At 62.5% G+C, this 57,671-nt stretch carries 51 protein-coding genes and 2 pseudogenes (2 of these 53 running past the window's edge); 15 read left to right on the top strand and 38 right to left on the bottom strand.

The window, feature by feature from the left end; genetic code table 11:
- The 17 genes and pseudogenes from LDB26_RS07755 to LDB26_RS07675 all read right to left on the bottom strand — a co-directional run.
- Nucleotides 1–153 carry the beginning of a hypothetical protein gene (locus LDB26_RS07755; RefSeq protein ID WP_021243928.1) on the bottom strand. 309 nt of this gene lie to the left of the window's left edge, so 153 of the gene's 462 nt are visible here — the first part of the coding sequence; the start codon lies at nt 151–153; its stop codon lies beyond the left edge, outside the window.
- Nucleotides 154–164: 11 nt separating this feature from the next.
- Nucleotides 165–812, bottom strand: a complete 648-nt coding sequence (locus LDB26_RS07750; RefSeq protein ID WP_021243927.1) for a hypothetical protein — start codon at nt 810–812, stop codon at nt 165–167.
- 92 nt (nt 813–904) lie between these two features.
- On the bottom strand, nt 905–2,026 hold the full coding sequence (locus tag LDB26_RS07745; protein ID WP_257541518.1) for a hypothetical protein: 1,122 nt from the start codon (nt 2,024–2,026) through the stop codon (nt 905–907).
- A gap of 221 nt (nt 2,027–2,247) precedes the next feature.
- Nucleotides 2,248–2,943: a hypothetical protein gene (locus LDB26_RS07740; protein ID WP_257541515.1), complete on the bottom strand. Its 696-nt coding sequence runs from the start codon at nt 2,941–2,943 to the stop codon at nt 2,248–2,250.
- Nucleotides 2,944–3,014: 71 nt separating this feature from the next.
- Nucleotides 3,015–8,159, bottom strand: coding sequence for a helicase-related protein (locus tag LDB26_RS07735; protein ID WP_257541513.1), 5,145 nt, complete (start codon nt 8,157–8,159; stop codon nt 3,015–3,017).
- Between the two features lie 120 nt (nt 8,160–8,279).
- Entirely contained in the window at nt 8,280–9,518 is a 1,239-nt protein-coding gene (locus LDB26_RS07730; RefSeq protein WP_257541511.1) for a hypothetical protein, read from the bottom strand.
- Between the two features lie 21 nt (nt 9,519–9,539).
- Complete coding sequence (locus LDB26_RS07725; protein ID WP_142634085.1) at nt 9,540–10,016, bottom strand: hypothetical protein; 477 nt, start codon at nt 10,014–10,016, stop codon at nt 9,540–9,542.
- Nucleotides 10,017–10,075: 59 nt separating this feature from the next.
- Nucleotides 10,076–10,360 (bottom strand): hypothetical protein, encoded by a 285-nt coding sequence (locus LDB26_RS07720; RefSeq protein WP_142634086.1) that lies wholly within the window; start codon nt 10,358–10,360, stop codon nt 10,076–10,078.
- Nucleotides 10,357–10,632: a hypothetical protein gene (locus LDB26_RS07715; RefSeq protein ID WP_142634088.1), complete on the bottom strand. Its 276-nt coding sequence runs from the start codon at nt 10,630–10,632 to the stop codon at nt 10,357–10,359. The genes LDB26_RS07720 and LDB26_RS07715 overlap by 4 nt, the downstream gene beginning before the upstream one ends.
- 114 nt (nt 10,633–10,746) lie before the next feature.
- Nucleotides 10,747–11,505: a PRTRC system ThiF family protein gene (locus LDB26_RS07710; protein ID WP_142634090.1), complete on the bottom strand. Its 759-nt coding sequence runs from the start codon at nt 11,503–11,505 to the stop codon at nt 10,747–10,749.
- On the bottom strand, nt 11,495–12,157 hold the full coding sequence (locus tag LDB26_RS07705) for a PRTRC system protein A (protein WP_142634092.1): 663 nt from the start codon (nt 12,155–12,157) through the stop codon (nt 11,495–11,497). Before LDB26_RS07705 ends, LDB26_RS07710 begins: the two co-directional genes overlap by 11 nt.
- Nucleotides 12,154–12,972 carry a PRTRC system protein B gene (locus tag LDB26_RS07700; RefSeq protein ID WP_142634094.1) on the bottom strand — a complete coding sequence of 273 codons (819 nt, stop codon included), beginning with the start codon at nt 12,970–12,972 and terminating at the stop codon, nt 12,154–12,156. Before LDB26_RS07700 ends, LDB26_RS07705 begins: the two co-directional genes overlap by 4 nt.
- Nucleotides 12,973–12,980: 8 nt before the next feature.
- Nucleotides 12,981–14,015 (bottom strand): hypothetical protein, encoded by a 1,035-nt coding sequence (locus LDB26_RS07695; protein WP_257541509.1) that lies wholly within the window; start codon nt 14,013–14,015, stop codon nt 12,981–12,983.
- Between the two features lie 130 nt (nt 14,016–14,145).
- Entirely contained in the window at nt 14,146–14,352 is a 207-nt protein-coding gene (locus LDB26_RS07690; RefSeq protein ID WP_142634098.1) for a PRTRC system protein C, read from the bottom strand.
- Between the two features lie 43 nt (nt 14,353–14,395).
- On the bottom strand, nt 14,396–14,830 hold the full coding sequence (locus tag LDB26_RS07685; RefSeq protein WP_142634100.1) for a PRTRC system protein E: 435 nt from the start codon (nt 14,828–14,830) through the stop codon (nt 14,396–14,398).
- 37 nt (nt 14,831–14,867) lie between these two features.
- Nucleotides 14,868–16,505, bottom strand: a complete 1,638-nt coding sequence (locus tag LDB26_RS07680; protein ID WP_142637664.1) for a PRTRC system ParB family protein — start codon at nt 16,503–16,505, stop codon at nt 14,868–14,870.
- Between the two features lie 198 nt (nt 16,506–16,703).
- Nucleotides 16,704–17,261 (bottom strand): annotated as a pseudogene (locus LDB26_RS07675) (toprim domain-containing protein); the annotation flags it as partial.
- Nucleotides 17,262–17,805: 544 nt separating this feature from the next.
- Here LDB26_RS07675 and LDB26_RS07670 point away from each other — a divergent pair.
- Together LDB26_RS07670 and LDB26_RS07665 are read left to right on the top strand one after the other, a co-directional pair.
- Nucleotides 17,806–18,144, top strand: a complete 339-nt coding sequence (locus LDB26_RS07670; RefSeq protein ID WP_142634102.1) for a hypothetical protein — start codon at nt 17,806–17,808, stop codon at nt 18,142–18,144.
- Between the two features lie 30 nt (nt 18,145–18,174).
- Nucleotides 18,175–18,465: a DNA -binding domain-containing protein gene (locus LDB26_RS07665; protein WP_142634104.1), complete on the top strand. Its 291-nt coding sequence runs from the start codon at nt 18,175–18,177 to the stop codon at nt 18,463–18,465.
- 230 nt (nt 18,466–18,695) lie between these two features.
- Here the strand turns inward: LDB26_RS07665 and LDB26_RS07660 are convergent, their stop codons facing one another.
- The 3 genes from LDB26_RS07660 to LDB26_RS21630 all read right to left on the bottom strand — a co-directional run bounded on the left by LDB26_RS07660 (nt 18,696) and on the right by LDB26_RS21630 (nt 20,925).
- Nucleotides 18,696–19,214, bottom strand: a complete 519-nt coding sequence (locus LDB26_RS07660) for a MarR family winged helix-turn-helix transcriptional regulator (RefSeq protein ID WP_142634106.1) — start codon at nt 19,212–19,214, stop codon at nt 18,696–18,698.
- Nucleotides 19,215–19,801: 587 nt separating this feature from the next.
- Entirely contained in the window at nt 19,802–20,611 is an 810-nt protein-coding gene (locus LDB26_RS07655; RefSeq protein WP_257541507.1) for a site-specific integrase, read from the bottom strand.
- Entirely contained in the window at nt 20,497–20,925 is a 429-nt protein-coding gene (locus LDB26_RS21630; RefSeq protein ID WP_373886175.1) for an Arm DNA-binding domain-containing protein, read from the bottom strand. The genes LDB26_RS07655 and LDB26_RS21630 overlap by 115 nt, the downstream gene beginning before the upstream one ends.
- Before the next feature lie 75 nt (nt 20,926–21,000).
- On the opposite strand from LDB26_RS21630, the gene LDB26_RS21625 reads away from it, so the two are divergent.
- Entirely contained in the window at nt 21,001–21,519 is a 519-nt protein-coding gene (locus LDB26_RS21625; protein ID WP_373886174.1) for a hypothetical protein, read from the top strand.
- Nucleotides 21,520–21,633: 114 nt separating this feature from the next.
- On the opposite strand, the gene rmuC is transcribed toward LDB26_RS21625, so the two are convergent.
- The 4 genes from rmuC to LDB26_RS07630 form a co-directional block, all read right to left on the bottom strand.
- Nucleotides 21,634–23,358, bottom strand: a complete 1,725-nt coding sequence (gene rmuC, locus LDB26_RS07645; protein WP_257541502.1) for a DNA recombination protein RmuC — start codon at nt 23,356–23,358, stop codon at nt 21,634–21,636.
- Between the two features lie 189 nt (nt 23,359–23,547).
- Nucleotides 23,548–23,835, bottom strand: coding sequence for a hypothetical protein (locus tag LDB26_RS07640; RefSeq protein ID WP_257541500.1), 288 nt, complete (start codon nt 23,833–23,835; stop codon nt 23,548–23,550).
- 49 nt (nt 23,836–23,884) lie between these two features.
- Nucleotides 23,885–27,211 (bottom strand): TM0106 family RecB-like putative nuclease, encoded by a 3,327-nt coding sequence (locus tag LDB26_RS07635; protein ID WP_257541498.1) that lies wholly within the window; start codon nt 27,209–27,211, stop codon nt 23,885–23,887.
- 125 nt (nt 27,212–27,336) lie between these two features.
- A complete protein-coding gene (locus LDB26_RS07630) occupies nt 27,337–27,549 on the bottom strand; it encodes a hypothetical protein (protein WP_257541496.1) in 213 nt (70 codons plus the stop codon).
- Between the two features lie 49 nt (nt 27,550–27,598).
- Here LDB26_RS07630 and LDB26_RS07625 point away from each other — a divergent pair, with 49 nt between their 5' ends.
- Nucleotides 27,599–28,669: a YafY family protein gene (locus LDB26_RS07625; protein ID WP_257541493.1), complete on the top strand. Its 1,071-nt coding sequence runs from the start codon at nt 27,599–27,601 to the stop codon at nt 28,667–28,669.
- A gap of 163 nt (nt 28,670–28,832) precedes the next feature.
- Here LDB26_RS07625 and LDB26_RS07620 read toward each other — a convergent pair whose 3' ends face one another.
- The 5 genes from LDB26_RS07620 to LDB26_RS07600 all read right to left on the bottom strand — a co-directional run bounded on the left by LDB26_RS07620 (nt 28,833) and on the right by LDB26_RS07600 (nt 37,025).
- A complete protein-coding gene (locus LDB26_RS07620) occupies nt 28,833–31,001 on the bottom strand; it encodes a DEAD/DEAH box helicase (RefSeq protein ID WP_142634118.1) in 2,169 nt (722 codons plus the stop codon).
- On the bottom strand, nt 30,998–32,302 hold the full coding sequence (locus LDB26_RS07615) for an ATP-binding protein (protein ID WP_142634120.1): 1,305 nt from the start codon (nt 32,300–32,302) through the stop codon (nt 30,998–31,000). Before LDB26_RS07615 ends, LDB26_RS07620 begins: the two co-directional genes overlap by 4 nt.
- The gene (locus LDB26_RS07610) at nt 32,302–34,947 is read right to left on the bottom strand and encodes a TerB N-terminal domain-containing protein (protein ID WP_257541491.1); all 2,646 of its coding nucleotides are present in this window, start codon (nt 34,945–34,947) and stop codon (nt 32,302–32,304) included. Before LDB26_RS07610 ends, LDB26_RS07615 begins: the two co-directional genes overlap by 1 nt.
- Nucleotides 34,948–35,465: 518 nt before the next feature.
- On the bottom strand, nt 35,466–35,957 hold the full coding sequence (locus tag LDB26_RS07605; protein ID WP_142634122.1) for a hypothetical protein: 492 nt from the start codon (nt 35,955–35,957) through the stop codon (nt 35,466–35,468).
- Between the two features lie 3 nt (nt 35,958–35,960).
- The gene (locus LDB26_RS07600; RefSeq protein WP_142634124.1) at nt 35,961–37,025 is read right to left on the bottom strand and encodes an ImmA/IrrE family metallo-endopeptidase; all 1,065 of its coding nucleotides are present in this window, start codon (nt 37,023–37,025) and stop codon (nt 35,961–35,963) included.
- A gap of 202 nt (nt 37,026–37,227) precedes the next feature.
- Between LDB26_RS07600 and LDB26_RS07595 the strand changes: the two genes are divergently transcribed.
- The 6 genes from LDB26_RS07595 to LDB26_RS07570 all read left to right on the top strand — a co-directional run bounded on the left by LDB26_RS07595 (nt 37,228) and on the right by LDB26_RS07570 (nt 42,080).
- Nucleotides 37,228–38,172 carry a CBASS oligonucleotide cyclase gene (locus LDB26_RS07595; RefSeq protein ID WP_257541489.1) on the top strand — a complete coding sequence of 315 codons (945 nt, stop codon included), beginning with the start codon at nt 37,228–37,230 and terminating at the stop codon, nt 38,170–38,172.
- A 2-nt stretch (nt 38,173–38,174) separates the two neighbouring features.
- Nucleotides 38,175–38,669 (top strand): hypothetical protein, encoded by a 495-nt coding sequence (locus tag LDB26_RS07590; protein WP_185928742.1) that lies wholly within the window; start codon nt 38,175–38,177, stop codon nt 38,667–38,669.
- Nucleotides 38,666–39,562, top strand: a complete 897-nt coding sequence (locus tag LDB26_RS07585) for an ATP-binding protein (RefSeq protein ID WP_142634128.1) — start codon at nt 38,666–38,668, stop codon at nt 39,560–39,562. Before LDB26_RS07590 ends, LDB26_RS07585 begins: the two co-directional genes overlap by 4 nt.
- Nucleotides 39,562–40,728 carry a hypothetical protein gene (locus tag LDB26_RS07580; RefSeq protein ID WP_142634130.1) on the top strand — a complete coding sequence of 389 codons (1,167 nt, stop codon included), beginning with the start codon at nt 39,562–39,564 and terminating at the stop codon, nt 40,726–40,728. Before LDB26_RS07585 ends, LDB26_RS07580 begins: the two co-directional genes overlap by 1 nt.
- Nucleotides 40,725–41,282, top strand: a complete 558-nt coding sequence (locus LDB26_RS07575) for a 3'-5' exonuclease (RefSeq protein WP_142634132.1) — start codon at nt 40,725–40,727, stop codon at nt 41,280–41,282. Before LDB26_RS07580 ends, LDB26_RS07575 begins: the two co-directional genes overlap by 4 nt.
- A 495-nt stretch (nt 41,283–41,777) precedes the next feature.
- On the top strand, nt 41,778–42,080 hold the full coding sequence (locus LDB26_RS07570) for a PIN domain-containing protein (protein WP_142634134.1): 303 nt from the start codon (nt 41,778–41,780) through the stop codon (nt 42,078–42,080).
- Between the two features lie 411 nt (nt 42,081–42,491).
- Here LDB26_RS07570 and LDB26_RS07565 read toward each other — a convergent pair whose 3' ends face one another.
- Both LDB26_RS07565 and LDB26_RS07560 read right to left on the bottom strand, forming a co-directional pair.
- Entirely contained in the window at nt 42,492–43,871 is a 1,380-nt protein-coding gene (locus LDB26_RS07565; RefSeq protein WP_226949049.1) for an integrase family protein, read from the bottom strand.
- 400 nt (nt 43,872–44,271) lie between these two features.
- Nucleotides 44,272–45,144, bottom strand: coding sequence for a LysR family transcriptional regulator (locus LDB26_RS07560; protein ID WP_257541487.1), 873 nt, complete (start codon nt 45,142–45,144; stop codon nt 44,272–44,274).
- A 49-nt stretch (nt 45,145–45,193) separates the two neighbouring features.
- Here LDB26_RS07560 and LDB26_RS07555 point away from each other — a divergent pair, with 49 nt between their 5' ends.
- From LDB26_RS07555 to wrbA, 3 genes are read left to right on the top strand one after another with little or no spacing between them, the layout of a single operon-like run.
- Nucleotides 45,194–45,655, top strand: a complete 462-nt coding sequence (locus tag LDB26_RS07555) for a DoxX family protein (RefSeq protein WP_306812058.1) — start codon at nt 45,194–45,196, stop codon at nt 45,653–45,655.
- A 5-nt stretch (nt 45,656–45,660) separates the two neighbouring features.
- Nucleotides 45,661–46,473: a class III extradiol ring-cleavage dioxygenase gene (locus LDB26_RS07550; RefSeq protein ID WP_257541485.1), complete on the top strand. Its 813-nt coding sequence runs from the start codon at nt 45,661–45,663 to the stop codon at nt 46,471–46,473.
- Entirely contained in the window at nt 46,470–47,069 is a 600-nt protein-coding gene (gene wrbA / locus LDB26_RS07545) for an NAD(P)H:quinone oxidoreductase (protein ID WP_257541483.1), read from the top strand. Before LDB26_RS07550 ends, wrbA begins: the two co-directional genes overlap by 4 nt.
- A gap of 151 nt (nt 47,070–47,220) precedes the next feature.
- On the opposite strand, the gene LDB26_RS07540 is transcribed toward wrbA, so the two are convergent.
- From LDB26_RS07540 to LDB26_RS07515, 6 genes and pseudogenes are all read right to left on the bottom strand, one after another.
- On the bottom strand, nt 47,221–47,880 hold the full coding sequence (locus LDB26_RS07540) for an NADPH-dependent FMN reductase (RefSeq protein ID WP_257541481.1): 660 nt from the start codon (nt 47,878–47,880) through the stop codon (nt 47,221–47,223).
- Nucleotides 47,881–47,961: 81 nt separating this feature from the next.
- Nucleotides 47,962–49,431 (bottom strand): annotated as a pseudogene (locus LDB26_RS07535) (catalase).
- 296 nt (nt 49,432–49,727) lie between these two features.
- Nucleotides 49,728–52,316, bottom strand: a complete 2,589-nt coding sequence (gene mgtA, locus LDB26_RS07530; RefSeq protein ID WP_257541479.1) for a magnesium-translocating P-type ATPase — start codon at nt 52,314–52,316, stop codon at nt 49,728–49,730.
- A 216-nt stretch (nt 52,317–52,532) separates the two neighbouring features.
- Entirely contained in the window at nt 52,533–53,234 is a 702-nt protein-coding gene (locus tag LDB26_RS07525; protein ID WP_257541477.1) for a VIT family protein, read from the bottom strand.
- 155 nt (nt 53,235–53,389) lie between these two features.
- Complete coding sequence (locus LDB26_RS07520) at nt 53,390–54,373, bottom strand: rod shape-determining protein (RefSeq protein ID WP_257541475.1); 984 nt, start codon at nt 54,371–54,373, stop codon at nt 53,390–53,392.
- 174 nt (nt 54,374–54,547) lie between these two features.
- Nucleotides 54,548–54,757, bottom strand: a complete 210-nt coding sequence (locus tag LDB26_RS07515; protein ID WP_257541473.1) for a hypothetical protein — start codon at nt 54,755–54,757, stop codon at nt 54,548–54,550.
- Between the two features lie 45 nt (nt 54,758–54,802).
- Here LDB26_RS07515 and istA point away from each other — a divergent pair, with 45 nt between their 5' ends.
- Nucleotides 54,803–56,296 carry an IS21 family transposase gene (gene istA, locus LDB26_RS07510; RefSeq protein ID WP_257541944.1) on the top strand — a complete coding sequence of 498 codons (1,494 nt, stop codon included), beginning with the start codon at nt 54,803–54,805 and terminating at the stop codon, nt 56,294–56,296.
- Nucleotides 56,293–57,060 carry an IS21-like element helper ATPase IstB gene (gene istB / locus LDB26_RS07505; protein WP_213500153.1) on the top strand — a complete coding sequence of 256 codons (768 nt, stop codon included), beginning with the start codon at nt 56,293–56,295 and terminating at the stop codon, nt 57,058–57,060. The genes istA and istB overlap by 4 nt, the downstream gene beginning before the upstream one ends.
- Before the next feature lie 368 nt (nt 57,061–57,428).
- Here istB and LDB26_RS07500 read toward each other — a convergent pair whose 3' ends face one another.
- A protein-coding gene (locus LDB26_RS07500) for a MaoC family dehydratase (RefSeq protein WP_257541471.1) crosses the window boundary here: on the bottom strand, nt 57,429–57,671 show its 3' portion. Its footprint extends 213 nt past the window's final position; the window shows 243 of its 456 coding nt (coding positions 214–456); its start codon lies off the right edge, out of view; it ends in the stop codon at nt 57,429–57,431.

The raw sequence follows: 57,671 nt of genomic DNA, 5'->3' as shown, positions 1-57,671 counted from the left end.
GACGCATGGGATCCGACCGACGATCGTGGGTCCGGCAACCGTGCCGGTAAGTTTCCGGCGTTCGGACGATACCCTGTCGACAGGGACCAGCGCGCGATAGACATAGTGAGGGAGCGTCCCCGCGATGCGGGAACGGGTGACGATGATTTCCATGATGATTGTCCTCACGCGAGGAGCCGCGCCGGGGCGGTGTCGGGATCGGAAAGATGCAGTTCGCGGCGGATGCGGGCCGCGAAGGTGTCCGGCGCCATCAATTCAGCGATGTCGCCCCAATGGTTGCGGTCCCCGCAGTAGTCCTTGCGACCGGCGACACGGCGGAACATCACTTCACGACCGGGGCCCATGCCGCCGATGCTGAGCTGGACGTAGACCTCATCACTGTGAAGGATGATTTCGCCGGAAACGGCGATCCCCGCCATGTTGGAGCGCACCTGGAATTGGCCACGCTGGAGGCGGAGGGCGGTTGCGAGCCGCGTCATGGCCTTGCGTCCTTCCCTATGGAACGCGTCCTTCGCGTCATTGTCATAGCTGACGCCGCGTCGAGCGAGCGTGACCAGTAGCGGAGTGCGTACGACGGCGCCGACAGCTTCGATGCAGGCGCGGCGCAGCTCGGCTTGGGACGGACGGTTCTCGACGGCGATATCGCCGAGATGCCGCGCCAACAGCAGGACTGCCGGATCGCGCTCCGGATCGGCTCGGTTGCGTTGGCACTCGTCGATCGCCTGGACCAGAGCGTTCAGCCCTCCGGCAAGCGTGGTCAGCGCCGAGGGATCGAGTGCCTGTTGAAACCGAAGGGAAACATCATAGGACATGGGAGGCTGCTCCTGAAATCCGAGCGCATCAGCACGCCCGCCTCAATCCCTCCCCCTTCCCTCCGACCGGATGGTCACCACTCGAAACAAGGTCAGCATCTCGCTTCGGCACACCAGGACTCCGAAAGCCTCGGCTCGAGATGGTTCCGGACGAAGCCGCGCGTGATGCGCAGTTCGCCGGATCCGACTCTGGCGAGCTGCTCCTCGAAAGTGAGCCGGCGCGTCGCAGCGGCTTCCCGCGCAGCCCTTGCGGCTTGCCGCCGGCTATCCTGCCAATAGGTTTTCGCCTCGGCGAAGCCCATGGTGGCGAGGAGGCGCCGAAACGCGTAAATCTCTTGAGGTGAAGCCGGAGGCCAGGATGAATCGCGCGCGGGCTCACGGCGAACCCTGCCAGGGCGCCTGGGCGGCGGCAGGATCCGGCCCTCGCCGGCCAGTTCGGCGGCGATCGCGTCGCGAAGACGATAGGCCGTCGAGGCGCCGATCGCGAGTTCGCGCGCGGCGCGCTGGACGGGCGTGCGATCGAGGAGGGCCGCGCGCAGCAGGGCCTTCTGTTCATCGGTGACGAAACGGATGCTTTCGGCATGGACATGACGGACCCCGGCGGAATCGCATCCGGGGAGAGCTTCGCCTTTGCGGCGCAGGCGACGAAAGAGTCGGGTCCTGATGCGCGTGCAGCTCGTTCTCGACACGCCGGTGCGTTCGGAAATCTTCTGTGTGCCAAGCCCCTCACGGAACAGGTCCTCGACCTGCCTGCGCTTCGCCGACGACAGCTTGACGCCGCTATAGGCCTGACCGCCGCCGGGCGGGGGCAGCGGGGCCTTGCCGCGTGCCAGAAGGTCACGGTTGTACCGGCGGCGCTGCTCGGATACGCAGGCCGCCGACACGCCGAGACGCAGCTGGATTTCGATGCCTTTGAAGCCCTTCTTCAACGCGTAGCGCAGCCGCTCGATACCTTCGGCCGTCAGGCGGCCATGCTGGTCGCGCTCCGCAGGGCGGTATCCGCGCCGGACGCACAGGGCCATCGTCACCACGTTGCAGGCGCTGGCTTCGCAGACGCCGAAATGCTTGCCGATCGCGCTGAACGACCAGTTTTCGATCTCGCGCAGCCTGATGGCTTCCTCAACGGCTTCGCCTTGGAGGCGCGGCTTCGGCGCGGGATTTTTATGGGTGGTCTTCAGGCCGAGCTTGTGGGCCTTGACCTGAAGGGCATGCACGCTCCGGCCCGGCAGCCGCCGCGCGACATTGTGCCCTTCGGTCGGATAATAGGCGCGCAGCGCAGCGATTTCCTGCGCCGTCCATGGCGCGGATCTGGGGATTGTCATGGGAAAAGCCTCCGGGAAAAGGGGGGCCTGTCCCGCGGACACTCGGCCGTGATGGTCCGGGGTCCATTTGAACAGGCCTGCCTACTCCCTCCCCCTTCTCTCCCGCCGGACTGTCACCATTCGAAAGAGGGCAGCCGGTCGGTCGCGGAGGCATCGCGGTCCAGGATCAGATAGTCGCACCCCTGTTCCCGCGCGAATGTCAGCACGGCGAGGAGGTCGCCTGGAATCGCGGACCGGACGCCGAACGACGACGGCGTGGCGCAAATCACCCAGCCATAATGGGTATCGGCAATGCTGACGGGGCGGTTGGATGGTTCGCATGTCATCCACTCGTCGATCGTCAGGGTCGTCGTCCATGAAACGTGGGACGACGACAATGCGATATAGTTTCCGATCTCCAGACGCTCGGGATCGTAGCCGAGGTCCGGATCGATCCATTCCATGCGGCTGAGAAGCTGGTCCTCGGGATGAAGGTTGAAATAGTCGCGCACGACGATGGCATCCTCGATTCGGGTGGGATCGCGGCTGTCGTTGATCTCGCCCCATTGCGCCCGGCAGAAGACCGCGACCTGGTTCATCAAGCCCTTGCGACTGACGGCGGCGAGGACAGTTGTTCCATGGCCATGGCCGATGGTGGCGAGATAGACAGGGATGGACCAGGGAACCGGGGTCCGGTCGATACGTTCGATCGCGGCGTCGAGATCGGCTATGATCTCCGCCCTGTCGGCGGGTACTTCGCAATCGGTGGCAAGGGCCACCCTGGCGCGCTCGAGCAGCGCGCGATGCGCGGTTAGCGTATGATATGTCATGGCGATATCCTTCAATGTGCGGGCGGAAGGCGGCGGTCGCGGATCGGCTGCGCGGCGCCGTGCGGATAGGCTCAGGCCGCTTGCGGCACCGGCGTGCCATCGTGGTTTTCGGATTCCGCCGAGGACGCTGCATCGTCGTTCCCCGGTTCGAATTCCCCCTTGGTATTCGCCAGCTCGGCCTCAAGTTCGGCGAGTTCGTTAACCTTCTCGTCGAGCAAGGCAGCGTCGGGGAATATCTGCCCCAGGCGCGCCTCGAAGGCCGGGAGGCGGCGTTCATTGGCTTCAAGGCTGGCTCTGACGGCGGCGAGGTCGGTGTCGAGATCGCGGATGGAAGACTCTATCCGGCCAATCGCCGTGCCCGGCCGCGTCTTTTCGGTAACCTCGAATTCGGAGTGCTCGCCGTGGTGCTGCACCGCGATCACGGTGCAGAGGTAGCGCCTTCCATCGGTGTTCAGGGCCTCGTAGCCGGAGAGTTCCAGGCCGATGCCGTTGAAGGTGCCCAGCGTCCAGCGAACCTCCGTGCGGCCCTTCCGCATCCGGTGCGCATATCCGAGGAGCCGTTCGCCGGCGGCTTTGCGATCGGTGATCATCGTGCCGTCGCAATCGAACAGAATCTCATCTGCCTTCGCGGGAACACGACGTGCAAGATCGGCCTCCAGTCTGGCGATCTGCTTGTGGCAGTCCTCGATCTCGCGCGTCGTTCGCGTGATGGTCCTGCGAATATTATACTGGTCGTCGGTATGGGCATCCCGCAGGCGCAGGAGCCGTGCGACCTCGGCGTCGAGCCCGGCCTTTTTCATCAGCCGGTCGTCTCCGGATGCGAGAGCCTTGGCCAGCGCGAACTGGTTGACGTTGGAGCTGACGTCCTCGATCCGGCGGATCGAGCGGTCGCCCGACATGGCCATGTTGATGAAGCGTGCCTTGCGCTCGAGCATCTGCCAGTTGGTCGCATCCATCGAGCCGCTGGTCGCGTAGCCGTAAAGCTCGATTTCGTCATTCTGGTTGCCCTGCCGCTCGATCCGCCCTTCCCGCTGCTCGATATCGGACGGCAGCCAGGGCACATCCAGATGGTGCAAGGCTTTGAGGCGCTGCTGCGCGTTGACCCCGGTTCCCATGGTCGCCGTGGACCCCAGGACGAACCGCTTGCGCCCCTGGTTGAGGTCGTTGAACAGGCGCTGCTTCGCGCTGTTCTTCTTGTAATGCTGCATGAACGCGATCTGGTCGGCGGGAATACCCATCGCGACGAGGCGATCACGGATCCAGACATAGGCGGAAAAGCCGCGCGTTTCGAGCGCGGCCTCGGTGCCGAGATCAGAGAAGATCATCTGCACGGCACCGGGGAGCGGATAGGGTTTCCCGGTCTCGGGATCGATGTAGCGATGGTCGGCCGTCTCTTCCCAGATGCGGTAGGCGTTCTCGATCAGGAGATTGAGCTTGTTGCCCTCCTCGTCGCCCATCATCGGGTCGACGAAACGCAGGTCGATCGCCGAGTGGCGGCCATCGGTGATCACCGACAGGAGGATGTCGTCGCCCTTTTGCGGGCGCCCGCTGCGATTCTCGATGGCCTTGATGCGCTGGGCGAGCACGCGCTGATAGGCTTTGAACGGCGCGCCCGATTTGGCGACGATGATCTGCCGCTTTCCACCCTTGACGGTGGGCAACCGAACATATTGCCGCAGGTCGTCCTTGAGCACGACGTCGGCGACGGAGCGGTACATCGCCATCAGGTCGGCGACGTTGACGAATTCGCAGAAGCGGGTGACCGGCTTGTAGCTGCCGCTAGGCTGCAATTCGAGTTCGGTGCGTGTGTCCCCGAACGCGGCCGCCCAGGCGTCGAACTCGTGCAGGCCCTTGGCGTATAGCTCGTCGGGCTGCATGAAACGCTGCAGCGTATACATCTCGCCCAGCGTGTTGGTGATCGGAGTACCGGAAGAGAGGATCAGTTCGCGTCCGGGATTGGTCCCGGCGAGATATCGGCTCTTCACGAAGAGGTCCCAGGCACGCTGCGAGCCGACCGGATCCACACCCTTCAAGTCGCCGAGATTGGTCGCGAAGGTCAGCTTGCGGAACTGCTGGGCCTCATCGACGACAATCTGGTCGATACCAATCTCGCCAATATGGACGAGGTCATCCTTACGGGACTGGAGGTTCTCCAGCCGTTGCTTGAGTCCCTCTTTCAGGCGTTCGACGCGCTTGCGCGAGACGCGGTCCTGGCTGTCGATGCCGGTGATCAGCACCTCGTAGCTGTCGAGCTGGTGCTCGATAAGCTTCTTCTCGAACGATGACGGCGTGGGCACGAACTTGAATGCATCGTGCGTGATGATGATCGCATCCCAATTGCCCGTCGTCGCCCGCGCCAGGAACCGCTGTCGCTTTTCCTTCACGAAGTTCGTGTCGTCGGCGACCAGGATGCGCGCGGTCGGATAAAGCATCAGGAACTCGCGCGCAATCTGCGCGAGGCAATGGTTGGGCACCGTGATCATCGGCTTGTTGGCCAGGCCGAGGCGGCGCTGCTCCATCACGGCGGCACACAGGCTGAAGGTTTTGCCCGCCCCGACCGAATGGGCGACATAGGTCGAACCCGAAGCGATGATCCGCCAGACGACGCGCTTCTGGTGATCGCGCATCCGGATCGTGGTCGATGCGCCCGGCAGCTTCAAATGCTGGCCGTTGAAGCTCCGGGGCACGAGATTGTTGTAGGCGTCGTTGTAAATGCGCACGAGCCGGTCGGCGCGTTCGCTGTCCTGCCAGACCCAGGTCTCGAAAGTCGACTTGATCTTCGCAAGCTTCTCTTTCGCGGCTTCGGTATCCGTGACGTTGAGTTCGCGGCGCTCTGAACCGTCCGGTTCGCGGTGTACGTCGTAGATCTTGGGAATGTGGGAATTGAGCGCATCTTCGAGCAGGTCCGCGGCGCCGCGGCGCGCCGTGCCCCAGGTCGAGGTCGAACTGACGTGCCCTGCGAACGGAGCCTTGTCGACCGTCCAGCTGGCAAGCTCCACGGTATGCAGGATCCGGGTCTCGACCTCCATGATTTCGAGGATGAACGCCTCGATGACGTCCACCGGAATCCAGGGGGCGCCGAGGCGCGCGGTGATCTCGCTCGGCTTGAGATCGACCGGCTGGACAGCCTCGAGCGCGGTTGCGACGGCGAGGAATCGTGGATCGGTCTCGGCCTTCTCGCGCGCCAGGGCGAGCTTGGTGCGGACCGGACCCGAAAGAACTTCGTCGGCCGTGACCCAGTGATCGAAATGCGGTGTGCTGCGGATGGGGTCGAGAGAGATATCACCCGCAAGATCGGCGAGCGCCTCGGCCTCGGTGACGCCGAGCATGCCGGCGATCAGGGGGACGTCGACGCGGCCGCGCTCATGGAGTGAGAGCGCAAGTGCATCCTGCGCCGAGTGGATTTCATGGGTTACCGGCGGCTTGACGACGCGCTCGGTGAAGATCGGACCGGGCGTGCCGGCATCGCTTGCCTCGTCATAGGTCTCGATCGAAGCCACCAGCCAAACGTCCGGGTCGTCGAGGAAAGGCTGAAGGTTCGGGCGGCGCTGATATTCCTTCTCGGCCCCTGTCTCCGGATCGGTACGAATGCTGGTGATGGTGCGGTTGATCGGCCCATATTTCTTGGCGAATTGCCGGTAGTGGTTGAGCAGCGTCTCCTGAAGTGCGGCATAGGGCCGGTCATTGAGCTGCGCGCGCAGGATCGCGCGGACCGTATCGCGGATTGGGATGAGGGCCTTGATGATGGCGGCGTGCTTGGGAAACAGGCCGGTGCCGCCGCGGCCGGATTTGACGCCGACGACGGTCGAGATGCCACCCACGATCTGATGCAGGACGCCGCCAGAAACGAGATAGCTGCCTTCCTTGAACTCGGCTTCGTCGGCGGCGGTGCCGACTTGCACATCCTGCGTGACTTTGAGCGTGTCGCGCAGCGAGGTCGCGCGCTCGATCGGCTTGCAGGCGCCTGCGTGCTTCGACGCGATCGCGGACAATGTGGCCGCGAGGGCGACCGGGAGGTCTACGTCGGGCTCGGCTGCGCAATTATAGTCCATGCCAAACTGCCCGCTTCGCCATTCGTGGCGCCCCAGCACATGATTGGGATGGTCGAGGAAGTAGCGGTTGATCCGAAGCGGCCCGAAACCTTCGTCGCTGTCGGGGATTTCGGCCAGCTCGATCCAGTTCTGTGTGCGCGGAAGGGCATCGGGGGTGTGCTTCTGGAAGAGCAGGATATCGACGACGACATCTGTGCCCGCCTCTTGTCGCATCGCCTTGCCCGGAAGGCGCACCGCGCCGAGGAAATCGGCAATGCCGTCGATATGGTGGCGGGCCCTGGGATCGCTCTTGTCGAGCGAATAGCGTGAGGTCACGAACAAGGCGATGCCGCCGGGGCGCAGATGCTCGAGCGATCTGGCGATGAAATAATCGTGAAGCGATAGGCCAAGCTTCCCGAGCTCGGTCCGGTTCTGGATGGTGAGGTTCGAGAAGGGCGGATTGCCGATTGCGAGGTCGAAGTCGTCCGGCAGCGATGCCTTGTCGAAATCGACGCAGCGGATGACCTGGTTTGGATAAAGCGCGCTTGCGACCCGCGCGGTGACGGGATCGTTCTCGATGCCCACGAACACCGTGTCCTCGGACAGCGCATCCGGCCGGAGCCCCATAAAGAGGCCGCTGCCGCATCCCGGTTCCAGAACCTGCCCGCCGGCAAAGCCGAGGGTCCGGGTAGCGTCCCACATGGCCCGGATGATGTATTCGGGGGTGTAATGCGCATATTGCGTCGCGCGTTTGAGCGACTGGAGTTCGACATCGGTCGTCTCGGCGACCAGGGACTGCCCCAGTTCCTCCCAACCCTCGCGGAACTCATGCTCGCGACGGGCAAACATGTTGTTGGCAAGTTCCGACGCGCCGAAGCCGATGAACCTGGAAATCGCTTCCTGCTCGGCCGGCGATGCAGACCGCTGCTCTCGATCGAGCAGGTTCAGCAGCCTGATCGCCTCGACATTGTCGCGTGCGCGTTCCTTCCATGAGGGCGCCAGGGTCCGTCCCGCGGCTAAGGAGAAGTCGATAGCTGCCTCGACCGAAGGTCGGGCGGTATCGACGATGGTTGCCGTAAAGAGTGTCGGCTCCGGATCCACGGGTCCGACTGGCTTGGCTGGTGCGACCGGCTGGTCGAAGTCGAGGCACAGCTGGAGAGCCAGCGCGGATGCACTGTTTCGCATGGAATGCTTCCTTTTCGGTGGTCTTGCGGGCACGGCGCGGCGGCCCGGTCGGATGTCAGGCGGGTCGGGTGTCAGGGCGTGGCGCGGAGCCTCGCGCCGGGCGTCGGGTCCGGCGTTGGTTCAGCCCAGACGAAGCGACGCGGCATATTGGCGCAACAGGTCGGCCATCGCGGTTCGCGTATGCGCTTTGTTGCCGATCACGATCTCGGGATGGAGTTCCTGGCCGACCGGGGTGCGATAGCCACGCGCGAGGTCGCCGCTTGCGTCCTCGACGACGATGCGGTGGCCGCGGGGGCTAGCCGGCCCCGCATAGCGGGCGGTGAAATCGCCGAGGCGTCCCGAGAGCCCGGCGGCCATTTTGCTCCATCGGATGTGGCCGGCAGCGAATTGTTCATCGGGTGCACGGCCGCGGGCAAGCCAGAGGCGGAACTGCGCCCGCTGCTGGAGCACCGAATTGCGGGTTCGCTCCATCGTTCGCGCGAGTGGCAGGATATCGGCGTCGGCATCGAGCCGGGCGAGCTCCGCGTGGTCGGCGACGATCAGGATATCGGTATAGTCGCCCTGGCGCAGGATCTGGCGGAGCGCGGCGTCATCGCCGGGCGGCGGGGCCGGCAAACCCGATGGCGGATGCAGCCCGGTTTCGGCGTCGACCACAAACAGCGCCGCAGCCTCATGTCCAGGCCGTTCGCGCAGCATTGCGAGGATTCCAATCGTCCCTGCCTCGCGTTCCGAAGCGCCGAGCAGGAGCAGGCGCCGCTGCCATGATACGGGCGCGGGCATGTCGGTCGGGCTTGGCCACTGGCTGGGAAGCGGCCGTGCGACGCGCGGGTTGTCAGGACGGTCGATCTCGGACGGCGTGGCGGCGAAAGATCGTCGCGCGACGTCGAAGATGTCATCGGGCTGGCCGCCGCCATCGAGAAATCCCTGTTGGTATGCCGGCGGGCGAACATCCTGTTGCTCAGCGCGGGACGGCGACGGTGGGCGCGCTGGCCAGCCCGCGACGGCTGCATACTTCCCATCGGCATAGGCAACCGCAGCGTCCCAACCATAGCCATGAACGTCGCGGGCATGAAGAATGGCGGGATTGCGGCTGTCAGTGCTGCCCTGCGCGATCTGGCATTCGATGCAGGCGAAGTTCGCGGCCGTGCGCTGGCGCTCGGTTTCCAGTCGGATCGCCTCGTTGAGCGGGCGAAGCGCCTGGACACGCTCGCGGGCACGCGCCATGCGCTCGTCGAGCGGCGCGTCGTTCGGCAGATCGGGGAAGCGGCGCCAGGCGTCGGCGAGCGCATGCGCCTGGTGGGCCGGACGGCCGTGCGCCATCCAGCATCCCGCATCGGCGGGATCGAAGCTGTCGGTCATGGCGATCTCCGATCCGGCGTGTCAGCGGCTGGCGAGCAGCACGGCCAGGGCGCGCGCGAACACATCGTCGCCGGCGTCGTTGACGATGACGGCATCGGGATTGGTGGCGCGCACGGCGCGGGCAACGATCGCGAGTGGCCGCTTGCGCAGCGGATATTGCAGTATCTGATCACGCTCAATCGTGACCAGATTAGTGCGGAGCAGACGCTTCAGGCGGCGGCCCTCGACGGCGCGAAGGAGAAGATCGCTCACCTCGATCTCGAGATCATGATCGCAGGCGATATCGCCGAGGCAGCGCGGCGGTCGGTTGGCCGTGAGCCAGGCATCGACGTCGGTTTCTGTCCACCGGCCGACCTGATGATAGAAGTCCGCCCCGCCCGATCCCTGGTTGCGCGCATGGAAAGCAAGCTCGCCGTCTATCCAGACCTCTGCGGTAAAAGCAGCGGTTTCCTGCGATAGCGCGGCACTATAGGAGATGCGCCGAAGTTCGATTTGCATGGGGGTTCTCCAGATTGCTCCATCACGCGGAGCACCTCCCCCATCCCCTCTCCCCTTCCTCAGGGGCAGCCCGAACTGTCGTCCGCGCCGCAAGGACGGTATTCGGCATCGTAGGAGCGACTGTTCTCGAATTCGGGATCGTCCGTTTCGTCGACCAGATAGCCGGTGACCTCCTCGGCTGGCTCCGCGTACAGCACGGCAGCGACATTCGGAAACAGACGAACAGGGAAAATCCCGCACCCGACAATAGCGTCAGCCTGCCGCATGGCGTCCGCATGATCCTCGGCGGTCACCGCAACCTTGACCCTGATCGTCGTAAAGACATGGACATGATAGCCTCTCACGCCAGTATCTCCGACCAGCCACCGGCGGCGCTGATCCAGACCATCCCCAATGCGCGGAGTGGCATTTCCATGCCATCACTGGACTCGGCGAGCGGATCACGCACGAGCACGCTGCCGCGGTCGTTGGCGCGCTGAGGGGCGCGCCCGCCGAGCACCATCAAATCGCCGCGCCCGCCCGGCATGTGAACGATATCACCCGGCCTCACCTTGGCGGCCAGCACGCGGCCAATAGTATAGTGCAGGGTCCAGCCATTTTCCTGAACTGAAGCCATATATGGTCTCCTTTGTGTGGGTTTTTGGGGGCAAGATTCTTCCGTCGCTCCGCCGGATTGACGTGCGGTTTGGGCCGGCATGGGACCGGCTTGCACAGGGCAATGCAGGTAGTCTCAGTCGCCGCGCGGAAGCGGGATCGGGACGGCCTGACCGCTCGCGAGATTGATGAAGGCGCCGGCGTGGCCGATCGAACCGCGGCCAAGCAGATCGAACAACAGCGCGAGGGAGTGGCTCGCCATGACGCGGTTGACGAACAGCGACTGGCGTTCGAGCGCCTCCGCGACCGAGCACGATGGGGCATTGTCGTCGGGCACGCCGTCGTCGGCGAGCTCGGGGAAATATTCGAGCACGGTCGGGAGACGTGGGCGATCCTTGGCCGCGGCGCGGCCCGGACAGCCGATCAGATACTGACCGTCGCTCGCGCGATTGCCGAGGTCCATCCAGTAGGCGGGAATGTTCCTTTCCTCGGCGAGTGCTGCTCCGATCGCACGGCGGGCCGAGGCCGTGTCGACGCAGGTGATGAGGATATCGGCGCCTTCGACGCCGATCTTGCCGGGCGCGCGTCCGTGAACCGCCTTCCAGGCGAGGCCATGCGCGAGGTTGATCCGCTCGGTCAGCGTCCGCGCTTTGGGGTTGCCGAGGTCGCAGCGGAAGAAGGGCTGTCGGCCGAGGTTGGCCTCGGTGACGATATCGTCGTCGACCACGGTGACATGAAGCGATCGCGAGGAGATCGCGCGCAGCGCCGTGTCGAGCGAGGCGAGTCCCATAAGCATCTGTGCGCCGTTGCCGCCGCAGCCTATGAGCAGAACCTTAAGCATGCGGTCGCCGAATGCGGCTGGAAGAAAATGGCGGTCGCTGGTGTCAGGCGGCATGATGGTCTCCTGCGAATGGGCTGCGCGGCAGCGGAATGAACATGCCGCCCGCGCAGAGGCGCGACGCTCTCGTGGGGCCGTCGGGCTGGTCCAACCGGCCGAACACGAGCGATATCTTCGTCGCATGCGCGTCGTCGGCATCGTCGGTGGCGCTGAAGAAGGATGCGCCCGCCCCGTGACTGTGGATGTCGCAGATCATGTGCCAGTCCGGCGACAGGACCGGCGTGCGGTAGACGAGGCGCGAGGGCGTGGCCTCGTCAATGACGGGAAATTCCACGGCGAACTCCCGCGTCGCCTCGTTCCAGAGAACGAATGCCGCCGCCTCATTCGGCAGAGCGGCGCGTAGAAAATCGAGGATCGATGCGAGATGTTCGCTGGGGATGAATCCACAGCGCAGGTCTGCCTTGGGGCCGCCGACACTGCCATAAGGAAGGTGCGCGGCGATCGGCGGCGTGACGGGGATGTCGAGCGCGAGCCATGGACGGCGCAGAATCAGCAGGACGCCGTCATTCCCCACGGCGAGGCCGTGTCCGACGCGAGCGGCGCGAAGCGCGTCGAGGGCGGGCGATCCTCCCTGGAGCGGGACCGGATAGCAGGGCACATCGGCAAGCAGCGCGGCCGCCGTGGGATCGTCGGCGAGTAGGGTCGTCATTTCGCGCCTCCGATGATTTTGCCGACGGTCATCGGCTCGACCGAGGCTCGGCGCGCAGGCCCTCGGGCGCCGGCGCCGAAGGCCTTGAGACGTCCGACCGGAAAGCGCTTCGCCCGGCGGGCGGCAAGATCGTCCCAGAGCCTGACCAGGCCGCCCTTGCCGCTGACGGTGAACTCCTGTCCCGGATTGGGGTGCGTCGACCAGCTGTCGAACACCGCTCGCTCGAACTCCGGAATGGACGCGATGGCGATCGCTCTCGGTATCGGGATATTGCCCCAGCAAAGTGAGCCGTTGACGAAGACATTGAGGATAGGTGAGTGCAGCACGCGGGTGTCGGCAGTGGGGCGCTCGTTCACAGGAAGCGCGTACACGCCGAGACGCGACCGGGTGGCGATGAACAGATGTGCGGGATAGGGGACCGGCACGACGGTTCGTTCCGTCAGGACCCGAAGCCCCGCCAAGCGCGTCGACAGGTCGAAATAGGCCGGACGCACCTGCTCCGGCACCCACCATGCGAGCATGTCGGGGTGAGCGACCAGCACGTTTTCCGGAAGAAGTTCCGGCCGGACCGTCCGCCCGAGGGCTTCAGTCCATTGCCGCAGATGCGCGCGCGACAACGGGACGCCCGCCGCAATCGTCGGCCGGCCCTCCTCGTCATGCTCGACGGCGTGCATGCTGGCGAACGCCGCCGCATCCCCGCGATGGGGACCATGGGAACTGAAATTACGCGGACCCTCGCTGCGGTAGAGCAGGATCGCTCCTCTCAGGACCAGACCGCCGCCAGCGGCTTCGAACTGGGTTGAATGTTCGGACATGAGATACCTCAAAATTGGGCTGGATCGAGCTGGATCAGCTCTTGCGCTGCGAGCAGGAATTCCGCGCCGAGCCGCAGCGACGCGAACCAGTCGTCGATGTGGTTTGCATCCGGCAGTGGGCAGAGCCCGGCCACCTCCATGAAGCCCATCTCCATGCCGTTGCGGCCGACGTCATCCAGTTCGCGCGCGAAGTGGTCGAAGGGAACGAGCGTGAGTGGTGGGAGGGACGAGCATTCCTCGATGCCGGGGATATAGTCGTAGGCGACCTGCAAATCGAAGTCCCAGGCGTTGCGTTCGGGCCGGAGAGAGCCGACGGCCTTATGCGCCGTGCGCAATCTCGCCAGCTTCTGCCGCAGACCGGCTGGGAGCCGCGCCGGTGGCGCCGCGTTTGCCTCGATCATCCATTCGGGCCGCCGCGCGTTCATCTCGGACGGCAGCGTGAGTTCATCGAGCTCGTCTGCACCCGCCCCGTGATAGGCTATCAGGCTTTGGCGGGCGCCCTCGTCGTCGATCTCGCCGTCCCAATAGTACATTGAAATCTCGTTGAAGAGATCCCGGTAGCCGAAGATCGGAAGGACACGGCCGAGGCACTGCTCGAGCGCCCTGTACGCGGCGGCGCGCCACGAAATGGGGGCATTGCCGGTTTCGATCCACCCGAGGTCGATCTGGCCCAGGCTGTGGCAGATCACGGCAATAGCCGGCGTGCCGTCCTCTTCGTTGAGAATGACGGCAACCCTGAAATCGGCGATTTCAATGGGATCGAGGATTTTGAGCACGGCGGCGTTGAAAACGCCTTCGATATGCCGACGGGCAGCCGCGCGCGTGTACAGTTCCGACGACGTTTCCCGCGCGGCGACCCAGCGGCCGATCAGCTTGTGATGTGGCGGCAGCGGCGCATCGAATATCGCGGGGACATCCGCCGAGATCGCGACGACACGCCCCGCAAGATCAACCGAGCGGCGGGAGGCGCAAGCCGGATGGGGATGCAAGCGGTTCGGGGGTTTCGCGGTTTCCGTTGCTGGGATCGGAGAGGATCCGCGCATGGAGCGCCTGGGCTTGGCTGCTGCAGGCAGGCTGGGAGATATCGGTCGAGTTGCCATCGTTCTCGATCCATTCGATGAGGCTTCTGTGGGGTGCGGCCGGGATGGCCGCGCGCTTGCGTTGCGGCATCGATCAGCCCTTGGTGCCGACCGCGCGGCGATACTCGGTGACGTGCGCGCCGCCGGTTACGCCGCCATCGATCATCTCGGCGTTGAGGATCGCCGGATAGAGCGTCGCGTGGTAGGCACGCAGGGCATCGGGGTCGCCCGCGAGGTGTGGCGGCACCGGAAGATCGATGCCATCGTAGCGATAGGCGCGCCTGAGGTGATTGATCTGCATACGAACCTCCGTGTTGATGATGGGACAGTGCGAACGGCGCCGCTCAGAACAGGGTGGCGGGCTCATCCGGCTTGGCGTCGGCCGGCGGGCTGGTCGGCGTCTGGATTTTGGGAGGGCTGGTCGGCGCTGGGGGCTTGGTTGCCGCAGTCTTGGCAGCCTTTGCCTTCGCAGTTTCCGCGGCGGCGGCCTTCGCGTCCTCGTCAGCCTGCCGCTGCTCCGCGACCTGGTCGGCGAGCGTCCTGCGCGTGGCGATAAGTTGGCCCAGCGCGCCGTCTGCGCCACGGGCCAATTCCGCATCGATCTCCGCCGCGCTGGCCGTGATCGAGATCGGCCGGGTCTCGCTGGCGTCGAGTGCGGCAGACTTGGGGTCCGCCTTGCGCGGAATGATGGTCAGGGTGACGGTCTCGTCGGGTCCGGCAACGAGGTCGAGGCCGAGCGAATAGCGGGCGAGCAGCGGGAGCAGGCTTGTAACAAGCATGTCGGTAGTCCTTTGTCTGGGAGTGTGGGGAAGCGGGTCAGGCAGCGAGTTCCGGGATCGGCGCTTTGGCGTGCGGCACAGCGCGATCCGGGGGCGGGCCATAGGTGCCGTCGAGGGTCATCGCGCTCGGCAGGCGCCCAGCCCAATCGAAGCCGATGCGATTGAGCATGCCGGTAATCAGCTCGGGCTTCTTCGACGCGAGCATCTTGGCGAACCGCTTTTCGCCCACATGCGCGATGAGGCCGCATTCCCGGGCAATGAATTTGAGCTCGTCCTTGGTGTATCGCTCGAGGAACGCCTGATCGACCTTCCAGCTGTCGCGCAGGTCGACCTCGAATATCCTCGCGAGATCGGCGACATGGCCGAAGCTGGCCACATCTTTGGCGTAAGCGGCGCCGATGACGGACAGCACGTTCGCCGCCCGGGCGTCGGGCAGCGCGCGGATCGCCGCGATCTTGGCGCTATAGTCGAGGTTCGGAAACGAGGCGCCGACCAGGATGCCGGCGCGCGACGTCAGCGTGTCAGGCTTGATCTGCGAGAGCGTACCCGACATCGCGGCGACAAGGATGGTAGTCTGCGCGTGAGCGGCATTGCCTGCCAGCGCCCGGGCGAGCGCAGTCCGCCAAGTCGCTTCGCGAAGTTCGGTGGTACGATTTGCAATCGATTTGGCGGTGACGGCCGTTTTGTCCGCGGCACTGGCGCTGGTCGCGGGCTTGACCGGCGCGGCGGGCGTAGGCGCGCGCATCGCGATGCTGTCCAGGTCCAAGGTCGTATCTTCCGAGAGCGGCTGAGAGTCGGTCAATGATACGGTTTCGTCGATCACATCATCGTTTTCGTCACCTTCGACTGTCTCGACGTGGGGCGGAGCCGCGGCCCGTGCTGCCTTCGCCGCGCGCTCCTCTTGTTCGAAACGGATCACTTCTGCGGCTTCCGTCTTCAGATCGAAGCACGCTGCGTTGGTGCAATAGCCGTCGTCGACATGGGTTTCGAAAAGCGCGCGTTGCGTGGCCGAGTTGAACGGGCAGGTCGTGCATTCACTCTTGTCGAAGCATGCGCTGCCAAGGTGCTGCGTGACGCGCATCAGCAGTTCGCGCGTCTTGTTCACGTCGAGACCGGCTTTCAGGATCGTTTCGAGGGCCTTGTCCTGCTTGTCGCCGGGAACCGCGGCGAGTAGTTCGGCGTGGCCGAGCTTGATCCTGCGTTCGTCGAGCGCGCACTTTACGGTGTCCGAAAGCTCGGCGAGCGCGAGGCGGCGATCGAACTTGTCGCGGGACCATCCGAGCCGCCGTATGGCCTCGGCCCGGTCGCCCTGGCACGCAGCGAGGTAGCGGACGGCGGCATCCGCCTGCTCGGTCTCCGAAGGATCGTCACGGTCGTCGTTCTCGGCGATCGCAGCTTCGAGCGCCTCCTGGTCCGTCATCTCGCGGATGATGACCGGTACTTCGCCGTCGGGGCCGTAGACCTCCAGCCCTGCCCGGTAACGGCGCTCTCCGGCGACGATGGCGAAGACATCGCCCCTCGGGCGAAGCAATATGGGCTGGATTATGCCGCGTAGCCGGATGGAAGCCACCATCTCGTCGTGCTTTTTCCGGTCGAAATAGCGGCGGGGATTGTCGCCCTTCACGATCTTCGAGAGGGGCAGCATGGCAGGATAGCTCGGTTGTGGCGAGGTCAAGGCTCGTCTCCTTGTCGAATATGGCGGGCTGGTCAGGGCCGCGTCGGCGTCCATTCCGCCGCATGTGCCTGAATGTGCGGAGCGCAGCTGACCGTCAGGTTGCCTGCCCCAACCACCTCCCTCCCTCCCTCCCTCTCCCCCTTCTGCGCGATGCCGGTCGTTCCAGTCGTTGAAGCCGCCGCCGGGGAATCTCGTCTCGATCATAAGGCCGGGCCGCGCATGCGCATGACGAGCCCGCCGCGCACATCGTCGTCCGGGCGGATCGTCGTCGGGGAGCAGAATGAGATGCTCGACCCGCTCGGGAATGGTGACGAACGGCAAGCGATCGGACCCAAGCGCGGCCCAGACCGGAATGCCCAGCAGAAAATGCGCGGACCATGCGGTCTCCCAGCCCTCCGCAAGGCCGAGCACACTGGTCGCCGCGCCAAAACGAACCGCGCCGCCAAGAGGACGGCCCAGAAGCCGTTTCGGCGGATCGAGATCAGTGACTGGCAGACCAGTGCAAAGATCGAGGAATAGCCGCTCAAGGGCTACGACGCCGGTATCGCACTCCACGGCGGCAAGCAGCGCGGGGCGGAAACGGACGGTCTCCCCGCGCCCGTAAGGAACCCGATCATGATAGCGGAGCGAGGGATGCGAACCAGCCAGTCTGCGTGATGCCAGATAGGCATCGGCCGGTGTATCATTGACTGGGGAAGCCTCCTTCCAGAGCGAGCATATCCGCCCCGACAGCTGACGCTTCCGTCCATCGGGCATGGTGCAGCCGCCTTCGCTCGAAGGGATGCTACGCCGATCACCGCGAAGTGCGCGAATGACTTCGAGCGTTGAGCAGCCCGCGAAGCATTTGAACAGGATACCGCGTTCACCGACCCGGACCGACAGGCTTGGGCGATGGTCGTCATGAGCGGGGCACCGGCACATTGCGCCCGATGGCTTCCATTCGCCGCCCAGGGATTTGACGATGCTGGCGGCGGCGGCGTGCAAGCGGGGATCGGCGCTGGTCCGCGAAAGGGCCATGAGAAATTCTCCAGCTGAAGGCTATCCTCCAGCCCAAGCCCCTCTTCCCTCCCACAACGGCGACGCGACGTGAGATCACGAGGACTATGATGGAGTATGGAGAGAACCTTCCGCGCACGCGGCATCTCCTCCTCTCCTCAGATCCGTATTGACCGTGACCGGCGGTTCAATGGTAATACTGCGGAAGGAAGTCCGATGGAGTTGGCTACAGCCAAGCCTTGTCTGCCGGGTATGCCCGTGCGAATATTCCGGCATGGCCTGAGTAAGCGATCCGGAGTAATCTATGCCTGATCTGGAAAGGAAGCTGACGCCGGAAATGCAGCAGACGATTGCTGATCCAAATCCTACGGTTGTGGCCATAGAAAAGCTCATCAATGACGCAAACGGTAATGAGCGATCGATTGAGATGATCGTGCGTGGATATATCCGTAATGCGATATACGTCTTTCAACGTCATATGGTGACGTGTGCTCTTCGAGATCTAGACCTGAAGAAGGATGATCTAAGTGAGGAGCTAGTGGCGCAGATTGTCGCTGATGCGGGAGAACATATGGGAAAGTTTCGAGATTGGTTTCTCCTCGAACTGAACCGCGCCAACGTTAAGCCAAAGTCGACAAACTAGCGCGTGGTCCGCACTCGAAGGAGAGGCAAGGTGAAGAAGCCGAAGCCCGAATTGGATCCTGATGTTGCGGACGACGTGCCTTGGTCCGACAACATCACGCCCTATGACGATCAGCATACCATCACCTATTTGCGGCTGCTCGATGCTGACGCCGAAGGCGCAGACTGGCAGGAGGTTGCCCGGATCGTGCTGCACCGCGACCCCCTCGCCGAGCCCGAGCGCACGCGGCATTGTTGGGAGGATCATCTGCGCCGCGCCAGATGGATGACCGAAACCGGCTACCGCCGGATTCTCACGCAGCAATGGGATACGTTGCAATGACGCTCCGCAACGGCAAGCGGAGATCATCTGCGCTGGATGTTGTCGAGGCCTTTGCTAAAAGTCGCCCCCGCGTCGGGCCAAGCCATTTGGCGCGGCTATCACTCCCGGCGGCAACACCGTTGTCGTCGGGAGACCAGCGCCGAGATGCCCCGCTCGATCGGGGAGCGTATCGGCATCGATCCTGATCAGCTTTCCCGAGCAATGGCGTGATGCTGAGTCAGGCGGTTACTTCATTGCCTTCGACCTGTGGAGGTGACGGATAGGTCGCCAAGCAAGGCACAAAAGGGTATGCTGTTCCAAAGGCTGGCACAGCCATCTGACGACGGCCCATCATGGCAATTGCGCGCGCAGTCCTGACAGGTCTCTGCGTAGCCGACGAGAAGGGCGCTGAAGCAGTCGTCCATCTTCTTGCGGCCCTCCGCCGTGAACCGCACGTTGGTGCGGCGTCCATCGGAAGGATCGGGCATTCGCTCGACAATTCCTTGTTCCTCCATCACCGCCAGGCAGCGGCGGGCCGTCATCTCCGACGCTTTCGAGGCGAGCCACATGCTTGTCAGGGATGTCTTCAACCCTTGGCTTTCGCGCCAATAGAGATCGAGAAGCATCTCGCCTCCCGGATCGGAACAGAGAGATCCAAACGCCGCTGTCGACATCGCTCTTGCGTTGATGATCGACTTGCAAAGAGGCGCGAAAACGGCTGGGCGGCCGTGCACGTCCAGCATGGGTTGAATATGAGCATCCTGTTTCATGGGCATCGCTCTCCGTCCCACTTGGGCGTCATCGGCAAACCGCGCCGATGCCCCGTTCTTGCCCCCCCTGGTCGGAACGGAATGTTCCGAGCGCATCATGCCTGAAATCCCTCGTTCGGCAATTCGCCGTTATGAGGGGAACCGACACGCAGAAGTGGTTAACAAGATGGTATATTTTGGCCGCCCGCACCGATGCTCACGCTCCCTGATATACGACGATCCAGAGGGCGTCGCTCGACAGCTATTCGAGCTCGGCGGGTTGACTGTTCACGGGATAATGGTAGTGGGCCACTTGTCACTGTAGGTGGCCCAATCAGGTGGCCCATTTAGGGCATTGGAGGGTATTCGAGGGTAATCGGATTGTTGAAAAACAGCGGTTTATTTCCCCTCTGATACCCTGTAGTGCCCTGAAAATCCGGTTTTTTTTTCGATTCCCGTAGGGGTCACCAGACAAGTAGTTGATATTGTTTGGATGGTTTGGAGGGCGTGGCCAAAACCCCTCATCAATCCCTTGAGATTCCAAGCGGAATCGTGGCCAAAATCATTTCGAGGCCTGTTTTTCTCGACGCAAGTGCTTTCAACAGGCGTCAGGCGCGACCGAACAACCGGCTGACCCTCCTCGCCTCCTTCCGGCTATCGGAACCATCGATCCAACGCGCATAGTGCTTGTGTGTCACGGCGGCGTTCTTGTGCCCCAGCTGACGAGCGATATAGGATGGATTGACGCCACCCATCAGCGCCGTGGTCGCGAAAGTCGCTCGTGTGCAATAGGCATGACGCTTGCGGATTCCGAGAGCCTTGAGTGCCGGCTGGAAGTACGTTTTCCTCTGTTCCTGAACATCCGGCCATGCCCGGCCCGTCATCGGATTGAGGAAGATCGGCGCCCTGCCCTCTTCGAAGCTGTGCGCTTTCTGTCGCTTGAGCACCTCCATCATGCGATCGCTGAGCAACACATCGCGAACCTGATAGGTCTTTGTCGGTTTCAGCTGAGCCCGGACCCTGGCGCGCTTGACCCGAACCGAATTTCCGACCCAGTCGATGTCCTCCCAGAGGAGAGCGATCTGCTCGCTCGGCCGCATGCCGGTGCCGAAGGCGAACTCGTACCAGTTCCATGCCTGTTCGGGAGCATTGGTTTTCAGATGTGTCAGTATCGCCTCCATCTCCTCCCTGGTGAAGGGATCGGGAAGATGATCCGGGATCTTGAGGTTATGGATCGGCATCATCGGCGAACGATCGAGCAGCCCCTCCTCGATCGCGGTCCGGAACAGAGCACGCAGAGGAATCAGGTCGTTATTGATCGTCCGGGCCGACACCGTCTTGACGCGTTCGCAGATGATCTCGCGGATTTCCGAAGGCTTATATGGGCAAGATGACGGCTGCCGAACGCAGGTATCCAAATCTGCCGCATGGCTTTCCTGTAGCCTTCAAGGGTCGATTTCGCGAGTACGAGCTGCCCCAGCCATGCCTGGGCAAATGCATCGAATTGAGAATGCAAGGCATCTCTCGATTGAAAGAAATGCCGTTTGAAGTCGAAGATATCGAGTTCTATCTCCTCCCGCACACGCACCATGAGCCGTTCCGCTGCTCGAATATTGGCCTTCGTGGGCGCCATCTGCAGATTAACGCGGCATCGGGAACCTTTATACCAAAAACGAACACGAATGCTTCTCTTCAAAGCTTCTACACCCGTCCCAGGCCTTCCTCTCCGCATATAAGCTCTCCCATAGTCAGCAACATCTTATCGTGCATTGACTTATGGAGTTCACCTTCACGGCAAATGAAGGATATGCAGGGCAATTCCGATAACTGCGTGTGTCAGCATCGTATGGGATTGTCCCGCAATGCGGCTTTCAGCTTGATGCATCGGGATCGCGCCACGCAGGAGGAAGTAATGCCGACCGCCCAAACACAAGGAGAGGCGGATTCCAAAAGTGACCAATTCCGGAAGGAAATGGCCGAGCGCGCAGGCGGAATGCTCAGCTACGCCGAGGTTGCTGCCCGGCTTGGCAGCGGTGTCGAGGTTGTCGATGAGCAATACCGCCAGCGGCGGCTACTGGGCGTTACCTATCATGGGAGAGTGGGTTTCCCCGCTGCCCAGTTCGTCGATAACGAAATCCTGAGCGGCCTCGATACCATTTTGTCGGTCCTTGGCGACACGGACCCATGGGAGCAGCTCATGCTGCTAACGACACCGCTGGAAGGATATGGGTTTCATCCCGAGTCAGCTTTTCAAATTCTCGCTCGGTCTCCAGACGGCAAAATGATGCGGCAACTTGCTGCCCTCCTGTCAAGCTGGGTGACATAAGGTGACTGCCGCTTGTCCTCGTGGGCATAAGTAAGATCGTTCTATAGGAGATTCCGCTGACATAGCCGACGCAGCGAAGTCGCCTTCGAAGTGCTTAAACTGGTCGTCTGTTCATTATTTTGATGGCTCTACCCCGCCCCTGCTGATGTCAGCGGCGGCTGATGAATCTATCGCTTCAGTCGACAAGAGTTCCTGGTCGTCTTCCTCGCCCAGCACGAGATCGATGAGTGCCGGTGCTTCGGATCCCTCCAGCGTCTCTACGTCTCGAAGCTTGCGGCTGACCGCACGGGTGCGCTTGCCAGCCTCGTCTACGGTCTTGCGGGCGGTGTCGAGCTGCTTGCCGAGCTTCTCCCAAACTTGCCCGTACTTGAGGAACTCGGCCTTCGCTGCGCCGAGGACCTGCCAGACCTCGCTTGAACGCTTTTCGATCGCCAGCGTGCGGAACCCCATCTGCAGGCTGCTAAGGAGCGCGGCAAGCGTGGTGGGCCCCTGGATCATGACGCGGTGCTTGGTTTGAATCTCGCTGGCAAGGCCGGGGCGGCGGATCACCTCGGCGAACAGGCCTTCGGTCGGCAGGTACATGATCGCGAAATCGGTCGAATGCGGCGGGTGGACGTATTTCTCGCAGATCGTCTTCGCCTGAAGCTTGATGGCTCGCTCAAGGTCCAGCGCAGCCTTCTCGACGTCATCGACCGCTCCGCTATCCTGCGCGACGAGGAGACGGTCGTAATCCTCATGCGGAAACTTTGCGTCGATCGGCAGCCAGAGCGGCATGTCCTCGCCGGAACGGCCGGGCAGCCGGACCGCAAATTCGACGATCTCGCCGGAATCGGGCCGGATACGGACGTTCGTCGCGAACTGGTCCTTCGTCAGCATGTCCTCGAGCAGCATGCCGAGTTGGACCTCGCCCCAGCCGCCGCGTGACTTCACATTGCTGAGGACGCGCTTCAGATCGCCCACGCCGGTGGCGAGGTTCTGCATCTCGCCAAGCCCCTTGTGGACCTGCTCGAGGCGTTCGCTCACGAGCTGGAAGGATTCGCCGAGCCGCTTCTCCAGCGTGCCCTGCAGTTTTTCCTCGACCGTCGCGCGCATCTTCTCGAGCTTGTCCGCATTGTCGGTGCGGAGGGTATCGAGGCTGCCGGCGACCGTCTCGCGCAGCGCCTCCTGGCGCTTCTCGTTACTGTCGGTCAGCTGCACGATCTTGCCCTGGACCGCCTCGAGCGCTGCGCGCTGTTCGTCGCGTCCCTCCCGCTGCGAGGTGAGGAGCCTATCGGAGAGGCTGCGGACGCCGTCGCTGGTCTCCTTGAGGCGCTCCGCTTGTGACGCGGCGAAACCTTCCGCGTTCTTGCGCACAGCCTCTTCAAGCGTGGTGCGACCCTCGGCCGCCTCCCGCCGCATCTCGACCAGCTGGTCTGTCTGGGCCTTGCCGAATTCTCCGAGCCGCGTTTCCACGGCGGCAAAGCGCTTCTCGAGGGCGTCGGTCTGAGAGCCGAACGCCGAGCGCAGCTCAGTCCGGCCCTCCGCCGCCTCGGAGCGCATGGCGGTCAGCTGGTCGGTCTGTGCCTTGCCGACCTCGCCGATCCGGGCGTCCATTGACGCGAACCGCCCATCCAGCACCTCCGCCTGAGAGACGAATGTCGCCCGCAGCTCATCGCGCCCGGTCCTGGCCTCCTCGCGGAACGTCGCGGGAAGCGAGCTTGCGATCTGCTCCAACAACGCCAGGCGTGCCGAGATATCCTCGGGCATCGTTGCCGGCCGCCCTACCTTCAGCAGGATCAGGATGCCCAGGATGACGGCCACGCCCGCCAGACCAAGTGCTGCATAGACCGCGAAATCCATTCCGTGCTCCTCCTCGAAAATAGCGCCTGCGACCTGTCACCGCATCGGTGTGATCCCCGGTAAGTCGATGCTGGAAGGCCCGCTCAGTGCGTCGCAAGCCTGCCCGGATTTTGGCGCTCTGCAAAATCCTGCTCGCGCGCCGGGCCGGAGAGCCGTTCAGCCAGGCCGGCACGGATCACCATTCACCGCCTATGCAGCTAGCGACAGGCTGCACGGCAGTGCCGGAGCCCGCAGAGTGATCGCGGGACCGATCGAGCGGAAAAAGGCGACGCGAGCCTCGCTCAAGCTCACTACGTCGATAGCGTCGAGCGGGATGAGCTCACCGTCGACTTCCATGACGAAGCGCGCCGACGGTTCGAGCCGGCCGTGAAGCGCGGCGAGTTCGCTCACCCGGATCGCCTCGTGGTCGCTCGAGCGCAGGCACCCGTCGATATCAATGACAAAACGACCAACCATCCGCTTACCGTTCCAATTCATGTCGACCTCCGATTCGATTGCGACGCGTTCTTCATCGCAGGGGGAGACGTCAAAAACTGTCGCCTCCCATTTCGGCAAGGAGGCAGAGCGTGTTGGCGAGGGTCATGTCCTCCACCGTGCGGCAGGGAACTTCAAGCAGCCGCGGGCTGGCGAAGAGCACGGCGTGCGCCTGGGCGCGCGACACGGCGACGTTGATCCGGTTGAGCGAGAAGAGGAACGACATGTCGCGCGGCATCTCCTCCACGCTCGAGGTCGTCATTGAGATGAGGCAGATCGGCGCCTCCTGGCCCTGGAACTTGTCGACCGTGCCCACTCGGATGCCGGGGAGCGCCAGGCGCAGTGCGTTGACCTGTGCATTGTAAGGCGCGACCACGAGGAAGTCGGCGTCGCCTATCGTGCGCTCGCGTCCCTCGCGATCGCGATAAAGGCTGCCCTTGAGGCGGTCGATCGCCCTGCGGATCGCATCGATCTCTTCGGGACAGTGCTGGCTACATCCTTCATGCTCGACCGGCTCGAACCGCGCCCCGCAGCTCTCCGCGCCGTCAACGAGCAGCGATTGCAGTCCCGCGCTTGGGTGACTGTCGAGCTGCCCCTCGTAGACGGCACGCGAGATGAAACGGCAGACCTCAGGGTGCATGCGGCGACTGACCGGCATGAAGATGCCGCGATCGGCGGACACGATGCGCGCGCCGCCCAGCAGATAGGCGAGCGCCGACATGCCGCTGTCGCCGGGATGATCGCCCTTGGTCGGCTGCGAGAGCTGCATCGGGTCGCCGACGAGCACGATATTGCGCGTAGCGCGCCCCATCGCGACAATGTTGGCGAGCGCGACCTGGCCGGCTTCGTCGACGACCAGATAGTCGAAGATCGGGTCCTCGATCCGCGCGAACAGCCAGGCGGTGCCGCCGACGATTGCTGCGGTCCGGATCTCGGGAGCGTCATTGTCGTCCGTGAGCGTGATCAGGCCATGGCCGGCCGCGACTTCGTCCTCATCGCCCCCCTTGTGTACGATCCGAGGCCGCAGGCCCAATTCCTGCGCGCGGTCGGCGCAGCCCCTCAGGAGATTGCCAATCGCCTTGTGACTGTGCGAGGCGACGGCGATCCGCTTGCCGGCTGCGACAAGGTCCATGATCGCGTGGGCGCTGACGAAGGTCTTGCCGGTTCCGGGCGGACCCTGAATGGCGAGCACGGTATCGTCCATCGCCGCGATCGCGGCGCTCGTTTCGGTTATCAGATCCGCTTCGGGATCGACGATCCGTGCGCCGGGCAGGCGGCCCCTCAGGCGCGGCACCGCACAAGTGAGGAGGTCCTCGATCGCTCTGTGGCGGCCATCATCGGCGATGATCGAGCGCGACACCGCTGCCACCCCTTCGCGCACCTTGTCTGTCCGAAGAGGCTGTGCCGGCAAAAGGTCGAGTCGGCTGGGCAAGGGCTCCTTGGCGCCGCGGCGCAGAGTGGCAGTGCCGGCGCCGGGATCGATCGCGATGAGGTTAACACCTTCAGGCCTTTCCGCGGGCTTGATGCAGGGGCGGTCACCAGCGCGCAGCCGCGTCTCCTGCGGCGGGAAACGGTAGGTGCGCTCAAAGGAGCGCTTGTCGGGGACCGGCGGTCCCGCCGCCTCGAGCCCGCCGACGCAGCTGAGATCATCGATCAGTTCCTCGCTGTCGCGTGCGAGACCATCGAAGATCGTCCAGTAAGCCGGCTTGTCCTCGCGGGCGTGGAAGGCGTTGAGGTCGAAGAGCAGATCGGCGACCGGCTTGCCCAGTCGTGCCCTGGCGGGTGCGAAACTCTCATAGAGCTCGGCTTGGGCATCAAGATCGGCCTCGATACGGCCGACCCCGGCCACTCGCGCATCGGCGGCGAGTTTGGGCCACGGATGAGTGGCAGGCCGGGCAGCGGCGATCAGCCAGTCGCGCAGGAGCTGGGTCGAGACACAATCGGTCCTGTTGTAATCCTCGATCTGGTCGAGCAGCGTCTGGTCGCGGCTTTCACGCCATTCTTCATAGACGACGACGCTGGCCCCCGCGGTCGCCACGTCGCCCTCACGCTTCGCCATGTAGAACGCTTCGAGGTTCTTGATCGAATAGCCCGGTTCCGAGGCGATCAGGGCGCCGCCGACCACCTTGAAGAGGTCGACGAAACGCCGCTCGCGCAGTAGCTGGTCGAGCACCGCCTCGCCGATCCGATGAGCCATGGCGAGCCGCTTGAGCGCTGCGATCTCATAATTGGCATAGTGGTAGATGTGCGCTTTGGGATGGGCCTTGAGGTGGGTGGCGAAGAAGCCGAGCAAATCGTCGATTGCCTGGCCTTCAGCTTTATGGTCGTGCGCCCAGAAGGCGCGGAAGCGCCAGTCGCCCAGGTGGCGATACCAAACGCCGTGGAGATATTCGAGGCCTCCCGGATAGTATGGATCGCCTTCGATGTCGTAGAAAAGGTCGCCATCGTCGGCGGCGGGCAGCAGGTCGAAGCCTCGCCCGGCTTCATGCGGACGCAGTTCGAAGGCTGGACCGCCACCCCGCCGCCGCGCGGCCTGGAGGCGAGCTTGAACCTGGAGGCGCGCCAGCGTCTCGGGCGCAAGCTTTGGCACGGGTGCTTCGCGCTCTGCCAGTTCGACGATCGTCGTGACGCCGGCCGCAGCGAGCTTGTCGCGCTGGCTGCGGTTGATATTGGCGACGAGGACGAGGCTGTCTGCGGCTTCCCATTCGGCCGCGCAATGCTCACGCCAGGGACAGAGAGTGCAGAAGCTGACCGGCTCGGGCCGGGTTTCGGGACGCTCGATCAGAAAGTTTTCGAGCCGGCCTCGTGCCCGCCGCGCGTAGGACGAGACCTGGTCGAGCTGAACGGTAAAGCGCTCTCCGTTGCCGAGTTCAAGATGGGCGGCGATGGGCGTGGTTCCCTGGATCTCGGCGACGAGGTCGGAATAGAGCGCCAGTTGGAGAATGTGCTTGGGGTCAGCCGAGCGTTTGAGTTTGGTGTCGACCACTTCGTAGGACCAATCCCAGCGCGCTGAAGGGCGCTCGACCCTTTCGAGGAAATCCGAATAGCCGCCCCACGGCCCGGACAGGAAAGCCCCCTGGAAGATGATCTCAGCGCCGGCCTCCATCGCAGCAATCGTGCGGGCCACGCTCTCCTCGAGGGTCAGCCCGTCCTTCTCGATCTCGGTGACCTGACGCCCCGCGTCGCGGCACCGGGCCAGATAGGCCGCTTCATGGGCATCGCCCTGATCCTGGACCAGCTTCGCCTCGGCGCTATCCGCGGCCGGAGTGAGCGCCTCGCCCTCCAGCCGGCGGCGATCTAGCGTGATCGCATGGCGGCAGACCTTGAAGCGCATCAGGTCGGATGCAGACAGTCGATAGTCGTCGCCAATCCTCCGCATCGTCTAAGCTCCCCATCCCCAGTTGCTATCGACGCTATCCGCGCCTTCGCGGCAAGTCCCGAATGTTGCTCGGTCGGCTTCGCCGGTCATGGCTTGCGGCCCGCGCCACGGCGCGGGCCGCTCGCTCACTTCTCGCGCACCGTGGTGGACGGATGCCGCGCCGCAAAGCCTTCGGTCACGTAGCGTCCGGTTTCAGCGCTGCGGAAGTGGGGGCCAGAACTCCCACTCGGACCGGGCGCCTCGCGGACCGTCGTCGACGGACGGGCACGCCCATGGCTCTGCGACACATAGCGCCCGCTCGAGGCACTGCGATAATTACTACCACCCTTAGCTGCCATAATGGCCTCCTGTTGTTCGTCTGCACCACCACTGGCCGACGACTCGACATTGCTTGAAGGGGGCGTCAGAAACTGTCGCCTGGGCACGACAAAGTTCCGGGTCTGGAAAAACCAAGAGGTGACGATGTCCTACGATAATGCGGCCAAACTGCTGCGGCTCGCGATCTGTGCGGCAGGCCGGGTCGGCATGACCCTCGGTGAAATCGAGGAGATGTTCGAATGCGACCGGCGCACGGCTCAGCGCATGACGGTCAAGCTCATGGAGGTCTTCATCGATGCCGAGCGCTGGGTGGACGAGGATGATCAGCGGCCGCGATGGCGGTTGCCGTCAAGCAGCATCACCTCGTTCCTGACGCCCAGCCCGGAGGAGTTGGCCGTGCTCGCCCGAGCGAGCGAAAAGCTGGCCAAGGACGGCGCAGCCAATGAGGCCCGGATCCTCAAGGGCCTCGAAGAGAAGGTGCTTGCGACGATCCCGAGAAGTGCAAGGGCGCGGATCGAGGTCGATGAGGAGGCGCTTCTCCAGGCGCTCGGTCTCGCCGCGCGACCTGGGCCACGGCCGATTTCGAACGAGCTGGTCGATCAGACCCTTGTCACCGCGCTCAAGGGCCGACGGGCAATCGACATTCTCTATCGAGGTGTGCGGGACAAGTCGCCGCGCTGGCGAAAGGTCGCGCCGCACGGCCTTCTGCTCGGTATCCGCCGCTACCTTGTCGCCTGCGATCTCGACCGGGCCGACAAGGTTCCGCGCCACTACCGGGTTGAGGATATTGTCGAGGCGAAGCTGCGGCCTGAGACGTTCGAGGCGATCGCTGACTTCGATGTCGGCGTCCACGCGCGCGGCGGTTTCAGCTCCTATGTCAATGACAACGAGATCGAAGATATTGTCTGGCGCTTCACGCCGGAAGCCGCGGCCCGCGCCAAGAGTTTCGCCTTCCACCCCGACCAGTCGGTCGAGACCGAGACGGACGGGAGCCTCATTGTCCGCTTCCGCGCCTGCGGCCTGCTTGAGATGGCCTGGCATCTTTACTCTTGGGGGGATGCGGTCGAAGTGCTTGCTCCAGCGAAGTTGCGCGCAATGATTGACGGCTATCGTCGGTCTGATTTTGAGTCGCTGCCGTGACGGACTGAGGCGCCTGCTGTGCCGGAACTTTATCTGGCAGGAACCGCTGAAGTGGATCTGCTTAGCCGAATTGTCGCGAAGCCCTCATTGGGTACCTAGACCTACCTCGCCGACATCGCTGAACTTCAAGCGCTACATCATGTTCCTGATAAAGGGCATTCGTTCACTCGATGAGTGAGCGGGAAAGTTCAGCCAATCCGCCAGCGTCCAACCGAGCTGAAAGTGCATCTCTTTGCAGCAATGTCTCACTCAAATGAGGATGGAACTTTTCAAACAGCAGATTAGGCGAATGCACAAAAAGATCCGCAGCCTTGCCAGTGGCCAATTCTGCAAGGGTATCGACTAGCGGAGGTGTTTCGTCTTTCCCGAAAACCTCCAGGAAACCATCATGTACTTGGACTGTAAATCCGGCTGCGCGCAGGGCCAAAGCAAGCGTTGTGGTTCGAATCGAACCCGTTCTCGTGGCGAGGATAGCGGCATTTTCGCCCAGCTGCGCGATACGACCATGATCGAACCGCAATTGGGCATAGTGACTTCGGGCTTGCTCAAGCAATTCCAGCGCGGTTGGATCCATGTAGATCGGGCGATTTTGGTTCTCGAGGATGTCGAACATGCGTTCGATCACCCGGTCATGGATATTGCCCGGATCGCCTCCGAAGAGCGGCGGAACACCCGCCTTTGCAGGTGAGACCATGATGATGCGATCGCGGTCATGGACTTCGAGCACCAGCCATCGCCGCCCCGAGAATATGAGCAGCATTCCTGGAACAATCAGATTGTCGATCGGCAGGGTGCCCAGTTCCTTGCCTCCGGATATCAGCCGGTACTCCTCGGGCGTCTGGAAGACGGCATAGAAGCTGTAATGCTCGACCAGTTTTTCGCCCATCGCGCCAAGCAGCAGCAATCCGTCATCGGCCTGCTCGATGAGCGCCGTCTCCGGGTGTCCCAGCGCCCGAAGCACATCGAGAAAGAGCTGAGTATCGACTTGCCGAAACGGCCCCTTCTGGCACAGCATCCCATATAGCTGCTGAGCGCGAACGCCGCCACGCTGCGCAATCACGGACAGGATCTGATGGACGAGCGTCGAGAGGTGCAGCGCGCCGCGTTGCGGTGGTTCGCACCAGCCCTCGAGCAGCAGTTCGATCATCGCGGTCGCCCGCACCAAGCCCAGTCGCAATCGGTCGGAGAAATTGCTCGCCGGGGCGAGCTTCGCCTCGACGACATACTGCCTGAGAATGGCTGGCTTGCCCGGACGCCGTCCTGACCGGCCCAGCCTTTGCCGGAGCGAGGCCACGCTGAAGGGGGCTCCGATCTGCCCGACACAGGTCACGTCGCCAATGTCGATGCCGAGTTCAAGCGTCGAGGTGCAGATCGCCGTGGTCGGTGCGCTGCCGTCCTTCAGGCGCCGTTCGACGAAATCCCGATGCTCCCGAGAAAGGCTCGCGTGATGGGGATAGAATTCCTGCGGCAGATGCTCCTTCTCGCACAGCGTTCGTAATCGATCCGAATAGATTTCGACCGCCTGGCGCGCGCCGGCGAACACCAGGTTGTCGCTGCCACGAAGGTGCCCGAAGAGATGGAGGGCGATGGCGTCGGTTGCCGATGGCCCCTCATCATCCTTGTCACCGGTCACATAGCCGCGCAGCTGGAGCTGCAACTCAGCCCCCCCGCCCGCGGCGACCACGTCATTCACCTCCTCGGGGCTGTCTGGGCGCAGATAGGCCTTTGCCAGCCCCATGTCGCCAAGCGTGGCCGAGAGACCGACGCGGCGAATTGGGCGGTTCAGCGCCTGCTCAAGGCGTGCAAGCAGTGACCTCATCTGAATCCCGCGCTCGCTGTCGAGCACTGAATGCAATTCGTCGAGGATAACAGCCCGGGTCGCACCGAACAGCCGCGGTATCTCCAGCCCTCGGCGGATGAACAGGGCTTCGAGCGATTCCGGCGTGATCAGCAGAACGCCCCGGGGCCGCTTTATGGCGCGGGTCTTGGTCGAAGACGGCACGTCGCCATGCCAGGGGATGACCGGCAGTTCAGTTTCCCGGCAGATGTCATCGAGCCGGCGGGCCTGATCGGTAATGAGCGCTTTCAGCGGCGCGACGTAGAGAATGTCGAAACCGGATAGTTCGGACGGATCGTCGAGAACCTGGGACAGCAACGGTAGAAATGCTGCCTCGGTCTTTCCTCCCGCAGTGCTGGCGGCAACGATCAGGTCGGCGTCGCCGTCCATGAGCACATGCGTCGCACGCGCCTGGATATCGCGCAGTTCACGCCAGCCCTGCGCGCGGATCCATTTCTGGATCGGCCGGGCGAGCTTGTCGAAGGCAGCGCTCACAGACGGAAGCTGGCGAGCTCATCCGTGTGCGGAGCTGCGCCTATCGTCTCGTCGACATCGCTCATGTCGTCACCGTCATCCTGAGCGACGTCGAGCTTGTCGATAAGGTCCGACCATTCGACTCCAGGATTCTGCTCGAGAACCGCCAGGAGGTTCACGAAGGCCGTGACCGTGTTGCGCGGGGTTCGAAAATAGGCTTCGCCGATCCTGTCGGAACAGTGGGCCATGAAGGCTTCGAGCGCATCGTCCGGCAGCGCGGCGCCGCCACCCTGCATGACGGCACGGATATTGGCCAGGAGCACGAACAGATCTTCGGGCGTGAGGCTCGCCAACCGGATGACCGGCCCTGATAGATCCACAAGGCCCTCACGGGCGAAGCTGTTCTCGGCGAGGCGCGATTGCAGCGCTTCGTAGCTGTAGAGGCCCCGGCGCGTATTCATCAGGAATTCTGGCGTGCCTCCCATCAGGAAGCCCAGATTTTCCGCGCTGCCCTGCAGGACATCGTTGAGAATACGCAAGATCTGCTCATAGTTCGCGTTGCGGGCCTGCGACGAGGTCAATTTGTAAAGGTTGACCATCTCATCGAGGCCGACAAGCAAGCCCTTGTAGCCAGCTTCGCACACGAACGCCGACATCAGCTTCAGATGATCGTAGACGCTCGCATCATCGACGATCGTGCGGACTCCGAGCGCCTTACGAGCATCGGTCCTGGTGGCGAACTCCCCGCGTAGCCAGCGGATCGCCGCCGACTTGAGCTCCTCGTCGCCCGTTTCATGGCCCTCCCAATAGCGGCGGATGACCTGCGCGAAGTCGAACCCCCCGGTCAGTTCCTCGAAATGGGCAAGGCGCTGGCGAATGATCTCGACCGTTGGCCGATCGTTCGCCTCGGCATCATGCTGGGCTTGGCTGACGAAACGCTCCACGACATTGGCAAGCGCGCCGCCGTCGGGCTTGGTCCTTGTGGCGAGGTTTCGCGCCATTTCGGCATAGAGCCCACGCGCCTGGCCGCCGGTCGCATGAATTCTCCGGTCGGGAGCGAGGTCGGCGAACATCACCACCAGACCCTTCTCAAGCGCGACAAGGCGGATGAGATTCATGAAAAAGGTCTTGCCCGACCCATATTCGCCGATGATGAACCGGATCGCGGAACCGCCATCGGCGATCCGGTCCATGTCCTTGACGAGTTCCTCGATTTCCCGGGCGCGGCCGACCTGAATATGACGCAGCCCGAGCTTCGGCACGACGCCTGCGCGCAATGCCTGGACGATCGCGTCCCGCTCGCGCGGCTTCAATTTCGACATCAACTATCCCCCTTCGCCATCTCGGCCCGCAATGCATCTGCGATGTCCTGCGACACATCATAGCCATCATATTCGTCGAGCAGGGCTTCATCGAATTTTTCGAAGGCCCATTCGTTTATCGCTTCCAGAGCGCCGGATGGCAGCAGGCCCTGTTTTCCGGCAATGTCCGCGAATTCTTCCTCCGCCCAATGTTCGCGCTGGACGAGCAGATCGACAAGAGCGGCGTGCCTGGGGTCGAGCCCGGCCAAGGACGACGGCAGCTTGTGCGCGTGGGCTGCCTCGTCGTTCGTGTCATCGTCCGCCGCGAATATTTCACCCAGCACGCTTGAGACGCGCTCGGTGTCGGTACGGATCGCCGCGATGCGTGCTGCATCGAGCGCGGTGCCCCGCGCTTTCGGCTCGGCCGGAATTCGCTCGCCCGGAGCCTCTGCTTCGGCGGCCCTGACCCTCACAGGTCCATCGGGAACGTCTCCAGCATGAAGGTCTGCGTATACCAGGCCCGCATCGATCCCCAACGCCTTGTAGATCTTCTCGATGCAGGCGACCTCCTCGGACTGGATCACGCTGTCGGCATGGGCGATCACCACAACCGCAGCGCGCAGCGCGAGATGATGCTCTGCATCCACCTCCTTCAGCCTGCTGCGCAGCCATGACATGTCGGGCGGAACCTCCAGATACCATTTCAGATTGGCATGGAGGCGCATTCTCTCAAGCTCGGCAAGGCCCCCGGTCGCATCGACTTTATCGCGCAGGGCGCGGCGTTCCGCCTCGACGATCTTGCTGTCCGAATGCGCGACAAAGGTCGCCAGCGCCAGTTCGAACAATGCCGCCTTGTAGGCCGGCGAAACGACTTCCAACTGCTCGACCGTTTCGCCCAGGTCAAAAATGACGACAGGTTCGTCGATCCTGGGAGCGCGCAGCGAGAATCTCGGATCGGGCGCCATGCCAAAGCCGATGCGCGCGAGCGCATCGGCCGCACCGGTCAGCTGGCGCTTGCCGATCTTGTCGGGAGAACAGCCCTCGAGGCGGGTGACGAGTTCGAGGGCCGGAATAAGCCCGCCTCGCTCGACATGTTCGCGCGCCCATTCCCTCAGGGTCTCCAGCTCGGCCGAAGGGAACAGTCCCCACAATTCGGCGGGGAGAAGAGCCTGTGCCTCGATCGACCCTCTGCCCTCCGCATTGCGCCCGAGGTAGCGGCTGAACTTGTCGAGCGCGTCCATTGCCTCATCCGCGATCTTTTGCGCCTTCTCGACCGGCGAACGCAGATCGGTCACGTCGGGGACAGCGATATCCTTGCCTTCTCCGGCCGTGAGATTAACCGAGCAACTGAATTCGCTCGAAGCCGCGCGATAGTTCACTGCCAGTTTCTTGCGCGGCGTTCGGACCTTGAGGCCATCGGGATGGAGGGCGTCGAACTTCAGTTTGAAAAGTGCCTTAAACTCTTCGCGGCAGCGATCAGCCGGCGTGCGAAGGCGGCGCTCCGGATGACAGAGCAGCCACAGATGCAGCCACTCCGCATCGAAGGCCTTGCCCTCGGCAATCATCCCGCCGAGGGCAAATTTCAATGAAAAGGGTAGATCCCAGCTGCGATTGTCGAGGATGCTTTGCTTGAGTGCGGGATCATTGAGCGATAGCCCGCCCATCGCCACGATGCGGGCGATATCCAGAAATTCTCCGAGATATCTCTGTACCGAATAATTCTGCGCAAAGAGGGCCTTGAGACGCTCCACCTCGGCCACGATTTCCCGTTTCTCGTCTTCTGGCGGCTGATCGATCAGGAACCGGCGCTCCAGACCGTAGAAGAACAGGAACATGTAGCCCGGGTTTACAGTGCCATCGCGGCGGCCTCCCTCCAGCCAATCGAGATAGGTGGCTCGGCACACGGCCGGAATGCTCGAATATCCCGGCCAATAGGACATGCCATCGCCATTCTTGTCCGAACCGTATGACGCGACCGAGAGGGATGGATCGATATAGGTGCGGCATTTCTCGCCATAACCATGCGAATTGAAATTGGGCGGCGTTCCCACATAGACCATGCCGTCGATCTCGCGTCCGGCGATGGTCATGACCTGGCCTTTGGGCAACCAGCCCTGAATCTTGGCGGAAGCGGTCGCGGCACTACCGGCCGAACGCCGTTCAGCGGGCTTGGCGACAACCGGCGGCGAAGGAGCGCGGGCCTCGCCCCCGAAAAGCTTCTGACGCAGCTCATCGATGCGTGATGGACGGGCAGGCGTCGGATCTGGTCCTTCGTTCGCAACCGGGATCTCGGTAGAGGGTGCGCCTTGCTGCTGCGCGCGTCCTTCCTTCTCCGCGGCGCGCCTTAGCGATGCGGCTTCGAGCGCCTCGCGGGCGGCCCTGCCGACACGAACGAGCTCGGCATTATCCTGCGTCGACAGGTATGGCTGCGGGGATGCGGGCGCGTCGGAATGATGAGACTCCTCTTGAACCGCTGATGATCGCGCAACGATCGCCTGGACATGGTCCGTGTTCTTTGGATCAAATATCGAAGAATCGTCCCCAAAGAGCCGTTCCCTGAGCTCTCGTGTTCTCGACGGCGTCGGACGATCGGGCACTTTCGAGGGGATCGCCGTCTGGCTTGTGGTAGGGGCGCTCGCTTCGGGCCTGTCAGAGCGTGAAGGCATCGACTCCTCCGGGGCCTCTTCCGACATCACAGAATGTGAGGCAGGTACGAGAACTTGATATTCAGGGAGTGGGTCGCTCCCGAAGCTTTGTGCTTCCCGTTCGTCAAGCGCCAGCCGACGCCGGCGAGCGGGATGACTGCTTGCAGGACTGGTCCTTGGGGCAATCTTCGCCGCGCGACGCTTTTCGTACCAGATTATGAGTACAACCGGTGCGACTAGGATAAAGAGGGCTTCGATCGCGTCAGGAAGGCTGTCCAATAGGGACGCCGATATTATCGCGCTGACAATAAAAAAGACGACATAAAGTCCGATGATACGGATTATTTTCAAGATGGCCCCCATTTAGAAGACCTGCCATTTTGTGGCTGCGAGGTCACGCTGATTCTTGGCCTCCGGGCGTAGGGCATTGCGCCGCACTGGCGTTGCCGATCCCGCGTATTCAAGGGCAATTATTAAGCTAACCCGACTGTTTCGCGCTTGGACGAGCCCTCGACTGGTCTTTGTCCTGTCTAGCCATGTCAGCCGGCAAACCGAGCCAGACGATGGTTTACCTCATTCGCAGGAAGGCGGCAGCGCGGATGCTCGAAAAGCTGGGTCAGACCGCCATGCAACCGGTTGAACTGAACATGATTGCCATCGGCCATCTGGTCAAAGAGCCACAGAACCCCATGCATGGCGATCTGTTCGGCAGTGGCTAGTTCGCGCAGGATTCCATCGCCGGTCAACAGCGTCCATGTCCGCGACTCCGCAAGTGCGAAGGCAAAGGTGTCGGGCACTGAGAGCTTCTGATGCTGGCGATTGACGCCGGTCGCGCGTCGCAGTTCGGAGACCGTGAGTTCCTCCACACGCAGCCCGAGCGCCATCAGCCTGTCGCCGAGTTCTCCCTCCAGTTCGCGAACGTAGAGGAGATCGGGCACCGCGAACTCGAAGGGCAGCAGGAACATCTCATCGAGAAGGTCAGCCCGCTCGAGGTCGATGATGACCGAAGTGTCGGAAACCAAGACCGTCACGGATCAGGCTGCCACCTGATCCAGTCGACGGTCGAGCTCACGCACGGAGATGCCGAGTAGCTCGGCGGCCCGCGATTCTCCGATCACGCCTTCAGCCAGAGCGCGATAGCATAGCCGCTCGAAGCGACGCGGCTCTTCCAGTTCCGGCTTCATGCTCTCCGGTTCCTCGAAGGGTGCCGTGCGCCAGCCCCGTTCCGCAAAAACCTTGAAAAGGCGGGCACATGCGGCCTGATTAATGATGCCCAGATCTTTGCAGCGATAGGCCAGGGCCTGGATGCTGACTCCGAACAGCTTCTTAAGCGCAACCAGCTCGCCGATGCTGATCGAGGAGCGGTGGGCGCCGACTTCGGCGCGCAGCACATCTGCTGGCATCAGGAATGCGCCGGCGAAGCGATGCGCGGCCTTTTCCTCATCCACGCCCCCGGAGGGAGCGATGACCATATGGCCAAGTTCATGCGCCAGATTGAAGCGCTTGCGCTCCGACCAGGAGCTTTGCTTGATAACGATGACACGCGCCGCATCGCTGCCCTTGCGCCGCACCTTGGCAGCAAGCCCATCCACGTCATCGAGATCGAGCGACAGTACTTTGATACCGCGCTCTTCCAGCAACTCGGCCAGATGCGGAATAGGGTCGTTGCCGAGCCCCCAGTCGTCCCGAACGGAACGGGCCGCATCCTCGGCATCGCGGATATCGGCCACCGGATGCGGCGCACTGCGCGGCTGCTCCCATTCGACACTACGCATCTGGAGCATGTCCTCGACCGCGAGATAGCGTTCGAGCATGTGGATTGCGCGCGCCTCGAGCATGGCTTCCTCGCGGGAGGACGTGCCCACCTTCTTGCGAAAGTCCACGCCTTCCAGCGATAGCTCATCCTCGCTCAGCAGATATTCCTCGGAAACCGCCAACGCCCTGGCAAGCGCGATCAGGACGCGAGAACTCGGCATGTCCTCGTTGCGCTCATATTTGCCGATGGCCTGGGCAGAAACTACGCCATCCATCGCATCGGCCAGCGCACGCAGCGACAGGCCGGACGCCGACCTCGCGACCTTGAGCTTGTTTCCGATCATGATGGTCTCCTTCATCGCCCCCACAGGCTGGTTTCCATAGCTGCGATATAAGATGTATTTTGTAAACTGAAACCTCTTGAAATGCGGTAAACTGATCCTAAATTTCGCTCAACGCCACGATTTCCTCGTTTCTTGTAAACCGATGGCGCGAGGGAGCCGGCCTCTGTCCGGCTTGCGATGCCGAGCCGGAAAGGGGTGGGCAATGGGTTTGAGTAACACGCAACTGCGATATTATGATAGCAACGTCCTGCGCTTGCCGGCGGACAAGCGGAAGGAATATCACGCGCAGGTAGACCGGCTGATCACCGAGCTGTGCAAGAGCGTCCGCGACAAGACTGAAATCAAGATCACCAAGGTGGTGAAGGCGGGCTCCTTCGCCAAGTTCACTATCCTGCGCCGGACGGCGTCGGACCCGGTGGACGTTGATGTGGTGTTCTACATCTCGGACCGCGACGCGACCAAAGAAACCCTCGATAGCCTCAGCGCCACGATCTACGATCTGCTGGTCAAGATCTATCCGAACAAATCGGTCGAGGACTTCGAGATTCAGCGCAAGGCCGCCACGGTGAAGTTCGTGGGGTCGGGACTCAGCGTGGATATCGTGCCTGTGATCGAGGATGCCAGCCGGCCGGGATATGGCTGGCAATATGACATCCACGATGGTTCGAAGATCCAGACCTGCGCGCCCTGCCAGATCCAGTTCGTGCGTGACCGCAAGAACCAGGACGGGGATTTCCGCACGCTCGTGCGCATGGGGAAGAAGTGGCGCAACTATGCCGAACTCAAGCCGCTCAAGTCGTTCACCATCGAACTGATCATGGCGCACGTTCTCGCGACCCAGGGCAAGGCAGGCAGCATCGAACAGCGCTTTCGCAACTTCCTCCTCTATATCGCCCAATCGGGTCTGAAGGAGGAAATCCGCTTCCCGGAAAACACCGCCCCCTTCGGATCGTTCTCCGATCCCGTTGTGATCCTCGATCCGGTTTACAGTCTCAACAATGTCGCCAGCCGGATTTCCGAGGCGGAACGCAAGGAAATCGTCACCGCGGCGCAGGAGGCCTGGGAGACGGCAAACTTCGCATCCGTGGAAGACGACAATGGGGTCTGGAAGGAACTCTTCGGCCCCGGCTTCAAGGTGGAGGACTGATCATGAGCCAGACGCGAACGGCATCCGCCACCTATACGACGACCGACGTCGAGAATGTCGTGCGCCGGGTAAAGGCCGATCTTGCCATGATCGCCGACAGCACCGGTGCCTGGACGGCGCAGCAGGCCGCCGACTATGCCCATGACATCGAGGTTCTGGCCAAGGCGGGCTATCTCGCCTGGGTCGATCTCACCCTGCTCCAATATGGGGTCGAGAAGAAGGCCGTCCGGTTCGATGTCGATACCGATGCCGGCGGCCTGATCACAAGCCGCCCGGGCGGTGTGCTCTGGCCCCGCCTATCGGGGGCGACGCTGCGGATTATCATCAGCTATACCGCCGCTTATACCGAGGAAGCGCGCCAGAAGACGAGCGGCAAGCTCAAGATCGGATGGACAACGTCCTATGACGATACAAGCCATTCGAGCCTGAGTTCTTCGGGCGGGCGCAATTATGTCAGCAATGCCTATGGCATGCAGCGCAAGGATTGGGCAGCATGAGCCAGCCGAGCATCTTCGATAGCGAAATCGCGCTGCCCAGCGATGTCCTGGCCGGGCGGGAAAAGCGGCTGTTGGGGTTCGATGCCCGCTATACCCGCGTCCACGACCAGCTTCGCCTGCTGCTCAATGTCGGCGCCCTGGGTGACTGGAATCGTCAGAAGCATGGCGGCAAGCTCGCCCTGTGCGATCTCGTCGCCGAGCAATATCCGCTGGTGATCTTTCATGGCGACGTCGGCACCGGCAAGACGGCGACAGCGGAATGTATCGCAAACCGGCTTGTCGCGGAGGCCAGGAGCTCCGACTCCATGCTGTTCAAGCTGTCGAACCGGGTGCGCGGCAGCGGCATGGTAGGCGAGATGGGAAGCCTCATCACCGAAGCCTTCCAGAAGGTCGTCCAGGCTGCCGGCAAGAGCCGCCGCGCCATCCTCATCATCGATGAAGGGGACAGCCTGGGCGCATCGCGTTCACAGGACCACAGCCATCATGAAGACAAGGTCGCGGTCAACACGCTGATCCAGGGCGTCGATGACCTGCGCCAATATGGCGGGCGTATCGTCGTCATCCTGTGCACCAACCGCCTGTCGGTTCTCGACGCGGCGCTCAGGCGCCGTGCGGCGATCGTCGAAGAGTTCTGCCGGCCATCGGACGCGGAACGCGGCGAACTCTTCCGGATGGATCTGGCGGGCCTCGATGCGAGTACGACGCAGATCGGTCAATTGGTTCAGGCCACGGCGGCGCGCGAGGGACGCCCGCCATGGACCTATTCCGATATCCGCACGCGGCTCTATCCAACGGCGCTCGCCCAGGCCTATCCTGATCGCGCCTTGCGGTTCGAGGATCTGCTCTCGGTTGCGACCACGCTTCAGGCCTCGCCCGTCATGGAGGACAAGTGATGGCGCGATCACCGCTGTTCGGACGCCGCATCCACATCTCCGGCAGCACCACCAAGGATATCGCCGTCGCGCCGACGGCCGACGTGGAAGCCGCCCGCACATTCCTTGCCGGTCTGGTCAGGGAACTGGTCAGGCGCGGCGCCAATTTCGTCATCCCGGTCGATGCCGAACCTGTCCGCGAAGCCGACGGCATGCCGATCTGTTTCGACTGGCTGATCTGGAAGGCCGTGAAGGACAGTCTGGCGCAAAGACCGCCCAATGTGCCAGGCCCCTTCGTGGTCGCCGTCCAGCATCACAAGACCGAGGAGCAGATCCCCGAGGAGCACACCGGGCTCTGGGACGAACTGCGCTCGTCCCAGCTCGTGAAGATCGAGAGTGCCGCCCAATGGAATATGAACAGCAAGCGGATGGAGGCGCAGGCGCGCTTTGGCGATGTGCTCGTCGTCCTGGGCGGAGATGAAGGCGTTCTTTATCTGGCCAACCTCTATCACGATGCCGGCAAGCCGATCGTGCCGCTCAATCTGCCGCTCTGCGCAGAGACGAAGGGCGCACGGCGGCTTTATAATTTCGGGCTGGCGAGCAGCCATACCCGCCGCCTGTTCCAGATCGCGGATGATGGCGATGCCCATGACTGGATCAACCGGATCGGCTTTCCGAGCCGGCAGGCTATCCCGGATCGCATCTCCGCGCTGGTCGATCTTCTCGAGGCGTTGGAGCGGCCAAAAGCCTTCGCGGTTCGCCTGCTCAATCCCGATCTCGAGGACTATGATGACGTCCAGACCTTTTTCGATATGGTGGTCAAGCCGGTGATCGAGGACGAACTGGGTTACCGTCTGGTCGTGATCGATGGGCGGCAAACCTATGAGCATGCGCGTATCGATCAGGAAATATTCGCCAAGCTGCATCGCAGCAGCATTGTTCTGGCCGATATCACCGGTGCCCGGCCCAACTGCTTCCTCGAACTGGGCTATGCCCTTGGACGCTGCCTGCCGACCATGGTCATGGTGCGCGAGGGGGCCAGCCTGCCATTCGACATCACGACATTTTCCGGCCTACACTGGAAAACGAGCGGCAGTGCCGAGGATCGCAAACGCGCATTTCGCGAACATTGGAACGCGATCCGCAATCGCCCCTCTCTTGTGCCAACGGAGCCGCTGATCTCATGAGCGAAAAGCGCGAGATATTCGTTTCCGTCGATGTCGAGACGGCGGGGCCTATCCCGGGCGAATACAGTCTGCTGTCCATTGGGGCCTGCTTGGCCTTCGCGCCGGAAGAGGCCTTTTCCTGTCAGCTCAAACCCATCGGTAACAGGTTCGATCCCAAGGCTCTCGAAGTAACCGGACTGTCCCTGGCGACGCTGGCGCAAACTGGCGAGGAACCTCGTCTCGCCATGGAGAAATTTGCGCGATGGCTGGCTGATCTGGGCGGCAATGATGCGACCATCATATTCGTCGGGTTCAACGCTCCCTTCGACTGGTCATTCATCAATTACTATTTCCATTGCTTCCTTGGGGAGAACCCATTCGGCTTCACCGCGCTCGACATCAAGGCGCTGTATATGGGAGCGACCGGCTGTTCCTGGGCGGACACCCGGTCGAGCCGGATCGCGCAAAAGCTCGCGCCGACCCTTACTGGCACACACGATGCCCTGGCCGATGCTCGCTATCAGGCAGAGATATTCCGGCTAATCCGGGCAAAACTTGTGCCTCAAGGGGAATGATATCCCAAGCTTAAATTATCCGATGCAACGGAGGCTTGAGTGCTGCTTCTTAGTTACGAGGTTGCACGACAATGTTGCCTGCTTCAGCGCCAAGTGCAGAGCGCGCCTTAACTGAACGAAGGGCGGCTTCATCGATCCAGCGTCGAATTCCGGTCAGTCCCCCATTGTCCGCCAAAGCCGACGTTGCACCGGTGTATCGCTATCGCCATTCCTCAACTCGAAGAGGCAATCTTTCTCTCTGTCGTTGTCCAGTTCCACCCCTCGGCGGCCAGTGCATCCCCGATCCAGGGAACCACGACACCAACGCCTCCGCTGCAATACCAATCCATATAGTCGCCATCCTCCCGCAGCCAGGCGATCAGATCCCTCGCCTCGCGAAACGAATAGCTGACGATATCGCCATCGGGAGAAGCGCTCGGTGCAGAGACTGCTGGCTTTCGTCGCAGGCCTGCCCGTCCGGCATTCGGGGGAGTGGTCGCGCGACGATCTGTACGAATGACCCGCGTCGCCCTGGACAGCAACATCCTTGCTTATCTCGCCGGCGTTAGCCGAAGCGCGGAGGACGAACCAAAAATCGTGCGGGTCCGTGAACTGATCGGGCGTCTCGGGAATAACGCCAGTTTGATCGCCCCGACGCAGACGCTCGGAGAACTCTTTGTCGTCCTGCGGCGTGGCGGAGCAAGCGCACAGGAGGCGCGCGCGATCCTGCTGGAGTTTTCCGAAGCGTTCGGGACGTCGGCTTCGGAGACAAGGACTGCACTGGCGGCAGCCGATCTCGTTATCGACCACAAGCTATAATTCTCGGATGCGCTCATTGTCACGGCCGCCGCCGAGGCAGGTTGTACGTTGCTCCTGTTCAAGGACATGCAGGATGGTTTCGGGACGCGAGGACTGACAATCGTCGATCCGCTGCGCGAGGACACACACCTGAAATTCGCCGCACTATTGGCCGCGTCCGAATGATCGGTCAGCCCTAGCTGGTTAAGTTTGGCAGCTTTGCGGTCATATTCCGCATAGCCAGCCCACTTGATGCCGCAGCCGCTTTATAGGTGCTAACATGGCCCATTTAGGTGGCCCATTTAGGGGATTGGAGGGTAACACAGGGTAATTCACCAAAGGCAATTCAAGGGCTTGCTTCCCCTGCATTACCCTGTATTACCCCGGTCGCCCGGTTCGATTCCCGTAGGTAATGGGCAAAGGGTTCTCGATCTATCCCGAGGCCTTTTTCTTGGTAAGCGATTTGGATCGAAGCCCGGGCTTCAGCGAAACGATATTGTCTTTCGGATTGAGAATCCGCGCCACCAACGCTGCCAGCTTTCTAAGGGCGGCCGTCTTTTCAGCCAGATACTCATACTGATCGTAGACACCTTCCACGCCAGGTATAACATGCCCCATCACCCGCTCGGAGACGTGCGGGGAGACGCCAGATCGGATCATCAGTGTTTTTCCAGTGCGTCGCAAATCGTGCAACACCCAATGCGGGATCGGATGGCCAGCGATCTCCTCCATCTTGGCATCGAGCGCCGCCTTGTCCTTGGTGAAGCCATTGATCGGCCCTTTCAAGCGTCCTTGGAAGATAAAGGGAGCGCTTGCACTAGTAGGCTGCTTGCGAACGATCTGCATAACCATAGGAGGCAGCCTGATATACTCGGCGTTGCCCTTCTCACGATCTTCGGTCGGAATCGCCCACAAACCATCAGACGTGAGGAAGTCCCGATGCATAAGTCTCAATTTCTCACGCCGCTGGAGCGTCAGGAGCAATGACTGACAGAAAGCGCCGAAAGTGCCTTGGGTCTCGCACGCTCGCCAGAAAATTCGGATTTCCTCGTCGCTGAGGATACGTTTGCGCTTCCGCTCGGATGACTTGGTGCGTTTCATCCCCCGCACGATCGGGGATACGAAATCATCATCACGCGCGGCGTGCCAATTGAACATCGCGCTAAGCTGAGCGAGCACCGCGTCTGATTGTGTTGCACCGCTGGCATCCTGGATCGTATCGAGCAGTTTAGTCACATCACGCCGGGCGATGGATGCGATCAAACGGTCGCGCCACCGCTCATTGCCGTCGAGATCGGCGAAGATGTAGTGGTCAAATATCCGTTGGATTTCGCTGGCGGACCGCAGCGGCGCGAGTGGCTTGCCGCGACCGTCTTTCTGCCCCTCTTTCATAACATGGCGCTTAAAATACTCGGCGAAAACCGACGCGATGGTGTCTGATTCAACTTCAGGTTCAGCCTCAGCCTCAGCCTCAGGTTTGCCGGGATCCCTACCCTCGGCGATTATCGCCTTCCATTCGCGCGCCTTCTGGCGAGCGGCGTCTAGTGTGAGTCTACAGACGCCCTTAGCGACGACATACACGCGGTCCTTCGCGTCAGCCGGGCAATAATCTCCGAGAACACGCCGGCTAGCGTGCAGCGTTGTGCCATCACCTCCTGGAAATCGCGCCATGAGAAGAAACGACACCCGGCGCTTCGGATTGACGCGAACGATCAACCCAGCCTCGATTTCGTCCATCCACTCATCGCGAGACCCAGGCTCAGCAGCTTTCAGCCCTCGGAGCCACGGATCAGAGAATTTTTTTGTAGCCATAGCAGCCTCAAGTGTGCAGCAAACTGTGCAGCAAATCGGAAGTAATGCCCCATTTCAGCTTGCTCAGGATATTGCCGGGAAAAGGTAGGAAAATAAAGGGAAATCATAGACTTCATAGGTGACACGATGTGCCCCAAGGTTACTCCATGTTCCACCGCGAGACGCCGAATCCAATTTCTCTTAATCAGCGGGTCCTAGGTTCGAGCCCTAGTGCGTCCACCAAATTCCCTCTATATTTCTGTGTGTTAAATGGCCCTTGGGCCAACCGGATTTCCGCTCGCAGATCGCTAGGTAGCTCTCTAGGTAGCAGCGGATCCAGCGACGGTTGATCAAGGCATTGCGATGAAAAGCTGGATCCATCGTGTGCTCGAGCCTGTCTTGCTCGATCAACACCTGGGGTTCAGTGACCCGGATTGAGAATCGCGGCGTTTTTCCGCAGTGCTTCGACAACTGTATCGGTCACTGCCCGCACTCTCGGCATGTGGCGCATGTCGACATGCACACCTATCCAGATGTCTCGAACAAGGTCAGGTCTTTCGGGGTGCAGGCGAACTAGCCCGCCCTCCCCATCGGCACGATAGCGGGCGAGCGCCGCAACCCCGGCGCCTGCAAGAGTCGCGTGAACCTGCACTTCGCGGCTGTTGGAGCGAAAACCGATAAGCGCATTGGGAAAGGCATCCCGCAGCCATTTGGCCTCCGGCAAGTGCACCTGATCGTCGAGCACCGTTACGAGGCGGGCTTGCCCCTCCGCGATGCGCCGGGCCATATCCGGAGATGCGTACAGTCCCATGGCGAGCGCGCCGACGCGTCGGGCTGCCACCTCGTTCCCCTCGAAGCGTGACATGCGCAGAGCGATATCCGCCTCCCGCTTGGACAGGCTGAGCGAACGCGTGTCGGGAACCAGCTCAACAATGATGCCAGGGTGTTTCGCTTGCAGGTCGGCGAGCGCCGGAGTGACGATCCGCGCGGCCAGCGTATCGACCGTGGTCAGCCTGACCAGGCCTTCCAGCGCGATGTCCTTCCCGGTGATGGTGCGCTCTGCGGCGAGAACCTCTGCCTCGACCCGTTCTGCGTTACCAAGAATAGTCTCACCGAGCGGGGTCAGGGCGTAGCCGCCGGGCAGCCGCTGCAGCAGACGCGCGCCCGTGCGCTCTTCCATCGCCGTGAGCCGGCGCCCCGTCGTCGGCTGGGTTACGCCAAGCGAGCGCGCGGCAGCGGAGAGCGTACCGTGCCGGGCGATCGCGAGGAATGTGCGGAGATCGTCCCAATCCATGCACTTCCATACGAAAACGCATGGCCACTAGTCAAACTTTGCGAATGCCATGCACTCGTGCAACCGTGTACCTCAGGGTCAACGACACACAGGACGATTGACCATGACTCAAACAGCTTCGACTTCGCAGGCGATTGCCCTGCTCCGCGTGACCAGCGGCGCCCTCCTCCTCACCCACGGGCTGATCAAGCTCCTGGTGTTCACGCCCGCCGGAACGGCTGGTTTCTTCGAAAGCATCGGCTTTCCCGGCATTCTGGCTTATCCGGTCATGGCCGGCGAGATCGGGCTTGGTCTCGCATTGATCCTGGGCTTCATGACGCGCTGGGCGGCACTGGCAGCGCTGCCGATCATGATCGGGGCGATCGTGCCGCACGCAGGCAACGGCTTCACCTTCTCCAATACCGGTGGTGGTTGGGAGTTTCCGGTGTTCTGGACCATCGTGCTGGCGGCGCAGGCCATCATGGGCGACGGCGCCAATGCCATCGGCAACCCGCTGAAGCAGAAGGCGTAAGCGAAATGCTCCGCCCGCTGTTTCTTTCGCACGGTGCGCCGACGCTGCCCTTTGAGGATGTGGCCGCCCGCCACTTCCTCAAGGGCCTGGCGACGGCAATGCCGCGGCCGCGCGCAATCCTGGCGGTATCCGCCCACTGGGAAACGCGCGTCCCCACCGTCAACGCGGTCGAACGTAACCGGACGATCCACGACTTCGCGGGCTTTCCGGACGCGCTGTACCGGCTGACCTATCCCGCCCCGGGTGACCCGCAGCTTGCCGACCGGATCGTCGATCTTCTCGCCGAGGCCGGACTTCCCTCGGCGACGGATTCGGCAAGGGGGCTCGACCATGGGGCCTGGGTGCCGCTGATGCTTGCCTGGCCGGAGGCCGACATCCCGGTGGTTCAGCTATCGGTGCAAAGCCAGCTTGGTCCGGGGCATCACCTAGAGGTCGGCCGCGCGATCGCACCGCTCGCAAACGAAGGCGTGCTGATCATCGCCAGCGGCAGCTTCACGCACGACCTTTCGAGCTGGCGCGGCCAGGCAGGCATGGCAGAGCCCGAATGGGTTAGCACCTTCGCCGCCTGGTTCGATGCGGCGCTCAAGGAGGGACGCACCTGCGATCTCCTCGCCTATCGCCGCCTCGCCCCGCATGCGCAGCGCAACCATCCGACCGAGGAGCATCTCCTGCCGCTGTTCGTTGCCCTAGGTGCGGCGGGGGCGAGCGCCCCCGTGGAGCGCCTGCACACCAGCAACACCTACGGCGTCCTGCGCATGGATGCCTACGCCTTCGGCGCCTCAACTATGCCGATCAATCCAGAAGGAAATCAGTCATGAGCAAGGTTCTCGTCCTCTATTATTCGACTTACGGCCATATCGAGACGATGGCGCAGGCCATCGCGGAAGGTGCGCGCGAAGCGGGCGCCACGGTCGATATCAAGCGCGTACCCGAAACCGTACCTGAGGAGGTGGCTCGCGCCAGCCACTTCAAGCTCGAGCAGGCTGCCCCGGTCGCGACCGTGGGCGACCTCGAGAACTACGATGCCATTGTCATCGGCACTGGCACGCGGTTTGGGCGGATTTCTTCACAGATGGCGGCATTTCTGGATCAGGCCGGCGGGCTGTGGGCGCGCGGCGCGCTCAATGGCAAGGTCGGCGCCGCGTTCACCTCGACCGCCACCCAGCATGGTGGTCAGGAAACCACCCTGTTTTCGCTCATCACCAACATGCTGCACTTTGGAATGACCATCGTCGGGCTCGACTACGGGTTTGCGGGTCAGTCAGGCCATGACAAGGTCCGCGGTGGTGCGCCCTACGGCGCCACGACCATTGCCGGCGGCGATGGCAGCCGCCAGCCCGACGAGGATGAACTCGCCGGTGCCCGCTATCTCGGCGCGCGCGTCACCCGGACGGCGGGCAAGCTGTTCGGCTGATTTAGAACGCAGGGCGCTATCACGCGATTGCGCCCTGCAGCTGGCGCGCGGAGGGGGCACAAAGGATGCCGCGTTGGCGTTGATCTAAGCACTCGGACAAATCGTAGCTCAGAACGTAGCCGGCGACATGTTCAGGCGGCTTCCCTTTGCGCTACTGGCGGCTCGGTGCGTTGCGCTGTGCGGGCGTTCCGAGAAAAGCCTCGCTTGGGTCGCCGGCAATCGCGCGTTGCTTTTGCGCGGCCTCGGCCCACCATGTCAGCTGGTTTATCCCGCGTGCCAAATAATCGGCCCACGCCTGAGGGTCGGCATCGACTTTGTACCCTCCGCCCTCATCGAAGATTTCTTGCGCCTTGGGGACGTGAATCATGGCCGAAACTGGCAGGCAGCCAAGCTCGGACAGGAACGATCGCATTCCAATTGCGGCCCGCGTTCCGCCCCACTGGCCGGCTGAATAGGTGACGATGAGGCTGGGCTTCCAAGCAAACAGCGAGGAGCCGAAGTGATTGAGTAGGTTGGCGAGCGCGGGGCTCATCGAATGATTGTATTCAGGGCTGACCATCACGAAGGCATCGGCCGCGCTGATCTTTTGCGCCAGCTCATCCAGGTGCGCCGGAGCTTGGCCGGCCGCGTACGCAAAGTGGGGCTTGAAGGGGGTGCCGAGCGGCCAGTCGAGCGGGTCGATGAGTTCAGACAGGCCGCAGTGGGCAACGCGCCCATGCAGCGCTTTGGCCACGCGTTCCCCCAACCGGGCTGGCCGCGGCGGGGTGCTCTCGCGAACCGAACCGAGGATAGTAAGGAAACTGATTGCCATTCTTTAGCTGCCTCGGTTGCAGAAACGACAGGCGCGCCGGACTGAGCGGCGCGGCACCTCTCTTTCCTGTCGGTTTGATAATCAAGCCATGCCGAGCGCCTTGGCAACACCTGCGCCATAGGCAGGATCGCAATGGATGCAGTTGGCGATATGGCGCTGCTTGATGAAAGCGGGCGCATCGCCCATTGCGCGGGCGGTATTATCGAACAGCACCTGCTGCTGGGCGGGCGTCATCAGCTGGAACAGTGCGCGTGGCTGGCTGAAATAATCGTCGTCATCCTCGCGGTAGTTCCAGAAATCGGCGTCTCCCGTGATCTTGAGCGCCGGCTCGCGATATTGGGGCTGCTCCTGCCACTGGCCAAAGCTGTTGGGTTCGTAGTGCAAGGTGCCGCCGTAGTTGGCATCGACCCTGCCCTGGCCGTCGCGGTGGTTGCTGAACACCGGGCAGCGCGCGGCGTTGACCGGGATCTGCTGGTAGTTGACCCCAAGCCGGTAACGCTGGGCATCGGCATAGTTAAACAGCCGGGCCTGCAGCATCTTGTCGGGCGAGACCGAGATGCCGGGCACCAGGTTAGATGGCGCGAAGGCAGATTGCTCCACATCCAGGAAGAAGTTCTCCGGGTTGCGGTTCAGCTCGAACTCGCCGACCTCGATCAGCGGGTAATCCGCCTTCGGCCAGATCTTGGTGAGGTCGAAGGGGTGGTATGGCACCTTTTCGGCATCGGCTTCCGGCATGATCTGCACGGCCATCTTCCACTTCGGGAAGTTGCCGCCCTCGATGGCGTCGTAGAGATCGCGCTGGTGGCTTTCGCGGTCCTGGCCGACCAGTTCGCCCGCCTCGGCGTCGGTCAGGTTCTCGATGCCCTGCTGGGTGATGAAGTGGAACTTCACCCAGAAACGCTCGTTTGCGGCATTGATCAGGCTGTAGGTGTGGCTGCCGAAACCATGCATGTGGCGATAGCTCTTCGGGATGCCGCGATCGGACATGACGATGGTCACCTGGTGCAGCGCTTCGGGCAGCAATGTCCAGAAATCCCAGTTGTAAGTGGCGCTGCGCAGGTTGGTGCGGGGATCGCGCTTCACTGCCTTGTTGAGGTCGGGGAACTTGCGCGGATCGCGCAGGAAGAAAACGGGCGTATTGTTGCCCACCATGTCCCAGTTGCCCTCCTCGGTGTAGAATTTGAGGGCGAAGCCGCGAATGTCGCGCTCGGCATCGGCAGCCCCGCGCTCGCCGGCGACAGTGGTGAAGCGGGCGAACATCTCGGTCTTCTTGCCGACCTGCGAGAGGAACTTCGCGCGGGTATAGCGGGAAATGTCGTTGGTGACGGTGAATGTGCCGAATGCGCCTCAACCCTTGGCGTGCATGCGCCGTTCGGGAATGACCTCGCGTACGAAATTCGCCAGCTTCTCATTCAGCCAGACATCCTGCGCCAGCAAAGGCCCGCGTGGCCCGGCAGTCAGGCTGTTCTGGTTGTCAGGCACCGGCGCCCCGAAATCGGTCGTCAAATGCGTGACCGGGCACTTGCCCTGGCTGTTGTCATGCTCGCTCATGATGGTCCTCTCCCGCGTTCTCGCTGAGAATGGCTTGTCTCATGCTTTGGCGGGAGAGAACAGCGATCAGAGACAGTCTGCCAAAATCGTCATTGCGCTGAAACACGATCCGATTAGGATTGTGTCTGCGACCCGAAGCCAAGTTATATTGGCGCAACTCACGAGGCAGCCTGTCGGCTGCCTCTTTTTTTGTGCATCTGATACTTTGCTGCTGACGCGGACCTCCCCGTCAGCGGCTATTTTCGGGCGGCAGTGCGGGTCAGTTCTGTCACATCCCGACGATTGACCGCGCCGGCTCAAGTGTCGACCCGAGCTGCCTTTTTCCCGTGCCCGGCACCGGATCTTTCCGACCGAAAATACCATGCCTTGGTCAGCTCGGTAGCCACGATGTAGCCCAGGACAATCGCGGCAATCGCAATCAGCTGAGGTGCCGAGAGCGGCACGAAGCCAAAGACCGAAGTCAATGTTCCCAGGAAGGGAATGGCGAATGTCGCGGCAACCACGGCAATGGTCGACCACAGCAGCAATTGGCTAGGCTTGCTGCGGAACACAGGCCTGTGGGTCCGCAGGACGAGCACGACGGCCAGTTCCGTCAACAGCGAAATCATGAACCACGATGTCTGGAAAGACGCCTCGCTCGCCCGGAATACGAGCACGAGCAGGGCGAACGTCAGGATGTCAAACACCGAACTGACCAGCCCGAAGACCATCATGAACTTGCGGATTTCCGAAACATTCCAGCGCTGCGGCCGGGTGACCCGCTCGGGATCGACATTGTCGCTGGAAATCGCGACCGAGGGCACATCGGAGAGAAAATTGTTCAGCAGGATCTGCTTGGCGGCAAGCGGCAGGAACGGAAGAAGCGGGGTCACCAGCGCCATGCTGATCATGTTTCCGAAGTTGGCGCTGGTAGTGATCGCGATGTATTTGAGCGTATTGGCGAATGTCTCCCTGCCGTCCTCGACGCCCGAACGCAGCACATCGAGATCGCGGCTCAGCAGGATGATGTCGGCGCTCTCGCGGGCAACATCGACGGCTTCCTCAACGGAAATACCGACATCAGCCGCATGAAGTGCCGGCGCATCGTTGATGCCATCCCCCAGATAGCCGACGGAGTGGCCCGTGCGCTGCAACGCACGGACAATCCGCTCCTTCTGTTGCGGGTCGATCTCGACGAACAGGTCGGTCCGGGGCGCCAGGTGCCACAGCGCCTCGTCCTTGAGCCTGGCCAGTTCTTCTCCCGTCAGCATCGACCTTGCATCAAGACCGACAGCCTCCGCCAGATGCGCCGTGACATGGCGATTGTCGCCGCTGATCACCTTGATGCGGATACCGAGCCGGTTGAGGTTCTCGATCGTGCGCCGTGCATCGGCCTTGGGCGGATCGAGAAAGACCAGGAAGCCGCGAAAGACCATGTCGCACTCGTCTCCGCGGTCATAGTCCGGCTTTACCGCAACCCGCCGCGTGGCGAGCGCCAGGACCCGGAAGCCCTCAGCGCCCTTGGCCTCGAACACCGCGTCCAGGCGCGCCCGTGCCTCGGCATCCAGCGGAACCTGGGCGCCGTCGCGGTGGAAGAATGTGCAGTTAGCGAGGACGTTGGCAAAGGCTCCCTTGGTGATGAAGAGGTGCTGCGCGGGGCAGTCGTCCTCGGCCACGACGATGGTCAGCATACGGCGCATGAAGTCGTAGGGGATTTCGTCGATCTTGTTGAAGCCCTGCTTCGTCAGCCCGGCGCTTTCGCCGGCCGCGACAATCGCGGTATCGAGCGGGTTCTCGATCCCCGTCTCGAAGGCCGCGTTCAGAAACGCGAGTTGCCGAACCTCATCCGAAGGCTGACTGGCAGAGTCCAGCACCTCGCTCAGGATGAGCGTCCCCTCCGTCAGCGTCCCGGTCTTGTCGGTGCACAGGATGTCCATGCTGCCGAGGTTCTCGATCGCATCGAGCCGGCGCACGATGACGCCCCGCTTGCTCATCGCCCGGGCCCCTGCGGACAAGGTCACGCTGATGATCGCCGGCAGCAGTTCGGGCGACAGTCCCACCGCCAGCGCCACGGCGAACAGCAGCGACTCCATCACCGGGCGGTGGAGCAGCAGGTTCACCGTCAGCACGAAGAGCACGATGACGATCATGACCCGGATGAGCAGATAGCCGAATTGCCTGACGCCGCGGGCAAAGTCCGTTTCGGGCTGCCGTGCCTTCAGCCGCGCCGCAATGGCGCCGAACTCGGTCGCGCGGCCGGTCTTGACCGCGAGCACCTTCGCCGCACCACTGCGGACCGAGGCCCCAAGGAACACGGAATTGGTGCGTTTGGTTATCGGCGCGTCTGGGGCGACGATGCCGGGGCGTTTTTCGACCGGAAAGGACTCGCCGGTCATGCTCGCCTCGCTGACCAGAAAGTCTGCGGCCTCGATCACCAGGCCATCGGCGGGGATGAGGTTGCCGGCCGACAGTAGCACAACGTCCCCGGGGACAATCATTTTGACCGGCAGGTCCCGTTCGACACCGTCTCGCAGAACCCGGGCGGTCAGCGCCAGACGCTTCTTGAGTTCCTCTACCGCGGACGATGCCCGGTATTCCTGGAAGAAGCTGAGCAGCGAGCTGCCAAGGACAATCGCCAGTATGATGGCCGCATCCACCCATTGCTGGAGCACCAGCGAGATGACAGCGGCAAAGGCCAGGATGAGAACGAGTGGGCTTTCGAACTGGCGAAGCAGCAGGCGCAGAGCGCTCAGACGCGCGTTATCTTCGACGCTGTTGGGGCCGACGAGGCCGAATTGCGTTGCCGCCTGAACGGACGAGAGGCCGACCGGGCTGGTCTCAAGCGATGCCGTCAACGTGGACGGGTCTTGGCTCCAGTAGGGAATATCTTCACTTGCCCCGCCCATTCCCGTTTCCAATCGCCCCAGCTCTGATCCCGATCAGACTTTCAAACCCTCGTTACGCGCATCAAGCTGTCGGCGCACCAGCAGAAGCCTCAACACAGTCAGAACTGCAAACAGGGATGCGGCATTGAACTGCCGCCCGCATCGCGATGCCTGTCACCAGATTGGACATCCCGTATGCGGTGCCCCTGCGCTCAAATGGGGCGGCGACTGCAACCCTCATACGACAGTACCGAAAATCGCCCCGATGCCTGCCGTCAGCGCCATGGCGAGTGCGCCCCAGAAGGTCACACGCAGGGTGGCCCGGATCACATTGGCACCACCCGCCTGCGCCCCGATCCCTCCGAGCAAAGCGAGAAAGACAAGCGAGGCGATCGAGACGCCCGCAACCAGAAATGAACGCGGCATCAGCAGGACCATGACGAGAGGCATCGCGGCGCCAACGGAGAATGTGGCAGCCGAGGTCAGGGCTGCCTGGATCGGGCGGGCTGCGGTGACTGCCGATATGCCGAGTTCGTCTCGGGCATGAGCGCCAAGCGCGTCTCTCGCCATCAACTGGTCGGCAACCTGGCGCGCAAGGTCAGGCTCGACACCGCGCTCCGTGTAAAGACGAGTCAGTTCCTCCCGTTCGAATTCCGGCTGCCCGGCAAGCTCCGCCCGTTCGCGCGCGAGATCGGCCTGTTCGGTGTCCGATTGTGAGCTGACAGAAACATATTCGCCCGCCGCCATCGACATGGCCCCGGCGACGAGGCCGGCGACGCCTGCGATCAGAACCTCGGAGGTGGCGGCGGATGCCGCCGCCACGCCGACGATCAGGCTCGCGGTCGAGACGATCCCGTCATTGGCGCCGAGCACAGCCGCCCGCAACCAACCGATGCGCGCGACGAGATGGCTTTCCGGGTGTTGGCGAAGACGGGACACGGGCATGGCTCCTGATAATCGTTCTACACTACTCGCCAAAGCGAACTCGCATGGCAGCGCTGACGCTGCAGAAGGGCGACACAGATCATTTCGGGACGATGGCGGATAACGATCAGCAAGTCAAAAGCCGTTGCCGCAGGCGAACGCGCGGATGCTCAATGCGCGAGCGCCTTTTGCAGACCGAGCGCCACGCAGTGGGCATGGTTGTCTGCCACTGTCACGGTCAGGCCCGTGGCGTCAGCGACGGCCCGACTGACAAGGCCGATGGCTGCACTTCCGCCAGTCAGGACAATGCCGCCATCGTGAATGTCGCGGCTCAGTTCAGGCGGTATCTGACCGAGCAAATTGACCACCATTGCGGCAATTCCCGCTACGTGTTTCTCCACCACCGGGTGCAAATCGCCAACGGGAATACCAATCGCTGCGGGAAGTCCGGTGGCCAGATTGCGTCCCTTGATCCGGATATCGACACCGGCGTCCACGCCCTCATGCAGCATTTTGACGAGGTCGCGCTTGGCCTGCTCTGCCGTGCTGGCGCCGATCAGGAACTTGTGTCGGAAATGAAGATAGTCGGAAATCGCAAGGTCCAGAGCATCGCCTCCGCCGCGAAGCGATGCGGCCGCGCATATCCCGCCAAGCGACAGTACGGCTGCTTCCGTGGTCCCTGCCCCGCATTCAACGATCATGGTGCCTCGCGGAAGCTCGATCGGAAGGTCAGCGCCCAGCGCAGCCACAAGGGGTTCGGCGAGCAACTGAACGGATCCGAGGCCAGCGTCGTTCGCCGCCGTGAACAGAGCACTGCGTTCGGCATTGGTTGCATCGGCGGGTACGCCGATTATTGCGCGGAACGAGCGCAGCCTCCTCTGGCCCACACTCGACCGCACGGCATAAGTCAGATAATCGCGTGCCGCAGCGATGTCGCTCAGGACCCCGCGGTTGAGGGGGCGGACCACCCTCATGGATCCCGAAGTTCGATCCAGCATGGACCTGACAGCGGAGCCTGCAGCCACCAGTTCTCCGCGATCCGCCTGCCCCGTGAAGCAGCACAGCGACGGCTCGTCGAACAAGACGCCGCCGCTGGACGATACGACGCGCGTGTTCGCGGTGCCGAAATCGATCGCGAAATCAGGCTTGCCCATGGCTTGAAACAGTCTCTTCATCTTGCCCGGGTAGCAGTTGCGGCCTGGGATGTCTCCCGAAGGCGGTTGGGCGGCATCTGCATGGCCAGCAGGCCCATTCCTGCCGCACCCGAAACACTGCGTCGATCCGCCCAATGGTGCGGCACGCCTCGACGCAAATTTCCGCGACGACCGCTACTGGATCGGCGGCGTATAGTCGCGGCGCTGGAGCGTTGTCATATATGCGGCAAGGTCATCGATTTGCTCGGGATCGATGGCAAAGTTCATCATCGCTGGGAAATTATGGGAATCGCGCAGCCAGGGTTTGAGTGAGAACGGCGGAGCAATATTCGACCACGCTAGCGGCGGGATAGTCCTGCTGCGGGCGGCGTAAAAGTCGTCCACCTTGAAGCCTTTCTGCCAAGTCAGGGAGGTGTGGGGATCTACAGCGTGGAACTTTATCTTCAGGTCCGTTTGGCTTGCGCGGATGGCATGAGCCAGCGGGCGGCGGCGAAGCGTTTCAATGTGTCGCGCGACACGGTGCGCAAGATGCTGTCGTTTTCATCGCCACCGGGTTACCGGCGTCAATCTGTCCCGCAGCGCCCGAAGCTGGACGGGTTTGTGGCGATCATTGATGGATGGCTTGAAGGGGACCGCTGCGTCCCGCGCAAACAGCGCCATACGGCGAAGCGGGTATTCGACCGCTTGCGCGCCGAGCATGGTTTCACCGGCGGCTATACGATCATCAAGGATTACATCCGCGAGCGTGAGCAACGCAGCCGGGAGATGTTCGTGCCGCTGGCCCACCCGGCGGGGGATGCGCAGGCCGATTTCGGGGAAGCGCTGGTGGAGATCGGCGGGGTGCAGCAGAAGGCCTACTTCTTCGCACTCGATCTGCCGCACAGTGATGCCTGCTATGTGCGGGCCTATCCGGCGGCGGTGGCGGAGGCTTGGGTTGACGGACACGTTCATGCCTTCGCGTTCTTCGGCGCGGTGCCGCGTTCCATCGTTTACGACAACGATCGCTGCCTTGTGGCGAAAATCCTGCCAGACGGCACGCGCAAGCGTGCCACGCTGTTCAGCGCTTTCCTGTCGCATTATGTGATCCGCGACCGCTATGCCCGTCCGGGCAAGGGGAACGAGAAAGGCAATGTGGAAGGGCTGGTAGGTTACTGCCGCCGCAATTTCATGGTGCCGATCCCGAAGTTCCCGACCTGGGAGGCCTTCAACCTATGGCTGGAGGAGCAATGTCGCAAGCGCCAGCAGGAGAAGGTGCGCGGGGAGAGCGAGACGATCGATGAGCGCTTGCAGCGCGATCTGGCGGCCATGCAGCCTCTGCCCGCTACACCCTTCGAGGCCTGCGATCAGACGAGCGGGCGGGTCTCCTCGCAATCTCTGGTGCGCTACAGGACCAACGATTATTCGGTTCCGGTAGTCTGGGGCCATCAGGAGGTCTGGATCAGGGCCTATGTCGATGAAGTGGTGATCGGATGCCGCAGCGAAGTTATCGCCCGTCATTCTCGTTGCTATGCCCGCGAGGAGGTTATCTTCGCCCCGCTCCACTATCTCCCGCTGATCGAGCAGAAGATCAACGCATTCGACCAGGCCGCGCCTTTGCAGGGCTGGGATTTGCCCGAAGCGTTCACGACACTGCAGCGGTTGATGGAAGGCCGCATGCACAAGCATGGCAGGCGTGAATATGTACAGGTGCTGCGCCTGTTGGAAACGTTCACCCTCGCCGATCTCCAGGCGGCGGTGGAACAGGCCATTGATCTTGGCGCCATCGGCTTCGATGCCGTCAAGCACCTCGCCCTGTGCCGGGTCGAACGCGTACCGCCCAGGCTGGACCTGGACGTCTATCCCTTCCTGCCACGCACAACGGTCGAGAAGACCTTTGCCAGAGCCTATCTGAGCCTGCTCTCCGACCAGCAGGAGGCCGCATGAGCGATCAGACCCCGGAGCTTCTTCTCGCTCACAATCTCAAGGCACTCAAGCTGCCTACGTGCCTGCGAGAGCACCACAAGCTCGCCCGGCAATGTGCCGCTGAAGGCGTCGATCATATCCGCTTCCTCGCCCGCCTTGTCGAGATGGAGATGATCGACAGGGAGCGTCGTATGGTCGAGCGGCGCATCAAGGCCGCGCGCTTCCCCGCCGTCAAAAGCCTCGACAGCTTCGACTTCACCGTCATCCCCAGGCTCAACAAGATGCAGGTGCTCGAGATGGCGCGCTGCGAGTGGATCGAGCGGCGTGAGAACGCCATCGCTCTGGGGCCATCGGGCACCGGAAAGACGCACGTAGCGTTGGGGCTCGGACTGGCAGCATGCCAGAAAGGGCTGTCGGTGGGCTTCACCACTGCGGCGGCGCTGGTCAGCGAAATGATGGAGGCGCGCGACGAGCGGCGTCTCCTGCGCTTCCAGAAGCAGATGGTCGGATACAAACTGCTCATCATCGACGAACTGGGCTTCGTACCGCTCTCCAAGACCGGCGCCGAACTGCTGTTCGAGCTGATCTCCCAGCGTTACGAACGCGGCTCCACCTTGATCACCAGCAACCTGCCCTTCGACGAATGGACCGAAACCTTCGGATCCGAGCGTCTCACAGGCGCGCTCCTCGATCGCCTGACCCATCACGTCAGCATCCTCGAGATGAACGGCGAAAGCTATCGCCTCGCTCACAGCCGGGCCCGCAAGGCCAAAATCAGACCCTGAAAAGCAAGCCAATGCCGGGGGGAGTGGCCCTCGGGCTACGCCCTCACGCCACTCCCCCCGGCGTGTAACACGATGGCCTGGTTTTACGCCGCCCCATGGCCGACTTTTGCTCCGCCGTTGACATGTCGTAGAAAATAGGCTGACAGAAAACCGCGCTCGATCACTTGCACACTCGCATCTTAAACCACAGAAGCCCGAGGGTCCTGACGAAGCGCTATGGCGTCAACCGGAAGACGGTGGCGAAGTGGAAGAGGCGCACAGCGGTCAAGGATTATCGGTGGTGAAGAGGTTCAGCTTGTCTGGCACGTCGAGCGTGAAGGAGAATGCCGTGCGCGTCGAGCCGGATCGTGAGTGTACGGTAAGCCAACTCAGCCCCCATCGGCAGGCGGCGGATTAACGAGCATCGCTGACCAGCCGGACTGCACGACCTCGTTACCGTCGCGCACGACCTCGAACATGCGATCTACTACCAGCTTGCCCGAGCGCGTCTCGCGGATCGTACCGATGGTCAGGCGAAGGCGCAGTTCATCGCCCACGAAGATGGGCAGCAGGAATTTCCATTCGCGGATGTCGAGCATGGCGACTGCGAGGTCGGTCATTTCCTCGATGGT

Source organism: Sphingobium sp. CFD-1 (assembly GCF_024611115.1).
Taxonomy (GTDB): Bacteria; Pseudomonadota; Alphaproteobacteria; order Sphingomonadales; family Sphingomonadaceae; genus Sphingobium; species Sphingobium baderi_A.
The sequence above is the reverse complement of the archived record's forward strand: the minus strand, read 5'-3'. Positions and strand labels throughout refer to the sequence as shown.

Coding starts and splice junctions, on each gene's coding strand:
- LDB26_RS07750 (WP_021243927.1), bottom strand. CDS start 812: ATGTCCTATGATGTTTCCCTTCGGTTTCAACAGGCACTCGATCCCTCG.
- LDB26_RS07740 (WP_257541515.1), bottom strand. CDS start 2,943: ATGACATATCATACGCTAACCGCGCATCGCGCGCTGCTCGAGCGCGCC.
- LDB26_RS07735 (WP_257541513.1), bottom strand. CDS start 8,159: ATGCGAAACAGTGCATCCGCGCTGGCTCTCCAGCTGTGCCTCGACTTC.
- LDB26_RS07730 (WP_257541511.1), bottom strand. CDS start 9,518: ATGACCGACAGCTTCGATCCCGCCGATGCGGGATGCTGGATGGCGCAC.
- LDB26_RS07725 (WP_142634085.1), bottom strand. CDS start 10,016: ATGCAAATCGAACTTCGGCGCATCTCCTATAGTGCCGCGCTATCGCAG.
- LDB26_RS07715 (WP_142634088.1), bottom strand. CDS start 10,632: ATGGCTTCAGTTCAGGAAAATGGCTGGACCCTGCACTATACTATTGGC.
- LDB26_RS07710 (WP_142634090.1), bottom strand. CDS start 11,505: ATGCCGCCTGACACCAGCGACCGCCATTTTCTTCCAGCCGCATTCGGC.
- LDB26_RS07705 (WP_142634092.1), bottom strand. CDS start 12,157: ATGACGACCCTACTCGCCGACGATCCCACGGCGGCCGCGCTGCTTGCC.
- LDB26_RS07700 (WP_142634094.1), bottom strand. CDS start 12,972: ATGTCCGAACATTCAACCCAGTTCGAAGCCGCTGGCGGCGGTCTGGTC.
- LDB26_RS07695 (WP_257541509.1), bottom strand. CDS start 14,015: ATGCGCGGATCCTCTCCGATCCCAGCAACGGAAACCGCGAAACCCCCG.
- LDB26_RS07690 (WP_142634098.1), bottom strand. CDS start 14,352: ATGCAGATCAATCACCTCAGGCGCGCCTATCGCTACGATGGCATCGAT.
- LDB26_RS07685 (WP_142634100.1), bottom strand. CDS start 14,830: ATGCTTGTTACAAGCCTGCTCCCGCTGCTCGCCCGCTATTCGCTCGGC.
- LDB26_RS07670 (WP_142634102.1), top strand. CDS start 17,806: ATGCCTGATCTGGAAAGGAAGCTGACGCCGGAAATGCAGCAGACGATT.
- LDB26_RS07660 (WP_142634106.1), bottom strand. CDS start 19,214: ATGAAACAGGATGCTCATATTCAACCCATGCTGGACGTGCACGGCCGC.
- LDB26_RS21630 (WP_373886175.1), bottom strand. CDS start 20,925: ATGCGGAGAGGAAGGCCTGGGACGGGTGTAGAAGCTTTGAAGAGAAGC.
- LDB26_RS21625 (WP_373886174.1), top strand. CDS start 21,001: ATGCAGGGCAATTCCGATAACTGCGTGTGTCAGCATCGTATGGGATTG.
- rmuC (WP_257541502.1), bottom strand. CDS start 23,358: ATGGATTTCGCGGTCTATGCAGCACTTGGTCTGGCGGGCGTGGCCGTC.
- LDB26_RS07640 (WP_257541500.1), bottom strand. CDS start 23,835: ATGAATTGGAACGGTAAGCGGATGGTTGGTCGTTTTGTCATTGATATC.
- LDB26_RS07635 (WP_257541498.1), bottom strand. CDS start 27,211: ATGCGGAGGATTGGCGACGACTATCGACTGTCTGCATCCGACCTGATG.
- LDB26_RS07630 (WP_257541496.1), bottom strand. CDS start 27,549: ATGGCAGCTAAGGGTGGTAGTAATTATCGCAGTGCCTCGAGCGGGCGC.
- LDB26_RS07615 (WP_142634120.1), bottom strand. CDS start 32,302: ATGTCGAAATTGAAGCCGCGCGAGCGGGACGCGATCGTCCAGGCATTG.
- LDB26_RS07610 (WP_257541491.1), bottom strand. CDS start 34,947: ATGCCTTCACGCTCTGACAGGCCCGAAGCGAGCGCCCCTACCACAAGC.
- LDB26_RS07600 (WP_142634124.1), bottom strand. CDS start 37,025: ATGATCGGAAACAAGCTCAAGGTCGCGAGGTCGGCGTCCGGCCTGTCG.
- LDB26_RS07595 (WP_257541489.1), top strand. CDS start 37,228: ATGGGTTTGAGTAACACGCAACTGCGATATTATGATAGCAACGTCCTG.
- LDB26_RS07590 (WP_185928742.1), top strand. CDS start 38,175: ATGAGCCAGACGCGAACGGCATCCGCCACCTATACGACGACCGACGTC.
- LDB26_RS07585 (WP_142634128.1), top strand. CDS start 38,666: ATGAGCCAGCCGAGCATCTTCGATAGCGAAATCGCGCTGCCCAGCGAT.
- LDB26_RS07580 (WP_142634130.1), top strand. CDS start 39,562: ATGGCGCGATCACCGCTGTTCGGACGCCGCATCCACATCTCCGGCAGC.
- LDB26_RS07575 (WP_142634132.1), top strand. CDS start 40,725: ATGAGCGAAAAGCGCGAGATATTCGTTTCCGTCGATGTCGAGACGGCG.
- LDB26_RS07570 (WP_142634134.1), top strand. CDS start 41,778: ATGACCCGCGTCGCCCTGGACAGCAACATCCTTGCTTATCTCGCCGGC.
- LDB26_RS07565 (WP_226949049.1), bottom strand. CDS start 43,871: ATGGCTACAAAAAAATTCTCTGATCCGTGGCTCCGAGGGCTGAAAGCT.
- LDB26_RS07560 (WP_257541487.1), bottom strand. CDS start 45,144: ATGGATTGGGACGATCTCCGCACATTCCTCGCGATCGCCCGGCACGGT.
- LDB26_RS07555 (WP_306812058.1), top strand. CDS start 45,194: ATGCACTCGTGCAACCGTGTACCTCAGGGTCAACGACACACAGGACGA.
- LDB26_RS07550 (WP_257541485.1), top strand. CDS start 45,661: ATGCTCCGCCCGCTGTTTCTTTCGCACGGTGCGCCGACGCTGCCCTTT.
- wrbA (WP_257541483.1), top strand. CDS start 46,470: ATGAGCAAGGTTCTCGTCCTCTATTATTCGACTTACGGCCATATCGAG.
- LDB26_RS07540 (WP_257541481.1), bottom strand. CDS start 47,880: ATGGCAATCAGTTTCCTTACTATCCTCGGTTCGGTTCGCGAGAGCACC.
- mgtA (WP_257541479.1), bottom strand. CDS start 52,316: ATGGGCGGGGCAAGTGAAGATATTCCCTACTGGAGCCAAGACCCGTCC.
- LDB26_RS07520 (WP_257541475.1), bottom strand. CDS start 54,373: ATGGGCAAGCCTGATTTCGCGATCGATTTCGGCACCGCGAACACGCGC.
- istB (WP_213500153.1), top strand. CDS start 56,293: ATGAGCGATCAGACCCCGGAGCTTCTTCTCGCTCACAATCTCAAGGCA.